Raw genomic sequence first — 56,561 nt, 5'->3', positions numbered from 1 at the left:
TAAAGCAATAAACTCTGGATTAATCCCAGAGGAAAAATTAATTAATGGGATTTGCAGTTAACAGTTTGCTAATACTGACTCAATTTTTAGTTGAAATCTAATAATATTAGAAAGCAACTTTAAATTTGAGTATTGTGAGTGAATTATAGACTTATTAGAAGGCTATTCTATTTTGTTTTTGCAGTGCAATCATCAAATACGATTTGTTAACTTATTCTAAGTCGCTATTATAGTGATCAAAGTCCGGACTAATTGGATAAAAACCAGTATCAACTGCTACTTCTTGACCTTCTGAACCAATTGCAAACTTAAGATAGTCTAAAACTGCTCCAGCTGGCTCTCCATTTGTATAGTTAAATAGTGGTCTAGCCAGAGGATAAGCTCCAGTTTCTACATTACTTGGTTCTAGTGGAGTAGCATATTCTGAGTCTTCGTCAACTGCTACATTAATTACCCCCAGTCCATCTCTTGCTTCGCCATCACTAACTGCATAACCAATTCCTCCGTAGCCAATAGCAGACTCATCGTTTAGTACTCCCTCAATAATTTGGGCCGTACCATTCATTCTATTCTTGTGATCAGAGTAGTCATCTTCTAATACATTATCCCTAAAAAAAACATAAGTACCGGAGTTGCTCTGCCGACCATACATTGAAATTTCCATATCTGGCCCACCAACTTCCGACCAATTAGTGATATCTCCTCTAAAAATAGCTCCTATCTCTTCTATAGTTAGATCACGAACAGGATTATTCTCATTAACTACTACTGCTAAACCATCCATAGCTATTACATGAGTATGAACATCTACTCCATTTGCTGCTGCCTGTTCAAGTTCAGAATCACTCATTTCTCTAGATACATTAGCAATATCTACTTCATTATTGATTAAAGCAGCAATTCCAGTTCCTGAACCTCCGCCAGTTACCGAAACATCATAATCACTCTGCTCCATAAAGCTCTCAGCCAAGGACTGTCCTAAATTAACCATAGTATCGGAACCTCTTACCTGAGCATAAGTCTGATCGTCATCACTTCTAAACCAACCAAAGAAAGCATCTGCCTCTCCACTAAAAGTAATACCTGCTCCTACTACTAAGGCTAGTGCCAAAAAAACTGCTAAAACTTTTTTCTTTAACATTTTCTAATTCCTCCTAATAAATTTTCTTTACATCTTCTACTATCATTATAGCAGGTCTACTTTACAAATAAGTTAAGGGAATGTAAATAACTTGTTAACATCTTAATGGGTAACTTCTTCAGCTCCAATTCAAAAATAAGATTCAACTCCTTATTAAGTCTTCACCATGATCGATAAATATTCTTAGCACAATCAGCTATATTTCTTAAGTACTTACTAACACATAATAGATAAGCAACTTGAGAAGTATTATTAGCATCCTCCATCATGTAAGTCAGCAGCCTTCTCAAAAGCTGATTTTCAAAGGCAACTACTCTCTCAAATAAAGCAGTTATTTCTTGATCATTATTAGCATCTAAATAGGAAAAGGAATCCTTGCATTGAGCTAGCATTTGTAAAACAATCTCAGTAATTTTAGGAATATCTATCATCGGCTTAATCAGCAACTGATCATCAATAGCAGTAGTAATCCGGGCAATATTCAAAGCATGATCGCCTATTAACTCTAAGTCGGTAATTATTTTAGAGATTATACTAACTACTTTCAATTCCGCAGCTGTTAATTTTCCCTCAGTCAATAACTTAAGACAACTTTTTTCAAGCTTTAGCTCTAATTCATCAATTTTACTGTCATTATCAATTACCTGCTTAGCTAACTCCAAATCCTGCTCTAACAAAGAACTAACAGCACCATCAATAGATTTTTCGACCAAACTACTCATTGCCAATAAATTCTGCTTTAAATCCACCAACTTTTGATCAGAACTCTTTTTAATCATTAGCTTTTCACCCCTTTAAAGTTAACTCTTTAAGCACTTTTTTAGCCATACTTCTTTTGAGTCGATAAAAATCTAAGCGATTCACCACTATCAATTGTATGAACTTCCACTACTTGACTAATAAATATCTTTCCAGAACCAAAGCCACTTCCAGATTTACTTTTAGCCTGATCGCTAATAATATTAACCACCTTATCTTTTTCTTCATCCTTAACTACCATTAAAAGTAATGTCTTTAAGACTTCATTATAATATCTATCACCTATTTTCACTCCTAAATTCCTACCTCTTCCTGATACATCGGTTGTAATTACCGCTGGAAACCCTGCTTCTCTTAACTTAGCTAATACATCCTTAGCCTTATCCGGTCTGATAATGGCCCTAATTAGCTTCAAAGCTATTTAACCTCCCTTAAAACTACATATTTTCAACCTTCAAAAGAACTAACTCAACATATTTAGGAGCTTCAATCTGAACCTCTCTAGATAAATCAGAAATACTAAACAGAGATACTATCACCGCCACAATCACCAGTAAAAGTATAACTATCAACTTAGGCAGATCATTTCTATTGAACATCAGCTTATTCCTCCTCAATTAAGAAAGGTTAAAGAACCTGTCGCAAATCTTTTAGTCTGCTGCTTTATCAGCCTGCCAATCCGTAATTGGGCTAACTTATAAAAGGTTAGTTGTGAATTATCTCCATTATCATCGCTGACTCGTTTATAGCTTCCATCGGCTTGTAGCTCTCTAGCCTTTACTGTATCTTGAAGGTTAGTCTTTAATATCTCCATTAATCTTTCCTTTAACTGCTCTTCTTCTACTGGAAATAAGGCCTCTACTCGTCTCTCCAAATTTCTAGGTCTCCAATCAGCACTGGTTAAAAATATTTTAGCCGCTCCTGCATTAGCAAAATAATAGATCCTACTATGCTCCAAATATCTACCCACAATACTAGTCACCCTAATATTCTCACTGACTTTATCAATTCCTGGTCGCAAAGAACACATTCCCCGTACAATTAAGTCTATCTTTACTCCGGCTGCCGAAGCCTTATACAAAGCCTTAATAATCTTCTGATCGACTAAAGAGTTCATTTTGGCTATTATATGTCCTTCCCCACCAGCCTTTACGCTCTCTATTTCATTATCTATCAGCTCTATAAAGGTTTTTCTTAAATTAAGTGGGGCTACAGCTATCTTTTTCCATTGGGGTGGTGCTGAATAACCGGTTAGTAAGTTAAATAAAGAAGATATATCCGCTCCAAAGCTTTCTTTGCAGGTAAACATGCCTACATCAGTATATAGCTGAGCGGTTTCTTCATTATAATTACCGGTACTCAGATGCATATAACGTCTAATCCCATCTTCTTCCTGCCTGATGATCAGTAATAGTTTAGCGTGTACCTTGAGACCTATTAAACCGTAAATCACATGACAGCCTGCTTGCTCTAGTTTGCGGGCCCACTCTATATTATTCTTTTCATCAAATCTAGCCTTTAACTCTATTAAAGCAGTCACTTGTTTTCCATTATCAGCTGCTTCGGCTAAAGCATCCACCACTGGAGAGTTATCACTAACTCGATATAAAGTCTGCTTAATAGCCAATACTTGGGGATCATTAGCCGCTTCCTTAATTAACTCTAAAACTGGGTCAAAAGACTCATAAGGATGATGGACTAACCTATCCCGCTTTTTAATAGCAGTAAAGATATTTTCCTCTTGGTAAAAATCACTTGCTGGCTGAGGTGGTAGGGGAGTAAAAGTTAATTCCTGATAGCCCTCTAAATTCACAAAGTCAAAAAAAGGCGTTAAATCAATCGGGCCCTCAATCTCATACACATCCTGACTGGATAAGTTTAAAGAAGACATCAAAAGCTCCTTAGTCTTCATATCTCCTCCAGCTTGGATTTCTAAACGAACTGGAAAGCCTCTTTTCCTTCTTTTAAGATACTCTTCCATTTCAGCTAGTAAGTTTCTAGCATCCTCATCTAAGTTCACATCAGCATTTCTAGTAATTCTAAACTTAGTCACCGACTCAATCTCATAACCCACAAAAAGCTGCTCTAAGTACTCTTCAATTAACTCTTCTAGAAAAATAAACAGTATTTCATTTTGAGCACCAGGAACTTTAACTAATCTAGGCAGAATGGCCGGCACTCGCACCACAGCAAATAATTCTTGACCTCTTTTATTAGGGAATAAGTCTGCCCCTTCATCACTCTTCAATCTAACTCCCAAATTTAAGCTTTTATTTAATAAGCGCGGAAAGGGTCTACTTTCATCTACTGCCGTGGGAGTTAAAACAGGACGAATAGTATCTCTAAAATAATCAGTTAAATATCTCTGTTGAACCTGATTTAACTGCTGATAGTTAATAAAACTAACCCCTTCTTTTGCTAACTCTACCAATAGCTTTTCAAAACATTGATACTGATTTTCCACCATGTTGTGAATCTTAGCTGTTAACTTAATAAATATCTGCTGCGGAGTTAAACCAGCATTATCAACTTGGCTATAGCCAGAGCGCATCTGCTCCTTTAAGCGAGCTACGCGTACCATTACAAACTCATCTAAATTAGAAGCAACTATCGATAAGTATTTAAACCTTTCTAATAAAGGAGTAGTAGAATCCTGAGCTTCTGCTAAAACTCGTTTATTAAATTCTACCCAACCTAACTGCTTGCTTATATAGTAATCAGAACTATCAAAATCAATTTCATCCACTGCTTAAATCCCCTTTCCATTCATATCTATATATACAGCTTACTGTAAGCATATTATAGCATGAATTATCTAAATCTATGTTAACAGCAAATTAAAATTTAGCACTTATGTTAACAGCAAGTTAAAATTCAGTCATTGAGTCTATAAAACTTGCAAAAGCTGAGCCTATATAATAAACTGAAAGCAGTTAAATTAAGAAGGGAGCAAACAAAGATGAACTATAATAACTTAGCTATTATCGATATCGGTTCTAACTCAGTAAAGCTTGTTTTAGCTGAGGCAAAAACTAATGGCGACTCCTCATTTAAAATTATTGATGAACTAAAAGAAACTGTGCGCTTAGGAGAAGGAATGGATAGCTCTCCTTATTTAAAAGAGGATAGAATTGAAGCTGGAATTAAAACTTTAAAAATGTTTAAAAACTTATGTGATGCTACTAATACCGAAACTATTATTCCAGTAGCTACCGCCGCTGTACGAACAGCAAAGAATCAAGCAGACTTTCTACAGCGAGTTAAAGACGAGGTCAATCTCAGACCCCAAGTTCTATCCGGAATAGAAGAAGGATATTATGATTATTGGGGAGTTGTAAACAGTATCGACTACCAAGAAGGAGTTATAATGGATATCGGTGGAGGTAGTATTGAGTTAATCTGGATGAAAGATAGAAGGATTAAAAAACAAGCTAGCCTTCCTTTTGGTAGCCTTAACCTAACTCAACGCTTCAAGCTGCAAGATAGTATCAACTCAGCCCAAGAAGGAGACTTAATAAACTTTTTAAAAAATGAGTACCACAGTATATCCTGGTTAAAAGAGATAGATACTAAGCGTTTAATCGGAGTAGGCGGTACAATTAGAAATATTGCTAAGATAAATAAGCGCAAAAAAGACTATCCACTTGACTCTCTCCACTATTATAAATTAACTCAAGCTGAAGTTAATGAAGTATATAAGTTAGTCAAAGTTAAGGATTTAGCAGCTAGAAAGAAGATCAGTGGCTTATCCAAAAGTAGAGCCGATATTTTCATCGGTGCCTGTGCAGCTGTAAATACCTTAATTGACTTTTGCAGTTTTGAGGAACTATTAATTAGTGGTAAGGGACTCCGCGAAGGATTAATTTATAACTACCTCTATAATGGTGAAAGTCCGACTGATAATGTAGTGGACTTTTCAATTCGCAATATTATGCAGCATTTCAATTTGAATAAAAAGCACGCCGAAAAAGTATACCAGCTAACAGAGTCTCTTTTTAAACAGCTAAAGCCTTTATACGAGCTTGATTTTGAGTCTTTTAATGGCTCAATCGATAAAATAATTAAGGCTGCTTCCCTACTCCATGATGCTGGCAGTACTATTAATTACTATGACCATCACGAACATTCCTTTTATATGATTCTCAACTCTGGTCTGAACGGACTTACTCATCGGGAGCTACTAATTACTGCTTATATTGCTGCTTCACATAGACATACTAAGTACAGCCTTCACAAATACAATCTCAATCGAGCTAGCTTTAAGCAAATAATTAATAAAAAAGGGTCAGACAAAGAGATTATTCGCAAAACCGGTATCTTATTAGAAATTGCTGAAAGCCTAGATCGCAATCGTAAGGGACTTATTGAAAATGTAAAGTGCACTATTACTGAAAAGAGTGTTAAAATCAAAGTGATAGCCACAGAAGATGTAGAGTTAGAGATTAATGATGCTCTTTCAGTAGCCTCTGGATTTAAAAAGCTTTATAATAAAGAGTTAATCATTACTGATTAAAACTAGTTAAAAGAAAGGAGCTACCTGCTGGAAAATTCCAACTTCTTTACAGAAATCTTTGGAATCGAAGTTCCTTTTAGTAAAAAACTCAACAACCCTAGATAGAGTATTGATTACTCTATCTAGGGCCCGTTTCAGAAGCACTAAACTTATTTAAATAGAACTTAAACTCAGTCCCTACTCCTACTTCACTCTCTACTTCAATCTCCGCTTGATGATTTTTAATAATATGCTTAACTATAGATAAGCCTAAACCCGTCCCTCCCAACTTACGCGATCTAGTCTTATCCACCCTATAAAATCTTTCAAATATCCTCTCCAAATCCTCGGCCGGTATTCCAATCCCCGTATCACTTATATAAGTCCAAACTTGATCCGCCTGCTCTTCAACTTCAATCTTCACTTGACCACCAGCAGGAGTATACTTAACCGCATTATCAATTAGATTAGTATATAGTCTATTTAGCTCCTCCCTACTCCCCTTAACCTTAGCAATATCTGTAGGCAGATCGACCTCTAAGCTTATCTCCTTACTAGTCGCTTTGGGACTAATAATCATCAACACATCTGTCAACACCTCTTCTAAATCAACAGCAGCTAAGCTACTATCTCGAGACTCTAACTCCGCCAGATCCAAAAGCTCACTGATTAACTGTTCTAGGCGATCTGCTTCATCGTTAATAATCTGCAAAAACTGCTGATTTGTTTCAAAGTCGGCCTGTTGATTAGTCAGTAATGTTTCTGTGTAACCCTTAATAGAGGTTAAAGGAGTCTTAAGTTCATGAGACACATTACCTACGAACTCCGTGCGCATCTGCTCTAAACGACGCAGTTCTGTTACATCCCTAAATACAGCTACCACTCCGTGCTCCTTACTTCCATCCTTAATTCTAGTAGCATGAACTCTAATAATTCGATTACTGGGATAAAGAAGCTCAATTTCAGCAGAGATATCCTCTTGCTGTTGCATACAGTTCATAATCAAAGTACCTAACTTATGATTACGCATCACTTCCAAGGTATACTTTCCTAATATCCTTTCTTCTTTAACCTCAAAAAGCTCCTCAGCAGTAGGATTAAAGAGAATTATTCTTCCATCCTTATCTACTGCTATCACCCCATCCCCTATGCTGCTTAAGATAGCTTCCATCTTATTTTTTTCTCCAGAAATCTCATCCAGCTTAGCCTTAAGCCGACTAGCCATGTCATTGAAAGCGCTACTCAATCTACCTAGTTCATCTTTGGAATTTAATCTAATCTTTTGATCTAAATATCCGCGGGCCATGCGTCCCGCTACATAGGTCATTCGTTCAATAGGATTAGTAATCCGCTTAGTTACACTTAGTCCAATCAGCAAAGAAATAACAATAGCTATTAAACCAGCCTGAAGCAGTCTGCTAAATATATTTGCTAATATCTCTTCTACCTCTGTTAGTGGCAAGGCCAGTCTGACCACTCCAATTATCTGTTGCTCACTTTCCACAGGTAAGGCTACATACTTCATATTCATCTCCGTAGTATCACTATATCTGCTCGTCTTACCTATCTCACCTGCTAAAGCAGCAGCTACTTCCTTGCGCTGACTATGATTCTCCATCAACTGCGGCTCCTCACTAGAATCACCTAAGACCTCTCCCACTGCCCCAATTACTGTAATCCGGGCTTGCAGATCAGCACTATATTGAGTAATCGAAGTATCAATATCTACAAACTCAGTGTCCGTAAAAGGATAAGCCGCTGCTAACTTCTCCATAGTCAAAGACCTAACTAATCGCGCCTCATTTATTAAATTATTCTCTAGCTGACTTATAAAGTAACTTTCTAAAGAGCCCTTCAATATAAAACCAAAAAAGAAGAGTACCACTATCACTAAGGATAAATAAATTACTGTTAATTTCCAACGAATACTTTTGAACATCTCTTATTCCAACTCCTTAAATCGATAACCAACTCCTCGAATGGTCTCAATATAGTCCATTCCCGTTTCAGAATCCAAATTCTCCTTCAGTTTCTGTCTAATTCTGCGAATGTGTACATCTACAGTTCTAGTATCTCCATAGTAATCATAGCCCCAAATTTCCTTTAATAAGACATTTCTACTCATTACCCTTCCGGAATTAAAGGCCAGCAGCTTTAATAACTCAAACTCCTTTGGGGTAAAGTTAACCTTTTTTCCCGAAACTAATATCCGATGTTTAGCTGAATCAATCTTAATACTTCCAAACTCAGTCTTTAACTCTTCTTCAGCGCTAATATCACCCTGCATTCTTCTTAAAATAGCCTTCACCCTAGCCACTAACTCACGCGGACTAAAGGGCTTAGTAACATAATCATCTGCTCCTAATTCCAGACCTAATACTCTATCTACCTCTTCTCCCTTAGCAGTTAACATAATGATCGGTAGCTTTCTTAAGTTATCATCATTTCTAACTCGTCTACAGATATCTAAGCCATCAATCTGAGGTAACATTAAGTCTAAAACTATTAAATCTATACTTTCCTTCTGCATCATCTCCCAAGCTGACTGACCATCATAAGCTACTAACACTTCATAGCCCTCAGCCTCCAAGTTAAATTTAACTAACTCTACTATATTTTCTTCATCATCTACAACCAAGATTCTTTCTTTTAACGACATAGTAGCACTCCCCTAATAATTAATCTACTAACTGAATTAAACTAGCCATGCGACCGGTTCGACCTGACTCGGCTCGATAAGAATAAAGATGATCGGTATTGCAAGCAGTACATATTTGAGACACTATAATATTCTTCTTTAAGACACCTATCTCCTCTAATTGACAAGAATTACTCTTCCATAAATCTAACTTCCATTTATTTTCACTAACTTCTGCTACTAACTGCTCCCAGTAAGCAAAGGCTTCCTGTAAAGGATTGATTACGTACTCATCTACTTCATAACAGCAGGGCCCTATTGAGGGCCCAATCCCCACCAATACTTCCTCTATTGGAGAGTTAAACTCCTCCTGCATCTTTAAAACAGTCTGCTGAGCAATCCTTTTCAGAGTACCCTTCCAACCCCCGTGCGCCAAAGCTACTACTTGCTGCACCGGATCTAAAATAATAATCGGCACACAGTCAGCATAATAAGAGCTGAGAGCTACTCCCGGCTGAGCAGTAATCAAGGCATCAGTAGCAGCAATGGCACTTTGTTGATCTAAAGCACCTTTGCCCCGCTCCTGTTTAGTGACTATCTTGATAGCGTCACCGTGTACCTGCTCTCCAGCCACTAAGTTACGAGCATCAACTCCTAACTCTTTGCAGAATCTTTTTCTATTTTCTATTACTTTTTCTGCCTTATCGCCTGTATGAAAACCCAAATTCAAAGTAGCAAAGTCTCCCTCACTAACTCCCCCTAATCTAGTTGAAAAAGCCTGCTTTACCAAGCCAGTCTCTACAAACTCTTCTATTTGATAGTATTTTAACTCAGAATTTCCTACTAATTTAAACATCAAACCACCTCATATTATAGTATTGCTTTTCAATTCCTATTATATGATTTGTAACAACTTTTGTCTAATAGTAAAACAATATCGTTCTATTGTTTCATTGGCGCAGTAGGTCAAATGGATGTTTAACACTAGAAAAGTTTATTTTAGTACTTCTAAGACTCATCTCCACTCAAATAAAAGCAAGCAAATTTTAATTAGGAAAATTTGCTAAACCAGCTTTTATTTGAGCTCCGATTCATCAAGAAGCACTAAAAAATAAACTTTAATATCGCTTATAAACACCCATTTGACCGTGCTGATAACGAAAAATTGGTTTTGTGTTGCTGCGCTAACATAATTTCGCTCATTATTATAACAATATTCTAATAGCCAAACTATGCTTTTTAACTTATCTCTTAAAGTTTAGTCAGAACTTAGTCAGATTTTAGTCTGTGTCCAGTAGATTTTAATCTTTTGAACTTTATCTATCCTCTATCCTCTATCATTTGAATAAAACAATATACCAATATTGCTTTATCTTTTGAACTTCAACTATTAACTCTTAATTATTAACTGTTAACTGAACTTTCCTATACTCTACTAACGAATAATTAATATCCTTCAGGAAAAGCTAAATAAAAATAATTAAAAGCGAGGGATTCAATGTCTAAATTAAATGAAGTAATAATTGAACAACTACTCAAATGGAAGGTAAACAGAATCTACAGCTATCCTGGCGATACTATCTTGGACTTTTTAGCTGCTGTTAAGGAATCACCACTAGAGCTATACACTACTAAGCACGAAAGCACGGCCGGTTTAATGGCCTCGGCAGAGTCCAAATTAAGCGACCAGTTAGCAGTCTGTGCTGCTCACGGCGGGCCCGGTACCGCCAATATCATCAACGGTATTGCTGATGCTTATAGTGATAAGACTCCTTTACTCCTATTAAGCGGTCAAGCAGCTACCAAAAATATCGACACCAGTTATAAGCAGATGGTAGGCCAGTTAGAACTAACCAATCCTTTAACAGTTTATTCTGCCTTAGTAACTAATCCTAAATCAATAGTAGATTTATTAGTCAAAGCTATGACTACAGCCTTAACCAAGGGAGGAGTTAGTCACTTAGCAATTCCGATGGATCTCTGGCAAGCTGAAACTAATGCTCAACCCCGCGACTATCCTACTCATCTAGAGCAAAAGATAGTACCTGAAGATAAAGTGATTACTGCGGCTGCTGAGGAGATAAATCGGGCCCAAAAACCGATTATCCTTTACGGAAGGGGGGCTAAAGACTGTGCCACCGAAATAACTAAACTAACTGAGCAGACTAATGCTGGCTTAATTCATTCCCTACCAGCTAAAGGAATAATTGACGGAAAGCAGACTAACTTATTAGGCGGCTTAGGCTCAGCAGGCAATACCAAATCCTCTGAACTGCTTAAAGCAGCAGACTTAATCATCATTTTAGGCTCTACTTGGTGGCCGATGGACTATACTCCTCGTCAACCTAGAGTTGTGCAGTTGGATAGTGTAAAAGAAAATATAGGGGCTACTCACCCGGTAGATGTGGGAGTAATGGGAGACTTAAAGCTTTCACTAGATAAGCTGTTAAGCCAAATTGAGAAAAAGAATAACTCAGCTTGGGCCCGCAGAATCAATGAAGCCCATCAAGAGTGGTTAGAACAATTAAATGAAAAGATAGAAAAAATCGCAGAGCCTTTAAGCCCTCAATCTATTATCAACAGTATCAGCGAGCAGATTAGTGATGATGAAATAATCTGCTTAGACTCAGGAGACAATGTAGTCTGGTTTGGAAAGAACTTTAGCGATCAATGTGCAGATATTCTCACCTCTGGTACCTGGCGGACTATGGGCTTTGCTTTGCCAGCCGCCTTAAGTGCTAAAATTAATCGACCTCAGCAGCCTGTAACCGCTATAATAGGCGATGGTGGACTAAATATGGTCTTAGCAGAGCTTGCCACCGCAGTAAAATATAACTTGCCGATTAGAGTTATAGTTCTCAATAATGAATCACTAGCTATGGAAAAAAATAAGATGAAGGTAGCTGATCTTCCTTTAGCTGAGGTAGAACTAAGTAATCCCGACTTTGCTCAGATTGCTCAAGCCTGCGGAGCTAAAGGAGTAGAAATTGAAAGCTTAGACCATTTACAAAATATCTTAACGGAAAGCAAAGAAACTAGCGAACCAATACTATTAAATGTTCCTACTACGGCCCCAATACCTAGTGGAACTAAGCTACATTAAACTATTAAAGGTCTTTCCCAAACAAATTGGGAAAGACCTTTAAATTTAGATATTAACCTGCTCCGTTAAGCTCTGTAGTTCTTGAGCCATGCTACTCAAGTCTTGAATCGTATCAGTTATCTCCTGCATAGCCGTAGCTTGTTCTTCCGAAGCATGAGAAATTTCAGTAGTTCCTGCTGCTAACTCCTCTCCGGCAGCAGTAACTTCTCTAATCTGATCTACCACTTGATCTATTTTCGTTACAATCTCCCGGAAAGTTTCCTCTGTCTTATCTAAATTTTTAGCTCCCTCTTCTACATGTTGATCATTCTCTTTAATAACTTCCACCATCTCTTCCGTTTCATCAGTTAGCCCAGAGATAATTTTGCGAATCTCTCCTACAGAATCTTGAGTTTCCTCGGCTAATTCCTTAACCTCATCAGCTACTACTACAAAACCTTGTCCATGTTCACCAGCTCTAGCTGCTTCTATTGCTGCGTTCAAAGCTAGTAGATTAGTCTGCTCAGCTAAATCAGAAATAACACCTACAATATTCCTGATTTCCTGCGAAGCTTGATTAAGCTCATCGGCAGTCTGTCTAGACTTATGAGAAGACTCTAATATATCCTCCATTTCAGCTTGAGTAGCCTCCATCTGACCTAAACCAGCTTGCGCTAATTCATTAACCTCTTCGGCTGCCGTAGCCATATCCTGAGAAATCTCGCTTAGCTGGTTAGTAGTAGTATCAAACTCTTCTGTTTGAGCCGATACCTCTTCAGCCGAAGCCGAAGCCTCCTCAGCCACAGCTAATAACTCCTGACTAACTGAAGATGTCTTTACTGAGGCCTCTCCAATTTTTTTAGCCCGATCCCGCAAGTCATCTATCATCTGATTTATAGCTTTGCTCAATGCCCCTAATTCATCACTACGCTCAATATCTGATTTAATCTTTAAATTACCATTGGCTACCTGGGTCGCAGTACCTGCCAACTTTTCAATAGGTTCAGAAAAGTATCCAGCTAAAAAGTAAGTACCTGCAATCATAGCTGCTAAAATTAAGAACCCTACTAAAAAGATTCGATTTCTAATTCCAGCTGCTATCTCGTCCACATCATCAATATAAATCCCAGTACCTAAAATCCACTCCCACTCTTCAAAGCCTTCTACATAAGAAACCTTAGGCTCAATTCGATCCTCATCATCATAGTACTGCCATTGATAGTCCACAAAACCGCTACCTTCTGCTTCAACCACTTCTACCATCTCTGAAAATAGATATACTCCATCCGGATCATCAAAATCGGAAATATCCTCTCCATCCAACTCCGGCGTAAAGGGATGCATTATCATATTAGGATGGTAGTCCTGAATCCAGAAGTAATCAAGATTATCAGGGCCAAAAGTCATATTAGCAATAGTATCTTGAGCTCTCCGTTGAGCCTCTTCCTGGCTCAACTCTCCCGCTTGCTCCAGTTCATAATAACGTTCTAAAACCCCTAAAGCAGCATTAGTTATTTCCTCTACCTGTACTCTCTTCTCTTCATAAACAGTACTACGAAGCGTCGGCGCTAAATAAATACTAAAAACTGCAAAAGAAATAAATAAAATAACAATTACAGCTAAAATCAACTTTGTTTTGATATTTTTCAGATTATCAAAATTTTCAAAAATCTTCAATTTATTCTCCCCCTAATTTAAAATAATTGCTTCGATAAATCAAAAAAAACTATTCAATTTACAAATAAAAATCCTCCTTTCATTTCAAACATTTTTCACTCCTAAATTAGTTAAATGTTATCTTTTTAACTGAAATAACCGTAGCTAAAATTTCTATTACCTAGCTTGAATATTTAAAGTTAAAATTCCTGCTTAATCAATAAGTTTAAATAAAAGTTCGCTTATATATTCTCAAGTTTTAACTAGTCATAATTAATATAACCCTGGCTTTAGATATTAATTATAGGCAGGGTCAAAGTTATAAAAAGCATATCTCCGGTAAACTGACAGTCATAGTTTTAAGCAAAAAACCTTAGACTCAGCATTTTGCGACCCTGATTTTCATCAGCTGTGCCCTGAACGGATAATATTAAGTTTTAAATTATAACTGATAGCTTTATTTTATCAAAATTAAGAAAATTATGCAAACTAGATAAAAATCAATTAAGCTTAGCCAATACTTCCTTTAAGTTAAACATAGAATCAGCTCGACTCCACTGATTAAAAGCCGGATGAGGAATACCATCTATCACTTGCTTTTCTTTAATGATATCTTTCTTAGCATCTATTAAACTCAAGTAACGAGCTGCCAATCTACCACAAGGTACTATGTATTCCAGTTCAGAACAGTTTTGACAAGCCGAGACTAATCTTTGTCTAAAATTGGATAATAATATCTTTTTAACTATATTCCATTCCGGCTTTCTATGTTGATTAGCATCATAATTAACCCGCAGTTTCTCTAAAACTTCAACTACCTGCTGCTCTTCAACACTTAATTCAGTCTCAATAGCAGAACTCTGCATAGGGGCCGGAGCTACATTCAATAAAGCAAACTTATCTAAATTAGGATACTGCTTTATATACTCCGACTTATGCTTGACTAAACGACCTAAGGGAAGCTCAGTAGCGGGCCCGTAGATAAACTTAGCCATCTCCACCCCTGAACTCCCAGCTACTGGATAACCATGTTTAACCTCTTGAACATGAGGTGATTCCAAAATAAATAACACTACCGCTTGCTCATTAATCAGATCTTGCACCCGATATTTCTCTAAATAAGCTTTAGTTTTAGTTGCTAAATCTTTTCTAGACATCTACTTTAACCCCCCTAATCCTACAAATTCCATACCTTTTCTAAATGATCAACGATTTCTTTAGCTGTTGGTGGACAGCCTTGAATACAGCTTTCGGCCTGATGCAAACAGCTACCACTACCTATTCCCTCTACCTCTTGTTCTTGAAAGCCCTGACCAATATAAACCTTAGCTTCATTAGGAAGCCCATAACTATCTTTAATTCTCTGCAAAGCATGAATCAAGCTACCTAAACAAGCAGAACAGGCCTCTTGTTCTTGAATATACTCTGCTAAACGCGCTATTTTTTGAGCCCCAGCAGTCATCAACTCCGAAAAACCATCTTGTTCTTCAGAAGAACGATTAAGATTTACTATCTCAGCCCCCTTTAAATCAGTAGAACCTAAACCCAATTTTTCAGCATAAGCAATATAGGAAATCTCCTCTACTCCAAAACCTAATAAGTTAGCTACAAAACTATCTACTAGGACCGCATCTTTTCCGGCTACTACTCTATTCATAGCTACCGGATTACCTCCCTCTTCAAAGGTCAAATCACCAATAATCCCGTCTACAATTATTAAATCACTAGCCAACAAACTATTCAAATGAGCTATAGGTCGGTGAAGACCTAAAGTATGAAAGCGACGTTTTTCGGAATCAGGAATACAGCCTTTGAGATTCTTTAAAGCACAGGTCATTTTAGTCTGGCAATGAGCTTTAAGCACTGGCATATTAATCAGATAGTCCACTGTTCGAGGTTTTTGAAAAAGCTCAAGCTCAAACTCACCTGTAGAATAGCTAGCAGTAGAATCAGTCTCTAAGTTATAAAGCTCCACTCCATACTCTGCAGCTAACTCTCGATAACCACAGACTTCAAAGACTTTTTCAGTCTCTGCTCCTACCCAAGCGCTCTCCATAATAGTTATCTTCTCAATTCCTTGCTCCTGTAAATACTCAATCACTCCGGCTACTAAATTAGGATCGGTAGTAGCTCCACTACTACTTTCTTTAGCCAGTACCAAATTAGGCTTAATTCCAACTTTCATCCCCGCTGCTAAGTCTAAATCCATAACCTTCAAAATCCGCTTAACCAACTTAGTCCCTTGAGAGCCATAGATATTATATAAGCGCTGCATTAAAAAACCTCCTAACTATCGTCATTCCAACCTTCCTCACCTAATAATGGTACAAAGCGTACCCTACATAAGTTCTCTCTCAGCAACTTTCCATCGTTCTTTTTGCTAACTCGTAAAAGACTCTGCACACTTCGTTCTCCAACTGGAATTACTAAACGACCCCCAGTATCCAACTGCTCAACCAGAGATTCAGGTAAACTAGGAGCTGCTGCACTAACTACTATTCCTTGATAAGGGGCATTTTCCAACCAACCTTGACTACCATCTCCAACTTTAACCTCTACATTTTGATAGTTTAAATTAGCATACCTTCGCTCAGCCTCTTGAGCCAAAGATTCAAAACGCTCTACAGTATAGACCTCTGCTACTATTTGAGCCAACACCGCCGCAGCATAACCAAAACCAGTACCAACTTCTAAAACCTTATCTGTAGGCTGAGGATCTAAGGCTGCAACCATCAAGGCTACAATATAGGGCTGACTAATAGTTTGTCCTTCCCCAATTGGCAAGGGTTTATCAGCATAGGCTTGCTTTCGCAAACGCTCAGGAACAAATTCATGCCGAGGTACGGTTAACATACTCTCTAAAACAGCCTCATTCTTAATTCCTCGCCCTCGCAACTGCTGTTCCACCATTCGTTCTCTACTCTGCTGATGGTCTCCTTTATTTTCTCCCTTGAATTTATTCCAAAAATTCATCATGATTCCTCCAGTTAAAGTTATTAACGTGAAGTTGAAGATTTTGCACCAATATTGTTGCGTTGGCGCGGGAAACCAAATGGATGTTTCCAAAGTAATGATTAGCTTCGCGTCAACGCTAGAAAAGTTTATTTTAGTACTTCTAAGACTCATCTCCACTCAAATAAAAGCAAGCTAATTTTAATTAGAAAAATTAGCTAAAACAGCTTTTATTTGAGCTCCGATTCGTCAAGAAGCACTAAAAAATAAACTTTAATATCGCTTATAAACACCCATTTGGTCGTGCTGATAACGAAATAACTATCTTAACCTACAAGTTGATATGTTTCAAAGAGCGACTCTTAAAATAGCCCGAAGGCAGGGACGCCGGGAGGGCTATTTTTGAGAGAGAAGGAGGCACGGATGCCGACTGAACGGCAAGTGATTGAAACATATCAACTAGCTCAGGCTTTCGATAATAGCTATATCGTGAACGCAACATTAGAACAATAATATTCAACTCAAAGCTTGCTTAAATTTCTCTATATCAGTAATCGGCGCTTGACAACTGAAATCTTCACATATATAAGCAGTAGGCTGACCTTTAACCTGTTGATAATCCTCCAAAAACGGAATTAATTCCGTTAACTCAACCTCTTCGGAATTAAATAAGGTTACAGTAAAAGGATTAAATTCCTCTCTCAGCAACTGTAACATCTGCTGAGTAGCCTGCTGCTGAGAATCACCAACAATTACTACCTCTTTTCCTCTAGCCTGTCTAAAAAGCAAGGCCAACATAAAATAAGTATGAGCTGTTGGTTGCTTAGCTATCTGTTGCCAGAAAAATCTCAATTGCTGCTCAGCTTTATCCTCTAAACTGCTATCGCCAGTCAAACGGGCCAAGCGTAAAAAGTTCAACATAGCTACCGAATTACCAGCCGGAATAGCTCCATCATAAATTTCTTTAGGCCTAGTTAACAGCTCCTCAGCATCACTTCCGTAAAAATAAAGTCCTCCAGACTCTTGATCCCAAAAATATTCCAATAATTCTTGATTTAAAGTCAAAGCTTTATTCAAATATTCAACTGCAAAGCTGCTTTCATAAAGCTCTATTAATCCCCAAATTAAAAAAGCATAATCATCTACATAGGCTAAATAATCAGCTTCTCCTTCTCTATATCTAGCCAACAGCCGCTGCTGATCTTGATAAAGCTCTTTCCAAATAAAATCTACTGCTTTTTGGGCAGCCTGTAGATACTCTTCTTCCCCTAAAACTTTACTACCTATAGCCAAAGCAGCTATCATTAGTCCATTCCAAGAAGTTAAAATTTTATCATCCTTGTGAGGATGTATTCTCTTTTCTCTTTCTTCAAAAAGTTTCTTTTTGGCTTCTGCAAATTGTTCGTCCAACTCTAACTTACTTCTATCATTCTTAATTAAATTAGGAATACTCTGTCCTTCAAAATTGCCAGCTTCAGTAATATCGTAGGCTGTACAGAATTCAGCTCCTAACTGCTCACCTAAGATTTCCTTTACCTCTGCTGGAGTCCACAGATAAAACTTACCCTCTACTCCTTCGGAATCTGCATCTTCTGCTGAATAAAAGCCACCCTTTTCATCAGTCATATCTCGCAAAATATAGGTAAAAATCTCTCTAGCTATTTCAGCGTATTCTTGCCGATCAGTAAGCTGATAAGCCTCTAAATAGACTATGGCCAAAAGAGCATTATCATATAACATCTTCTCAAAATGAGGTGCTAACCATTTTGCATCGGTAGAATAGCGAGAAAAACCATAACCCAGCTGATCGTAAATTCCTCCACGATCCATCCCCTCTAGCGTCTGCTCCACCATATTTAAAGCCTGCTGTTCACCGCACCACTGTTGATAACGCAATAAAAACATCAACTTATGCGGAGTTGGAAACTTAGGTGCAACTCCAAAGCCTCCATAGCGCTGGTCAAAATCAGCTTTTAATTGATAATAAGTTTGATCAAGTAAATCCTCTACTTCTTCATTAGCAATACTTTCTGTTAACTCCTGGCTTTCAATTTGCGCTAATAAAGAGTTAATCTGATTACTAGTATCCAGTAACTCCTCTCTGTCTTCATCCCAAAGTTGCTGTACCTTAGTTAAGATATCCAGCAATCCCGGCCGACCTCCACGAGACTCTTTAGGAAAGTAAGTGCCGGCAAAAAAAGGCTCCATCTCAGCCGTCATAATCACCGTCAACGGCCAACCACCCCGTCCGGTTAAAGCTTGACAAACCTTCATATAAATACTATCTACATCTGGTCTTTCTTCACGATCTACTTTCACAGAAATAAAGTGTTGATTAAGAAAATCAGCTACTTCTTGATCCTCAAAAGACTCTCGTTCCATGACATGACACCAATGACAGGTGGAGTAACCAATAGAAAGAAAGACTGGCTTATCCTCTTGTCGGGCCCTAGCAAAGGCTTCTTCTCCCCAAGGATACCAGTCAACAGGATTATAAGCATGCTGTAAAAGGTAAGGGCTTTTTTCTGTTATTAATTGATTAGCTTTTTTAGTCAAAGTTAACCTCCTTTAAAGTTAGCAACGTTTTTAATAGCATGCTCAAAAGTAAAAAGTTTTATTTTTATATTATTTTACAAAGCTTTAAAAAAGTACCACAGGCCTCCTACCCACTCATGTACAGAACTCAAAGAATTATCTAAGGACTCCAGATTAGGAATAAAGCGCCGTAGCTTTGATTCAGAACTCAATCTATAATCAACCGGAACTGAAAGTAGCTCTTCTTCCCAATGTTCAGCAAAAGAATAAGTAGCTCTGCGCATATGTACAGCACTAGTAACTAAGACCAACTGTTCATAATCTGTTTCTGCCAACAATGAACTAGTATTAACTGCATTCTCCCAAGTATTTTGGGATTCTACTTCAGTAATAATCTGTTCAGGCTCAGCCCCCCAAGTTAACAATAGCTCTTCCATTACCTCAGCTTCACTGATAGCTGCTTCTTCATTAAAAGGCCCTCCACTAAGTACTAAGTCAGCCCCCGTTTGTTGATGCAGCTCCCAGCCTGCTTGTAACCTCTTTAAAGTTCTATCGCCAACCTCAAAACCACTTTTAGTTCCGCTTCTCATGCCCCCTCCTAAAATAACTATACTGCTCTCCGGGCCCAGGTTTAACTCCTTAGTTTCTAAGGGAGCAAAACTACTCTCTAATGGATTAGTAAATAACCATTCACCAGGATAAGTACTCAATAAATAAGCTAAAATTAAGAGTATAACTACTAAATAACGAGCTATTCGTTTATCATGTCTACGATAGGAACGTTGTTTTTGCTTAACAAAAACGATAAATATAGCTACTATCAACACTAAAAAAGAACCTGGCGGCAATAATAATTGCGCAATTAGATCAAAAAGCATTCTCATATCTTTTATCATCCCTTCGCTTAATTTTTAAGACTACTCCTAGTCAAATTCAGTCCAGTATTAATTACTTATTTCCAGTTCTTGATTTAAGTCAATAAAAGACCAAACTATATCTTTATTTCCGAAATAACAATAAAATTCCTGCCTAAACTTAATTATATTACTAACTTTTTTTAACAAAATAAAAAGATAGCCTATTAGCCACTCTTCTATAAAGTCATCCACAGGCTAAAAAAATATAGCTGCCTATACAATAAAGAAGAGGCTCCTAAATTCAGGAACCTCTTCTTTAATAAGTTATTAATTAACCAGCAATCGTTTCCCAAACCCCAGTAACTAAAACTATAAAAATAGCAATAGGCACTAGATACTTAATCAAAAAGCTATATATTGCCCCAACGCTAATAGCTCCTTTGACCTTGTTAGCTTCTTCAACAGTCTCTCTAGCTCCCCAAGCATAACCAGCAAATACTGCTGTTAATAAACCACCTAATGGTAAAAAGATATTTCCGCTAATCCAGTCATAGGTGTCCAAGATATCCATTCCTAAAAAGTTAACCTCAGCTAAAGTGCTATAGCCAAGCAAAGGCGGAATACCAACTATAAAGATAATAATTCCTGCTAACCAAGCTGCCTTTTTTCTATTCCATTGATGTTCGTCCACTACATAGGCTACTACTACCTCCAACAAAGAAATAGCCGAAGTTATAGCAGAAATAGTAAGCAGTAAGAAAAATAAAAAGCCAAATATAGTTCCCAAAGGCATCTCCGCAAAAACTGCTGGTAAGATAGTAAAGACTAAACCTGGGCCCGCATCTGGACTAAATCCTAAAGCAAAAACGGCGGGAAAGATAGCAAAACCGGCTAAAATAGCAATTAAAGTATCAAAACCAGCCACATAGGCAGCATTATCATTAATATTATCGTCATCTGAAAGATAACTACCATAAGTTATAATAGCTCCCATACCTAAGCTTAGAGTAAAGAAGGACTGACCTATAGCTTCTAAAAAGGTCTGACCCGTAATCTGACTAAAGTCAGGCGTTAAGTAAAAAGCAAGTCCCTCGCCTGCTCCTGGTAAAGTTATGGCTCTAAATACTAAAATCAGTAATAGCACAAAAAGAATAGGCATTAGAACCTCTACTGCTTTCTGAATCCCCTTCACTACTCCAGAACCGATGATTGTAATAGTAAGGAACATAAAAGTAGCGTGCCAAAGTAGAGGTTCTCCTACTCCACTGATGTGACCAACAAAAACTTCGCCAAAATCAGTTCCAGCAATAAACCCATTAGCAGCCTTCACTACATAAGCCATAGACCAGCCACCTACCACCGAATAAAAACTAAGAATTACAAAACCAGTAAATACACCTAAAGCTCCTACCAACCACCAAGGAGCATCGGGAGCTAAAGACTTAAAAGCACCTACCGGATTCTTTTGAGTCTTTCGACCAATAGTCATCTCCGTAACCATTACTGGATAGCCAATTAATACAATAGCAATTAAATATAAAACCAAAAAGGCTGCTCCACCATTAGTTCCGGCTACATAAGGAAAGCGCCAAATATTCCCCAAGCCAACTGCTGAACCAGCAGCAGCCAGAATAAATCCTAATCTCGAAGTCCAGTTTTCTCTTTGAAGATTATCCATTTTAAAATACCCTCCTTAATAAAATTTGAGTTCTTAAAGCCATGCCCAATAATTTTCTATACTTTATTCAAATATACTCTTTATCACCCCACTTATTCTTGGATTCACAAATATTAACAATAAAAAACTCTTAAAACACTAAATACTAAGATTCTGGATCTCAAATATAAATCCCTTCTTTATATTTGAAAAAATTTATATATTAAAACTTACCTGCAAATAATTCGTTAACAAGCTTCAGCTAAATAAATAGGGTGCCAACTAAAACAGTTCACTAGCTGTCTTCGCTGATAGAGACAAGCTCCTACAATTATTTGTTTAGGTAAATCAAGTTCTGTTTTATCTAAAATCAAATAAAGCTGTTTCCCCATTAACCTCCATTCATAACCCTTAGCATTATCAGAATAAGCAAAACTTTTAATTAACCTTTGTCGAGCAGGAGTTAAAAGATAAAAGATTAAATTATTAATCTTTCTTTTGCTAAGCTGAAACTTAAAATAAAGTTTCAGTGGAGTGTTATAAACAGTTAGGTTATTGATATTACCTCCTTTTAAAGCAGAGCTAGAATAACTAGCAACTTTAACCCCTTCCTGATAAATAAGCTCTTGCCAACAGTCTTTAGCAAAAAGCTGTTCTTCAATAAATAATGGTTTAGCTTCAGCAAATAGCTCATTCTGTCTCACAAAACTCAATAAATAATTACGAATCAATCGTTGAGTTTTAAAGTTATCTAAAGCCTCTTTTTTCTTTAACACAGCTTCGGCAGATAAAGACTTACTTAACCAGCTAAAGTTTTTCTTCAAATCTGCCGGAACCTTTAGCTTAAATTCAGGTAAAAATTTATGTGGAAGAGGATAGTTAGGCCAATGAACTAAATACTGATAATGAATAAAATCAAGCTCCTCTTTCAAAAAAAGCAACTGGAGAAGTAAAGCACTAACCCAATGATCTGCATGCAAATCATTGAAATGTGGACTATAAATTACTTGAGGGCGATACTCCTCTATTAATTTTTGCAAGCGAAAAAATAAAGCCTCTAAAATATACTCGGACTGAGTTCTTTGCTGAGACTCTTGACCAAATCTTAATTTAGCTAACAGATAACCTTTTTTATTAAGCTGTTGCAAAATATTCTTTTGTAAATGACCATCTGGAAAATTTAAAAAAGTAACCTGCTTTCTATTTACACCTAACTTCTCTAAAGCACTAAGTGATTCTTGCTGGCGCAGATAACCAAACTCGGCTAAGTCTTGGGGCTTACTCCTAATCTTTTTAGTAAATAATTTATGGGCCCAAACGAAAGCATCACCGTTAGTCAACAAAACCACCTGTACTTGATCACCCTGCTGCAAATGTTGATAAATTGTCCCTCCACAGCCTATAACTTCATCATCGGGATGAGGAGCTATTGCTAAGACTCGCTTACTTTCCTCAGCCATTATTAACGCCACCTTTAAATAGATTTTCACTACTAATCTCTAGCAAAATAAAAGCTAAAGACTATCAACCACAACAAAGTAATAGCAGCACTCAACCAGAAAACAGCCTTAAAACTATACAAGTTATAAATAAATCTCAAAGTCACTGGAGCCAAAGTCATACCTATAAACTTCATAGTGTTGAAAATAGCCACTACCGAACCTGTTAACTCCTCAGGCGGCACTACTGTAGCTCGATTGTAAATAGCCGGCTGAGCAACTCCCATCCCCACTCCAAAAAGAGTTAAACTAATCAAGACCCTATAACCGCTCCCCCAATAAGGAATTAAGAATATAGCCAGAGCAATTAATAAAAACCCTAAACTAGTCTTTTGCCTCCAGTTAAAATAACGATTTACCTTATCAGCCTGCGCAGCAAAAATAGCTGCAAAAAAACCTTGCACCGCCAAGGCTAAGCCTCCCAAAAGTTCACTTAAGCCATGCACTGTCACCATGAAAATAGGAATAAAGGTAGCTATAGCATAGACCAAGAAATAAAGCACTAAAGAATGAATAAACACTTCCCAGATCTCTTTGATCTTAATAGTCTGCTTAAAAGAATTGAAATACTCCCTTAACTTAAGCTTAGTATCTTGATCATCTTGCGGCTTAGTTTCCTCAACAAAGGAGATAAAAAAGAAAGCTACAAGTAAAGAAAAACCATAAACTAAAAAAGGATACTGCCAAGATCTAAAAGCTAAAAGTCCTCCTAAAAGCGGCAATACTACTGCACTAACAGAAATCAAAGCACTTAAAATTCCAATAGCCTTCAATCTAGCTGCCCCGCTATACCAATCACTGATAATAGTCATTGCTACGGGAATTAAACCAGCAATCCCAATTCCCTGAAAAAAACGAAATACTAATAAGACTCCAAAACTAGGAGCAAATGCACAGAGCAAACCGAAAAAACCATCTAAAAGCAAACAACTAACCCCTACCACCTTGCGGCCTAACAAATCCATTAATAAGCCTGTCAAAGGCAAGGTAATAGCTGCCGCAAAGGTATAGACGCCTAAAACTAAACCTACCACATCTTCAGAAACTTCAAAAGGCTCCAGTAAAGACGGTAAGCCTGGAGCAACTATTGCCCCGCCCATTACTCCAAAAGCACCCATAGAAATAATAATCAAAAATCTAATTGTTAGCCACTGATTATTTGCAGACTTAAACTTTCCCATTTTATAGCCACCTTTTTATCTTGCAATAAAGTGCTACTATTAAATTATCATTTAGCTAATAAATTATCAACCTTTTATATTATATATTTAGCTTGTTGAATAATTAGATCTATTTGCTTTTAAGAATCAAAATATTACATTCCCTTGCCGTTCAGTCCGACGTACTCGATATACTGGTGCTAACCTTACCTTGCGTAATTAAATTGAAAAGTTAGTGAGCCACCTTGCCTCCTTCACTCTCAAAAAAGGAATTATAGTCAATTACCAAGAAACATTTAATAAGCTAATTCATAAAATTGGGGTGAGGTAAATTGGGAAAAATCAATTGTATGAAAGACTTATCAGTATTTGCTGATCTATCCGCGGCAGAGTCTATATTAATCCCTGCTTCGATTGCTAAAGGAAGAACTTATCAAAGAAATGAAGTTTTATTTCACGAAGGAGAAAGTGCCGAAGCAATATATCTAATTAAAAAGGGGCAAGTTAAGCTGTCTAGAGTATTTAAAAACGGCAAAGAGATTACTTTACAAATAGTAGGTGATGACCAAATTATAGGAGAAAATCTTCTTTACGGAAGAACGGAGCATATATTTACGGCCGAGGTAGTCCAAGAAGCATTTATCTGCTCCTGTACTAAAGAGGAGTTTAGAAGATTAGTTACTGATTATCCAGAGATCGGTCTTAAAATAATCAAGACCTTAAGCAGTAAGCTAGAACAGCTTACTCAACGAGTAGATAGTCTAACTACTTATGATGTTAAAGGAAGGTTGATTAATCTCTTTTACCAGCTAAGCCAAGAGTACGGAATCGAAACTAAGGAAGGAGTATTGATTGATCTCCGTTTAACCCATCAGGACTTAGCTGAATTTATTGATGCCTCCCGGGTGATGGTTACTAACACTCTCCAAGAAATTAAAGGGATTAAGAAGAAGAAGCGAAAATTTTTAATTGATAATCCTACTTCTTTGAAAAAATTAGTTAATTAAGTTAAAAGCTAATAACTGATCACTAAAGTTGCCACTAGGCAGCTTTCTTTTTTTGTTAACTAGTTTACAGAAAGTCTCTTTAATAAGCGTATATAATTAATAATGAAGTTTCAAAGTCTAATCCCCTTAAATGAAGGATGATTTTAATGAATAATTTAAATCATTTACAGCAAGTACCTTTATTTCGTAATTTATCACCTCAGGAGCTACAGTTAATAAATTCTAATTTAAACTTTGAAATCTACGGTAAAGGGAGATTTATATTTAGAGCAGGCCAACAGATCAAAAAGATTTATTTAATCAAAAGAGGTCAAGTTAGACTATTTAAAAATCTCCCAAACTGCCAAATAACTCTGCAAATTTTAAAATCCCCACAAATTATTAAAAAAGATGCTTTATTCAATGAAAGTACTTACCAAGTAACGGCTCAAACAATTGGAAATACCCTTATTTACTCTTTAGCTCAAAAAGATTTAGAAAGATTAATTATTCAAAATCCCTTACTAAGCAAAAAAATAATTAAAACCCTCAATAATAGCATAAGAAAACTGATTAATCTTAGTTTTTGTTAACTACTTTACAGAAATCAAGCAGTCTTTTAATTATACTCTTAAATAGAGGAGAATTTATTATGCAGACTATTACTTATTCTAAAAATATATTTATTCCTTTAACTAATATCTGTAGTAATAGATGCTCTTATTGTAACTTTCGCCAACCTTTAGCTAATGCTAAAATAACAACTTTAAATGAAGTTAAGCAGCTAATTAAAAAAGCTAAAAAATTAGGCTGTAAAGAAGTTTTGTTCACTCTAGGTACTCAACCAGCTAAGGTGAGTGGCTTTAAGGAAAAACTACAGGCTCAAACTGACTTTGACTCTATTTATCAATTACTTATTGAGTGTTGTCGACTAGCTTTAGCAGCAGGACTACTTCCCCATAGCAATGTAGGAGTAGTACCTATAAATATCTTAGAGGATTTAGCTAAATATAATGCTAGTATGGGCCTGATGTTAGAAAGCATTACTCAACTTCCAGCTCATCGAGGTTCACCAACTAAAAATCCAGCTTTAAGACTGGAATTTATTGCTCAAGCTGGTCAACTAAAGATACCTTTTACTACTGGACTGCTATTAGGCATTGGCGAAGATAAAAAACAGCGTTACCAAAGCTTATTAAGTCTTAAAAAGTTGCATCAACAATATGGACATCTACAGGAGGTAATTATTCAACCAATAAAAAAGAAAGAGTTCACTTCACTTACCTTTACTGAGTTAAAAGAATGTGTTTCTTTAGCACGCAAAGTTATGCCCAATGAAGTAGCTATTCAAGTACCCCCTAATTTAGAAAGGGTAAGTGAACTATTAACTGATGGTGTTTCCGACCTGGGTGGTATTTCTCCCTTGACCCTTGATTATATCAACCCCAATTATGAATGGCCCAGGTTGGATTCTTTAAAAAAAGAGATAGCTCCTTATCAGCTTAAAGAGAGACTAGCCGTATATCCTAAATTTATAAGTAAAGAGTGGTTAGCACCAGCTGTTTGGGAATGTTTACAGCGAGAGGGGTATTTAAATGAAAAGTAACCCAGAAATTGATAAAATTCTTAACAAAAGTAAGGCTGGCCAGAGATTAAGTGTTAGCGAAGGAGTTAGATTATTCCAAAGTACGGGCCCTGAGCTACATAAAATAATAGCAACTGCCGATGAACATCGGCAAAAAGTAGTTGGCGAAAAGATAAGCTATGTTGTTAATCGCAACTTAAATTTAAGCAATATCTGTATTAATAGCTGTCAATTTTGTGGCTTTAAGCGCAATCCAGATAGTCCAGAAGCTTATTTATTATCTATAGACGAAGTTCAAAACATAGTTCAGCAAGCTGTTCAAAAACAACAAATCAGTGAGCTATGCTTAGTTAGCGGTCTTCATCCTGACTTCGATCTGGATTACTACTTGCAAGTTATAAAAGCTATTAAATCAGTAGCTCCCCAGCTTCATGTACATGGAATTACTCCTGAGGAACTAAAGCATGCTTTGCGCCAAACAGAACTAAGCTTCGCTGAAGGCTATGCCCAGCTAAAAAGAGCAGGCCTAGACTCTGTAGCTGGTACAGCAGCCGAAATACTAGTACCTAGAGTTAGAAAAAAGATCTGCCCTGAAAAAATCACTACTAAAGAATGGATAACAGCTATCAAGGCAGCTCATCAGCTAGGCTTAAAGTCTACAGCTACCATAATGTATGGACATGTAGAAAGTACTAAAGAAAGGATTGAACATTTACAAATAATTCGTAACATTCAAGAAGAGACTCAGGGTTTTACTGAGTTTATTCCGCTTGCTTTTATTCATCAGCAAACTCCTCTTTATCAACAAGGAGTAATCAATAAGGGAAGTACCGCTAGAGAAGATATTTTGATGATTGCTATTGCTAGACTATTTTTAGACAATATAGATAATATTCAGACTTCCTGGGTTAAGTACGGCCCTAAGCTAGCTCAGTTTACTCTTCAAGCTGGAGCTAATGATTTAGGTGGTACTCTCTATAGTGAAAAGATCAGTAAAGAAGCTGGAGCAAAAAATGGGGAGTATTTAACTCCTGCTCAATTAAAAGAATTAATTGAAGATTTAAATAGAGTTCCTCAGCAAAGAGCAACTACTTATTAACCAAAATCCAAGGAGGTTGTTAACTATGAAAAATGTTTCTCTTTACGAAGAAGTTTTTGGCTTAGTCGAAGGCGATTTAGAGAATTTAAATGAAGATACTGCTGATGACAAGTTAAATTCCTTTTCTCTCAAATACGAAAGTACAGTACCACAATTGGAAAGAATGTGCTATATAATGGAACAAGTACTATTAAAAGAGGAAGTAGAAGCTACTGTTTACGCTGGCTTTCAAAAGGTCTCTCGCGCCGCAGATATTTGGGATCGCTTCTTACAGATTGCCGATAATGTAGATCAAGTCTATATTTTTGGAGAAAATGATGCCGACTTAAAGACGCATCCCGATATTGACTTTATTTATCTACCGGATAAGCATAAGCTAAAACGAGAGTGGTTTTTAGTTATCGACCAACCTTTAGCTAAATCAATGATGGTGGCCTACGATATGGACGGCTTTGGAGTTCATGAAGTAGAAAAAGATCGTAACTTTAAAGGAGCCAAGTGTAATAATCCCAAGGTTGTTGCTCAAGCTAAAGAGATATTAGATGAAGTAATAGCCTCTTATTAGAGTTTGCCTCTCTATTTAATTATAAATCCCTACTCAAAGCTTCCATGTTAAATGGGAGCTTTGAGCAATTAAGGAGGTAATTTAAATGTCAGGACTATATTCACAACTACTAACTAACTCTTCTTCTTTAGAAAAAGAGGTCTATACCAAGTCCTCTATGGTTGCTCTTAGTCACGCTATGGAAGACTTAGTAATGGAATTTAATCTCACAGCTGAAATTTTTGTTCTTTTTCAAGAGTTTAAGTTTTTTCTAGAAGAGAGAGAGCGTTATTTAAAGCTAGATCAAGTCTGTAAACGAATCTTTGTATTTGTTAAAGGAGTTGATGAGGAAGCTATTAAGGAGTTTGAAAATACTGAATTTATCGAAATACCAGCTGGTGATCCTTTACTGAAAGAGTGGGCCCTAGTCGTTAACCACCCCCAACAGCCTATGGTATTAGCTACCAAAGAGGAAGCGACATTACAAAGCATAAACCAAGACAGCTTCCGCATCTTCGCAGGCTTTCTTGATTTTAGCAACTATACAACGCTCCGAGCCGTAAACTATTTTCAAAAATACTTAAAACAACAAGGGGTTGACTATCAGCCTTACTATCAATTAACAGCTACAGAGGCCCCTCAACAAAAAGCTCTTAAACAAAAGTTATCCTTATTTATCAATAACTCTTTAAACGAAATCGAAAAAAAGGTAACTGCTTTAGGAAATCAGAATGTACTTCTGTCTTATTTAATAGAGGAAAATAAGGAGCTAACTTTAGAAGTTATTCGCAGACTCTGTCAAGCTGCTGAGTATAGAGATGAAGATAGTATTTGGCATTTAATTAAGATCGGCTTTATCTCTTCAACTCTGTTAGGGGAAATAGAAAAGGACTCCCAAAAAATCGAAGAGATTTATTATGCTTCGCTAATGCATGATATCGGCAAAATAGGTATTCCCGACTCTATTTTACTCAAAGCAGGGCCCTTAAGCAAAGAAGAATACCAAGTAATTAAAGAACACCCCCAAATCGGCGCTAAAATCCTGGGCGACTCTAAACAGGAGATGTTACAGACGGCCCGTAAAATAGCCTATAATCACCATGAAAAGTGGGACGGTAGCGGCTATCCCTCTGGAAAAAGCAAAAAAGAAATTCCTTTATCAGCTCGCATCGTAGCCATTGCCGACGTCTTCGATGCTCTATCTTCAGATAGAGTCTATAAAGAGGCCTATCCTATCGAAAAATGCGTAGAAATCATGAAAAAAGAGCGTGATCAGCACTTCGAGGGAGAACTAGTAGAGCTATTCTTAAATAACTTAAATAAATTTCTAGACTTTAAAGAGGATCTGCAAAAGCTGGCCCAAGAAAGATCTAAACAAGAAGTCTCCAGCCTTTATTTTGAAACTATGCTAAAAGCAGCTAAGCCAAACTGTCAGGATAAGGAGTAAACAGAAGCTGCTTTAAGCAGCTTTAAACCTGTTTAATCACCATATCCTCTTCCCGAATATGCTTTTTCCAGAAGATAAGCACCTGTCCGCGAATGGATAGCAAAAGATCTTTATTGATTTTATCCTCATCCTCGGTATCAAAGTACTCATATTTCAGCTCATTAACTGTATCTATCAGTTCTTGATGGAGCTTTTGATGTTCTTGATATCCTGCTGGATTATACTGACGATGAAACTTCTCCTCCAGCTGAAAATGAGTTACAAAATAATCGGTTAAAAAATAAAATAAGTCATCCACTTGTTCTCTATTCTCTTCATTATTAATTAAATTAGAATCGACATTAAGCTCTAAGTCCTCAAAAAACTTGTTAATCTCTTTAAACAGCTCTTTCCGCTGTTGATCCAGTTCCTCAATACCTAATTTTAAACTTTCATCCCATTTTACCTTCATTAGTTTACTCTAGCTATAGGAAATCAATCAAAACCTATAACCAGTTTTCACCTCCTTCAAAATGATAATAAAGTAGTTAATATTCTAAATTCAAACAAAAAATAAGCTTGATATATTTTTACAGATAACTTAAACTTAATATAAAGCGTTAACAATAAAATTAATTAGCAAGGAGGACTTAAATTGAACAAAACCTGTAAAATCCATCATCTTTATCATAGTGGTTGCAGTATTGAAGTCGATAATAGCTTATTAGTCTTCGATTACTACTTAGACTCAGCTAATGAAAGAAGTATTGAACAAGGGGTTATTTCAGCTGCTAAATTAAAAAGCAAAGATCAAGTTTACGTCTTTGTCAGCCATAGTCACCAAGATCACTTTAATCCTGTTATCTTCGACTGGGAGAAGTATAACTCGAATACCAAATATATCCTAAGTAGCGATGTCCCAGCTAAAGAAAAGAACAACTACTACAGTTTAAACAAGTACGAAGAATTAACACTAGATAATCTCCATCTCAAAAGCTACGGCACAACAGACCAGGGAGTCTCCTTTTTAGTAGAAATAGCTGACTTCACCATCTACCATTCTGGTGATCTCAACTGGTGGCATTGGAAAAAGTTTTCGCCAGCCGAGCGCAAACAGGAAGAAAAGGAGTTCAAAGAAGAATTAGCAAAACTAGCAGGAAAGGACATTGATATCGCCTTTGTTCCTGTTGACCCTAGATTAGAAGAACATTTCTATTTAGCTGGCGAATATTTTGCTCAAGAAATCCAGCCGCAGTTAATAGTTCCTATTCACTTTCGCGATAACTACCATATCACCACTGAGTTTGCCGATAAAATAAATCATTTATCCTCAGCAGTAGCTCGAATCACCAAAAAAGGAGAAAAAATATTATTTAATAAGCAAGTAAAAACCTAGAGGGTTAGTTTATGCTCTAGGTTTTTCCCGCTGTTTTATCATCGTCACTGCATTACCCTCTTCATTATAATAAAAATCATCATAACAGGAGTTAGCCAGCAACATTCCCCGCCCCCGATCTTGAATAAACTGCTGCTCAATATCAAAACCAATCTCCAACTTCTGCTCCAGCTCTGATTGCCAATCAAAACCTGAACCTTGATCTGCTATCACTATCTTAATCTGCGTCGAGTTAACAAAAACTTCGATTATTATTTCTTTATTGGCATCCATACTATTACCATGCTCTAAAGCATTATTTAGCATTTCTAAAAGTCCTACTGCTAAAGTATTAACATCTTCCTCATAATAAGGTTCAATGAAGTTAAGTATTTTTTCCTTAGCTTCATAAATAGCATCACAGCTACTTTCAATTTCTAAGTATAGTTTATCTATCATTGTCAGCCCCCCGTTGAATAAGCACTATTGTTATATCGTCTTGTGCTTGTAAACTACCAGTAAGTTCTTCAAAATCATCATTTATAGCTTCTATTATCTTATTTGGTGCTAAATCATAGCTATCTAAAAATATCTCCTTTAACCTCTCTTCGCCATACATCTCACCATTAATCTCTTCCTCTATCAAGCCATCTGTACTTAACAATAAGGTAGCACCTTCATTAAACAATATCGATTGCTCCTCCAAACTTTGATAGGTAAATAATTCTTTATCGATAACACCAGAAATAGGCAAGCCTTCACAAGCTATAGGCTGCAACCCATGCTGTTCATCAGCTAATAAAGGTGGTAGTTGCAAGCCTGCATTGCCAAAAACAAACTCCCAAGTTTCCAAATCTAGCACCCCTAATAAAATACAAATAAAGTAATCATCTGGAAAATTCTCTTCGCAGTATCTAGTAAAGATAAACTCAATAATTCGTGCTGGAGAGATATCCTTAAGCTCCTGCTCATTATTTAATAAAAAGTTATTAATACTCTCTCTAACAAATATATTCAACATAGCCCCATCTAATCCATGGCCGGTAATATCAACAATATAAAGTATTAACTTATTTTCTACTTTAATTACATCATAAAAATCCCCTCCTAGCTGTTCTGCTGGATGATAGTAAGCTGCAAAAGATAATCCCTCAATATTTGGAAAACTAGCCGGTAAAAACTGCTCGTGAAGCTGTCGGGCCTGTTCAATCTTTTTATTAAGCTTAGCAGTAGTCTGCTCTAACTGTGAATTAGTCTTTTCCATTTCCATAGCATAGTTAGCTAATCGTTCTTCTGTTTTTTGCTGCTCTGTAATATCATAAGCAGTACAGATAACATACTCTACCTCTCCCTGCTCATTTAGCTTAGGTACTTTAGTAATATCCAATAAACGCATTTCTCCTTCAGCATTTTCTACCCATCCTTCTAGCTGCACCTTTTTCTTAGAATCAAAAACATGTTCATTGCTAGTAACGCAAGAATTAGCCTCATTAGCTCTACGTACTTTGTCTATATCCTGATTTTCTATTTCTTCTCTTTCCCAACCCACAAAGTCAGCATAAGCCTGATTTACACAGCCTAAAGTTCTTTCATCTTTTAAATACCAGACCTGAGCTTCAATATTATTCAATAACATCCGCTGCTTATTACTTTCTTTCATTAATTTTTTCTCTATAGTCAGCTTTGAACTAGAACTAAGATAAGAAACTAATCCTATTAAAAATACAATAATAAAATATAGTAATTTACCTATTTCTTGAGCTGAAGTTCGATAGAGAGTCAAGCTAATTAAAGCTATAATAAAAAAGTTATAAACAATTAGAACTTTCTTGTTTTTAAAAGAAATATTACCAGCAATTATTACAAAAAGAATACTATAAGCATAACCCAACATATAGTCATTAAGACTAATCAAATAAATAGTATGTAAAGCTACCCCAAACATCAATAAATAAAACAAAGATTCCATATATTTCTTATAAATTTTTTCACTAAGAAAAGAAAGTGTTAATAGTATTAAAAATAGCAAGGAAAAACCAGCACGTTGCCGTAAGCATTCCTGAAAAGGCTGCACAGCTATTACTTGATAAATAAAGCCTAATAAGGGATATAAAACTACAGCTACAGCACAAAATATTCTAAAAAAAAGCAGGTTATTATTCGTAATCATCTTATTATTTTTACTTAGTAATTTCTTTATATCCTTCACATTATCTCTCCATATCTATAAATTATATCTACTACTATTATATATTCAATATTAAACTTTTTTCCCCTGCAAAATCTTAAGCTTAAAAATGAAAATTAAGTTCACTGCTAATTAGCAGTGAACTTATGAGTCATCAAGTTCTAAATATTTCTAACTACATAACTAGTATGAAGTAGTTCATGAGCCTTCTCGCTACCAGGTTCTCCTAAATATTCAGCATATATCTGCTTAATTTCAGGATTTTGATGAGATTTACGCAAACTTTTATGCTTATCAATCTCATAAAGAGAGTTCAAGCGTTGTTCTACAATTTCTTGGTTAGTAGGAATCGGTTGACCGCCACCACCTGCACAGCCACCTGGGCAGGCCATTATTTCTACAAAGTGATACTCCGCTCCCGCTTCAATCCTTTCCATTAACTCTTTAGCATTTCCTAAACCACTAACTACAGCTGCTTTAAGAGTTAAATCGCCAATCTCTACCTCTGCTTCTTTAATTCCGTTTGTTCCTCTCACAGCAGTAAAGTCTAAGTTCTCCAACTCTTCTTCGGTAATTACTTCGTAAGCTGTTCGTAAAGCGGCCTCCATCACTCCCCCACTAGCACCAAAAATATCGGCTGCTCCCGAGGAAGTACCCATTAGTTTATCGTAGGGCTCTTCTGCTAAGTTCATCATATCTAAACTGAACTCCTTAATCATTCTAATTAACTCTCTGGTAGTGAGTACAAAGTCTACATCTTTATCCATTTCTGGTCGCACAGATTCAAACTTTTTAGCTGTACAAGGCATTACTGAAACCACAACTATATCCTCGGGAGGAATTCCCTGCTGTTCAGCATAGTAACTTTTAGTCACAGCACCTAACATCTGCTGAGGAGACTTACAGGTAGATAGATTATCTAAATACTCCGGATAAAAGTGCTCTATAAACTTAATCCACCCCGGACTACAAGAGGTAAACATAGGTAGCTGGCCATCATTTTGAATTCTATCTATTAATTCATGACCTTCTTCCATTATAGTGAGATCAGCGGTGAAGTTAGTATCAAAAACTCGATCAAAGCCTAGCCTGCGGAGAGCTGCTACCATCTGACCAGTAGCAACAGTTCCTGGCTGCTCACCAAAGCCTTCTGAGAGAGCTACTCTCACTGCTGGAGCTGTCTGTACTACTACAAATTTACTACTATCATTTAAGAAGTGCCAGACACTGTTGTAGTGATAAGATTCATGTAAAGCTCCGGTAGGGCAGGCTTGAATACACTGTCCGCAGTTAGTACAGTCTACATTACCCATTCCTCTATCTTTAAAGGTGGTGATTACCGTTTCGGGCCCGCGGTTAGCTTTGGTAAAGATCCCTACCCCCTGCACCTCTTCACATTTGCGAATGCAACGAGTACAAGCAATGCATTTATTAGGCTTACGAACTATAGAATGGCTGGAACTGTCATCAACATAATTCCTCTCAATAGCATCCAGTCTCATCTCCTGCATATCTATTTGCTCTCCTACATCTCTTAACTCACAATTAGTACTTCTGGCACAAGTTAAACAGTTCAACTTGCAATCAATATCATGGGAGGAGATAATTAGCTCAAATATATTCCGACGCACCTCTCTCACTTTCTTAGAGTGAGTTTTAATCTGCATATCGTCCTCAATCTCAGTAGTACAAGCTGGCCTTAACATTTCTTCACCGATAATCTCGACTACGCACAGTCTACAGCCACCATAGACCGATAAATCCTCTAAATAACAAAGAGTAGGTATATTAACTTGCACCTCATTAGCTGCCTCTAAAATAGTTGTTCCTGCTTCCAACTCTAATTCTTGGCCATCTATATTAATCTTTACCATGCTTATCCCCTCCTAGCAGTACTTCATCCGGATAGTTCTTTAAAATAGAGTAAATAAAGTTTAAAGAGGTCTGCCCTAAGCCACAACGAGCAGATAAGTAAATGGTTCTGCCAATAGACTTAACTATCTCTACCTCTTCTTTACTAAATCCACCCTTATCAGCTACCTTATTTAATATATGATTCACCTGACGATTCCCCTCTTTGCAAGGAAAGCAGGTTCCACAAGTTTCGTCCATAAAAAATCTAGAAACAGTAACCATTAAGTCAAATAAATTATGACTATCATCAACCACAATAATAGCTCCTGAACCTACACTGCTACCTGCTTGAGCAAGGGTTTCATAGCAATAGGGAATATCCAACTTTTCGGCTGGTAAAATAGAAGTTGAAGCTCCACCAGGGATTATGAACTTTAATTGAGCATCGTCTCTAGTGCCGCCCCCATACTCTTCCACAATCTCCTTAATAGTAACTTGACCAAACTCCACTTCATAAACACCTGGTTTCCAGATATCACCACTTAAACAGACTAGTTTAGTTCCTCGGCTTTCTTTAGTACCCAAGGATTTATACTCTTTAGCTCCTATTCGAATTATCTCTCTACAAGAAGCTAGAGTTTCTACATTATTAACTGCCGTAGGCTGATCAAATAATCCCTTTTGAATAGGATAAGGAGGTTTAGTCCGCGATCTACCACGCTTACCTTCAATGGAATTCAATAGGGCCGTTTCTTCACCACAGATATAGGCTCCAGCTCCCTTAATTAAGCGTAGCTCTAAATTAAAACCACTACCTAATATATCTTCTCCCAATAACCCCTGCTTATAAGCCTCTTCAATAGCTTTAGAGAAAACATTCCTAGGCCGAGCATACTCTCCTCGCATATAGATATAAGCCTGCTCAGCTCCGATAGCATAAGCTCCAATAATTATTCCTTCTAAAACTTTAAAGGGAACATTTTCCAATAAATAACGATCCTTGAAGGTTCCTGTCTCAGCCTCATCAGCATTACAGATCATATACTTTTGCTCTGCTTCTTCAGCTAAGGCCATTTCCCATTTAAGTCCAGTAGGAAAGCCAGCTCCACCTCTACCTTTTAGATAAGCTTCCTTAATCTGCTCAATTATCTCTTCTCTATCTAGATTTAAAGCTTCTTCAAGAACAAAAAAATCATATTCATTAATATTAGGCTCAGCTGGAGGGGTATCTCCACCTCTACCCTTTAAATCAATATCAATACCTTCTTTTAATAGAATTTTCTCTTCCATTTTTGCTCCCTCCTTTACAAGCAGTTACTAAGAATATTCAAAGCCTTTTTTTCGCTGACATAGGTATAAACCTTATCGTTGATCATCATCACCGGGCCCTCACCACAATAACCTAAACACTCTACCACTTCCAAAGTAAATCTCTTATCCTCAGTAGTTTCACCGTGTCCAATGCCTAGATAGTCTTTAACGGCTCTCACCAAATCATCGGATTCATTAAGATAACAAGAGAGACTATCACAAACCCTAACAATAAACTTTCCTGTAGGTTCAGTATAAAGCATGGAATAGAAACTAATCACCCCAAAAATTTTAGCCTTCGGTACATCATACTCTTCAGCTAAGCTAACAATCTCCTTTTCAGGAATATAGCCATAAGTGTCCTGCAAATTATGCAGCCTTTCCAAAAAACTAACATCTCCCACTTTAATCCCCCCTTAACTTATTGATAGTTTTAAGCAGCATTATATAATAGTTCATTTATTCACTTTATTTAAAAAAAGTAAAAATAGCTATAATAGATATTAGTGACATTATTCTAGAAATACTAACTAAATCCCTCCTCATAATCAACAATTCCCCTAATTTTAACCAAATTAAACAAAAAGTAAGGTTTCTGCATTTAAGTACAGAAACCTTACTTTTTAGGACTAACCTAAATACTTAATCTGTAATAAAAATTCATCAAGTATTGTTAGGAATTCTTCTGAATTTATCTTTTGCTCTTGAATACTTGCGCTAAATTTATCGTTAGTAGTCTCAATTATATCTATTATTGTCTCCAGCTCTTTGCTAGCTTCAATTGTTTCTGCAAACTGTTCAGATATTTCCCCTAAATAATTAAGAACTTCTTCTGCCTGGGCCGAAGCTTGCTCAGAATTGGAAGCCTGTTCTTGAATAGAGTTACTAAACTCATTATTAGTATCTTCAATTACATCTATTACTCCATCCAACTCTTTACTAGCCTCCACTGTTTCCTCAAACTGTTCAGATATATCATCCATACAGCTAAGTACTTCCTCCACCTGAGCCGAAACTTCCTTTGAATTGGCGGATTGCTCCTGAATAGAATTACTAAACTCATTATTAGTATCTTCAATTCCACCTATTATTCCATCCAGCTCTTTACTAGCCTCCACTGTTTCCTCAAACTGTTCAGATATCTCTTCAATGTAAGCAAATACTTCTTCTAGCTGGGCGGAAACTTCCTCTGAATTAGAAGCCTGTTCTTGAATAGAATCACCAAACTCCTTATTAATATCCTCAACTCCATCTATTACTTCATCTAACTCTTTACTAGCTTCCATTGTTTCCTCAAACTGTTCAGAAACCTCCCCTATACTACTCAATACCTCTTCTACCTGGGCAGCAACCTCTTCAGAGTTGGCTGAGATTTCTTCTACTGAAGCACTTGATTCCTGAGTCTGTACTGCTTGTTCATCAGCTAATTCAACCATATTTTTCATTGCCGAATAAACTGTATCACAACCACTGGCAATCTCCTTAAAAACCTCATTAACACATCTACATTCATTGAAGTTATTATTCAATAGATTACGAACTTTATCAACTTCAGTCTTGATTTCTTCCAAAATATTCTGAATTTTTATTGTAGACTCATTACTTTTAGCCGCTAATTCTCTTATTTCATCAGCTACAACTGCAAAACCCTCCCCGTGTTCTCCAGCTCTAGCCGCTTCAATTGCTGCATTCAATGATAATAAGTTAGTCTGCTCAGTTATTTCTCTAATAGACTCTGAGATAATATCAACACTTTCAACTTTATTCTGCAACTCATTAGTTGCTTCGATTGAAGTATCTAAAATATCGTTACCTTCTTTAATTAGACTGTGAGTATTCTCCACTGCATTTAAACAGTTACCAGCTCCATTTTGAACATTTTCAGCATTAGCTGCTAAATCTTCAACTACTGTAGCCACCTGCTCAATTTCTTGGGCTATCTCCTCAACAGCAGTAGCTGATTCCTTCATAGTAGTCTTTACTTCTTTAACAGCTTCACTCCCATCACTGTTAGCCTGATTAAGCTGTCTGATATTTGCAAAGCAGTCGCTAATCTGCTCCTGAAGCTGGCTGTTATTATCTGCCATGTCTTGAGCTGATTTAGCTATCTCCTCAACAGCAGTAGCAGAGTCTCTCATTGTATCTCTTACTTCCTTAACAGATTCACTGCCTTCACTGTTAGCCTGATTAAGCTGTCTAATATTTGCAAAGCAGTCGCTAATCTGTTCCTGAAGTTCACTGTTACTATCTGCCATGTTTTGAGCTGATTTAGCTATCTCCTCAACAGCAGTAGCAGAAACCCTCATTATATCTCTAACTTCTCTAACGGCTTCACTCCCTTCACTATTAGCCTGATTGAGCTGTCTAATATTTGCAAAGCAGTCGCTAATCTGCTTTTTTAGTTCTTCACTATTAGCTGCCATGTCTTGAGCTGTTTTGGCTATTTCTTCAATAGCAGTAGCGGAGTCTCTCATTGTGTCTCTTACTTCGTTAACAGCTTCATTCCCCTCATCATTGGCCTGATTAAGTTGGCTAACACTGGAAAAATAGTTATTGATCTGCTCTTTTAACTGTTCATTACTACCTACCATTTCTTGAACTGCAGTTGTTGAGGTGTTGATCGTCTCTTGAAAAGAGTTATTGTTTTGCTTAATCTTATCTAAAAAGCTGTTTATTCGCTTATTAATTAACTTAATCAAGCTCAAACCTAAGATTAATGAAAGTACAGCAAATATAAAGGGATATATCAGTTCTAGATTATTAGACTGAAAACGCCAACCTACAAATAATAAGTAGAAACTAAAGATAATATTAACTAATAACATCAAGGAAAAATAGACTATAATCTGCTTTTTAAAGCTTATATTATTGCTTGCATTAAACATACTTTTAAACCCCCTCTAAATGAATTGGATTAACTTCCTAGCCTAAATAAATTTCTGCAAATAAGTAGTATCCTCAGGCTGGGCCCTGCTAGCTTCCCCCTTCCCTTATTTCTAGTTCAAATAATCAAATTTATGTTTTATTAAATATGTACATTTTATCACAAAAGGCCAAATAATACAATGTTAGTTTTAACATCCCTTAACAAAAAAGACCTGTTGCTATAATACAAAATAAATTTGCTAATATCTATTAATCACTTCAGCTAATCTAGCCAAGCCTTCTTTTAATCTGCTCCGAGGACAGGCTATATTTAATCTTTGAAATCCACTCCCCCCTGCTCCAAAGATATGACCAGGATTGAGAAATAATTTAGCTTCATTTCTTAACAAACTATCCAACTCCCTATCCTCTAACCCCAAATTTCTAAAGTCTAGCCAAACTAAATAAGTTCCTTCTGGCTCAATAATCTCTACCTGAGGAATATTTTTTTGGATATAGCTTAGTAAAAATTTGAGATTTTCTTGTAGATATAACAACAAGTCCTCTAACCACTGCTCACCATGGTTATAAGCTGCTTTTAAAGCCGTAATAGCAAATACATTAGGTCTTTCAATTCCAGTCTGATCTAAACCATGTTGAAAGGCTGTCCGCAACTTTGGATTAGGAATAATGATATTTGAAGTTTGCACTCCAGCTAAGTTAAAGGTCTTACTAGCAGCATTACAGACTATAGAATTTTCTTTAAACTCTGTAGCTAAAGTAGTAAAAACTTGATGCTCATGACCTGCAAAGACCAAATCGGAATGAATTTCATCAGCAATTACTACTATCCCATTTTCAACACATATTTTTCCTAATCGTCTCAACTCTTCTGCTGCCCAGACTCTGCCCACTGGATTATGAGGGTTACAGAGTATCATCAGCTTAACTCTAGAATCTAATTGCTTCTCTAACTCTTGATAATCCATCCTATACCGCTTACCATCATAAACAAGAGTATTATTAAGTACATGCCGACCGTTATTTTCTACTACTTCAAAGAACGGGTAGTAAACTGGCGATTGAATAATTACTTTATCCCCGGGCTTAGTTAGGGCCCTAACTAAAATATGCAAAGCCGGAACTACTCCTGGACTGGTAAAAATCCACTCCTGCTTTACCTGCCAATTATAACGTCTCTCCAGCCAATCAATAACCGCTTGATAATAAGAATCCTGGAGTTCAGCGTAACCATATATACCGTGACTAGCTCTTTCTATCAAAGCCTCCACTACTGCTGGCGGAGCCTTAAAGTCCATATCGGCAACCCACATAGGTAACATATCTTCATCTTTAATTTTATCCCACTTCAGAGAATCTGTATTACGACGCTCTATTAATTCATCAAAGTTATACATTTGAATAATCCCCCCTTTTCCTATCGAAGTACATAGTTTTAATTCAATAGCAAAGATCAATTTTCCTTGTTAGCCAAAGATATTTAAATAAAAACTTAAGCCTTTAAGTATAATTTAATTAAACCTCTTATTATTTATAGCTAAAAAATCTTAATATTAGCAAATGTCATTTGACAATAAATAGTAGCTAATGCTACAATATATTCTGGACAAGGATTAAAATTGATTAAATAAGGAGGAAAAAATAAATGACAACTGAACAAGTAGAAGAAAAAGAGTTTCAAACTGAGACCCAAAAGATGCTTGATTTGATGATTAACTCTATTTATACCAACCAGGAAATCTTTTTAAGAGAACTAATTGCTAATGCTTCCGATGCCATCGATAAGGTGAAATTTCAATCACTAACCGAAACAGATATTTTAGAAGGAGACTCCGATTTTGAAATTTGGCTGGATATTGATGAAGCTAACAATGTATTTATTATCGAAGATAACGGAATCGGCATGACCTACGATGAAGTTGTGGAAAACATTGGTACCATCGCTCAATCGGGATCACAGATGTTTATAGAAAAATTACAAAAACAAGAAGCAGAAAAAGAGGATGCTGTAAATTTAATCGGTCAGTTCGGAGTTGGATTTTACTCTTCCTTCATGGTAGCTGAGAAGGTAACCCTAATTACTAGAGCTCCTAAGCAAGATAGCGGAGTTAAATGGGAGTCCACAGGAGACGGTACTTATACTATAGAAGAGATCGATAAAGCAAAGCGAGGCACTACTATCAAACTTCACCTCAGAGAGGACTTTACTAGCGACGGAGATGAAATCGACTTAACTAAACAGCACAACATAGAAAGGTTAGTCAAAAAGTATTCTAACTATGTAGAGTATCCAATTAAAATGAAGTTTAAAGAAGAGGATGAAGAAGGTGAAGTGCAAACTGAAGTTAAAACCTTAAATACTATGAAGCCCTTGTGGACTAGAAATAAAAATGAGATTGAAGATGAGGAGTACAATGAGTTTTATAAAGAAGTCTTTAAGGACTGGAATGAACCACTAGAAGTAATACATAGTCAGGTAGAGGGATTAGTTAAATACTCCACCTTACTCTTTATCCCTCAACAAGCTCCAGCAAATATCTTTGCGGAGGACTTTAATCAAGGGCTTAGACTATACTCCAAAAATAACTTTGTAATGGATAACTGTCAGCAATTATTACCTGATTATCTGCGTTTTGTACGTGGTTTAGTGGATTCCCCAGACTTTACTTTGAATCTATCTCGGGAGACCTTGCAAAACGATAAGCAGTTAAAGATAATTAGTAAAAATCTAAAGAAAGCCGTCTTAAAACAACTAAAGAGCATGCTGGCTGATGAGTCGGAGCAGTATAAGCAGTTTTGGAATGAGTTTGGCCAATTAATTAAAAGTGGGATTAACACTAACTACGGCTCAGAACAGGAGGAGTTAGTGGATTTATTAGTCTTCCCTTCTTCTCATTCTGAAGGTAAGCTAATTACCTTAGCAGAATATGTTGAACGAATGGAAGAAGAGCAAGAAGTAATCTATTATGTAACCGGCGAAGATGAGCAAACAGTAGAAAAGCTACCGCAAATGGAACTACTGCAAGAAAAAGGACTAGAGGTGCTGTATTTCTTTGATGAAATAGACGAATTTGCCATCGATAGCTTAAGAGAGTATGAAGGTATAGAGTTCAAATCAGTTTTGCGCGGCGATTTAGACTTAGAAGATGAGGAGCAAGATACTGAGCTTGATGAAGATGAAGCCGCAGAGCTATTAACAGCAATTGAAGAAAATCTGGAAAATAAAGTGGATGAAGTTCGCTTAAGTAAGCGCTTGAAGTCCAGTGCTGTTTGCTTAGTCAGTGGAGATATGGGAATGAGCATGTCTATGGAAAAGGTACTACAGAGAATGGATAAAAATATGGGCCAGGCTCAACGCATTCTAGAAATTAATCCTCAGCATGAACTCTTTAATAAGCTAGAAACAATCTATAACCACCAAGGAAATTCGGAGGAATTAGCTGAGTATAGCGAACTATTATACTCCTTAGCTTCGTTGATAGAAGGATTTACTCCGGAAGACCCAGTTAAATTTAGTGATAAAATTACAGAATTGATGGTTAAAGCCGACTAGAAAATGAATGGAGGTAATAATCAATGGATGGAAAACGCCGCAAGGATATAAAGCCTGGACTTAGTGTTTCAGTTGTGCAAAAGCAGGATCAGAATTCGGGAAAATTAACTGAAGGTGTCGTTAAGGACATTTTAACTAATTCTGCTACTCATCCCCACGGAATTAAAGTACGTCTTAAAAGTGGAATAGTGGGTAGAGTAAAAAGTATAAACTCTTAAAAGTTTATAATATTTAAAAGGACTGGTCTATATAGGCCAGTCTTTTACTTTATATTCAAAATCATATTATACAGTAGATACTACTCTAGTTTACAACTAAAGTAGCTAAATACTCCAACTAAAAAATAGTCTAGGCAGGATTTTCTAGAAATAACTAGAATATTGTTATACAAGTATTAATTTTCAACTACTATAACTCTATTTTATAAGGGGGAATTAGTATGAATGAAATTAAAGGAAAAGAAGATATTGAAAAGTTGATGGCTTATGAAAAAGAACCCTGTATTTCACTTTACATGAAAACTAAAAAAGCAGCAAGTTCTGAAATCAAAAATATGTCCATCAAGTATAAGAACCTCCTTTCCGAAGTTGAAAGAAAATTAGAAAAAGACTGGGATTTTAAAAACAAAGAAAAAGAAGAATTTTTAGAAAGTGCTAAAATATTAATTGGCGAAAGAACTTTCTGGCAACATCAAAATGAAGGTCTAGCCATCTTTATTTCCCCGGATATCTCCTCTTATTATCAGCTTTCAATTGCAGTTAAAGATCAAGTCTTTGTAAGTAAACACTTTAATATAAAGCAAATAATCCCTGAATTACAGTCTGAACGTAGCTATAATGTATTAGCTTTAAGTAGAAATAATAACCGATTTTTTCAGTGCAACAAAGAAAGTATAAAGAAAATCGAAGTTGATGAAGTGCCCAAAAATATAGATGAAGCGCTAAAGTACGATGATAGAGAAAAGACACTTCAATATCGCAGTCACAGTGACAGTGGGAGAACAAAAGCTATCTTTCATGGCCAGGGAAGTACTAGAGAAGATAATAAAGAATATTTATTAAGATACTTACGCCAAGTTGAGCAAGGTCTAAATGATCAGCTAAATAAAGATAATAAAGCTTTAGTTTTAATGTGTGTAAAAGAGCTTTTCCCTTTATATAAGCAGGTAAATTCCTATTCAAAGATGATGGATGGTTTTATTCGCGGTAATCCCGATAAACTGCAAGCAAAAGAAATACATCAGCAGTCCTGGCAGTTGATGAAATCGCACTTTAATGAAAAAAAGCAAAAAGTAATATCTCGCTATAATGAACTTAAGGCTACCGAAAAAACTTCTGAAGACTTATCAGCTATTATTAAGGCTGCTGTTTTTAGTAAGGTAGACAAATTATTGTTAAAGAAGGACGCGCTACAATGGGGCAAATATAATCTCGAAAAAAATGAAGTACTACTGGCTAATGAAGCAGATTCAGAAAACTATGATCTGTATAACTTCGCAGCTCTCAAGACCCTTAATGCCGGGGGGAATGTTCACATCCTAGAGGCAGAGATGATGCCTGAAGAAAAAGAAATTCTGGCTATTTATAGATTTTAAATCATTAGGCTATAAATTTAAAAGCTGGGCCCGCTATTAGACAAATCGGGCCCGGCTTTTAAAAATACAAAAATGAATCTATTTCACTATGACCTCTGAAGCTCAAAAGCAACCAAAGCCATTTTAGTATCCTCATCAGCAGCTAATTCCTCTTCCAAGTTTTTCACTTTCTTTAGCTTTTCTTCACTCAACTCAGCTGGCACATAGTCTTCCACAGATTCAAAGGCTACTAAAGCCACATTACGACCGAGCTTAGCAGCTAGCTTATCCTCTACCTGCTTAATTTCTTCCAGTTCTTCTTTGGACAATTTAGCTAATTCAACTTCCTGATTATCCATTAATATCTCCTCCTTTAAGAAGTAATTTCTCTTAATGATATACTTCTACAGATAACTAATCTTTCCTGCAAAAATTAGCTTCTCAAATTAAGTAGAGCAGACTTTATTAAAAAGAATTAGCAGCAGTTAATAAGCGCTTAGTATAACTATGTTGAGGTCGATTAATTACTCTAACTGCATTGCCCCGCTCTACTATCTTTCCTTCATACATCACTAAAATTCGATCACTAACTTTACGAGCTAGGGCTATATCATGAGTAATAAATAACATAGCCAAACCTTCTTGATTCTGTAACTCCAGTAATAATTTCAGAACTTGGGCTTGCACCCCAGGATCTAAAGCTGAAGTAGGCTCATCGGCAATCAGCAGCTTAGGCTCTAAGACCAATGCTCTAGCAATAGCCAATCTCTGTAATTCACCACCGCTCAAAGAAGTGCTTTCACTACTAAGAAAGCTTTCATCCTCAGGCAGATAGACCTCTCTTAAGACTTTTTTAGCCTTCTTCAACCGTATCTCCTTATCTTTTATACCTTGAATCTGTAAAGGTTCAATCAAAATTTCTAAAATACTTAACTTACTATTAAATGAACTAGCCGGATCTTGCCAGATCATCTGCACCTGACTATGAAATTCTAAAGCTTTTTGCTTCCAGTTAGCCAAACTCTCTCCTTTAAAAATAATTTCTCCTTCAGAATGAGGAGTTAAGCCGGCAATCGATTTGGCTAAAGTACTCTTGCCGGAACCGCTCTCCCCTACCAGAGAAACTATCTCTCCTTCTTTAATACTCAAGTCTACTTCATTTACAGCTTTAAAGGAATCTTTAGTAAATAATCCATCTTGAGTATACTCCTTAGTTAATCCTCGAGTTCTAATTACTTCTACAATTCCATCTCGATGACAGGCTAAAAAGCGTTGAGCCGGCTCCATCTTTTGCAACTGTGGCTCCTTTAGAGCACAAAGATCCAAGGACTGAGTACAACGAGCATAGAAAGGACATCCTTTGCCTGCATGCTCTTTATTTCCTCTCCTCACTCCTTGTAACTCCTGAGTACGATGCATAGTAGGATAGGATCTAATTAAGGCTCTAGTATAGGGATGGGTCGGTTTTTGCAAAATTTCCTCCGTTTCAGCTAACTCTACTATTTTTCCTTGATAGAGTACCGCAATTTTATCTACTAATTCTTTCAATAAAAAGAAGTCATGAGAGATAATCAGTGTAGTCTTTTCTTTGCTAACCTCTTTAATCAAAGTAGCAATTTTTTCTTTAGTTAAAAAATCTAAAGCAGCAGTAGGTTCATCAAAGATAATAAATTCAGGATCATTAGCTAAGGCCATGGCTATCAATGCCCGGGCCCTTTCTCCACCACTAAGACTATCTGGATATAGCTTCATCTTAGCCCGAGTTAATCCAGTCTGCTTTAGTAATCTCTCCGCTCTAAAGATAGCCTCACTCTTAGTTAAGTTCTCATGTTGAATAATAGGCTCTGCTACCTGACTTAAAATAGTATAACCAGGATTTAGTATATTGTCTACATTCTGCATTACCATAGCTATCTGCTGCCAACGTAGTTCTGCCCAGTCTTGCTGTTTAGCAGCTAACAAGTTCTGACCCTTGAAAATAATCTGCCCTCCAACTTCACCCTGGGTTAAGCCCATGACACTTAAGCCTAAAGTAGTTTTGCCAGCTCCGCTTTCGCCAATAATACCCACCTTTTCTCCCTCTTCAATCTCTAAACTGATACTATTTAAAACCTTAGTATTCCCGTATTCCACCTGTAAATCTTTTAGCTCCAGCATACTTAATTCCCCCTCAATACTAAGCTTAAATTGATCTTTGTGAATCTCTACCGTACTCCAACAGCACAACCCCTAAAATAGTCAAGGTTAATAAGACTCCTGGAGGCAGTAACCACCAGCTCCAGCTTCCTAAATAGATATACTCTAAAGCCTGTCGAATCATCCTTCCCCAGCTTACTAAACTTGGATCTCCTACTCCTAAAAAGGACATTCCAGCTTCCAAAAATACGGCCCGTCGAAAAACCATCAACAGCTGCACTGAAAGCAGAGGTAGCAAATGAGATAAGAGGTGCTTCAAGGTAATATGTAGCTTACCAGCTCCAAAACCCTGTGCTGCCAAAATAAAGTTGCTTTTTAATAAAGATTTACTTTGATTTCTAATTACCCGCGCTCCTTGCTGCCAAGATAATAAAGATAATATAATGATCATCCCCCACAAAGAGACCCGAAAAAAAGCTGCAATTAATATTATTATTAAAACTGTTGGAATTGCTAACAAAGCATCGATTAATCTCATCCAAAAAAGATCATAAACCCCTGCAAATAGAGCTGAAGTAACTCCAATCAGCAGACTAAAAAAGGTAGCTAATAGAGCAGTAAAAAAACCAATACTTACTGAAGTTCTAGCCCCATATAATAAGCGACTAAAAATATCTTCACCTAGATCATTAGTACCTAATAAGTAACTGCTATTAGGAGCTAGAAGAGACTGCCCTACATACTCAGTCGGAGTATAGGGAGCAATTAAAGGAGCAAAAATAGCTATAATTAAAATTATGCCCACTAGAGCTAACCCGACTCTCCTCATCAAAATCCTCCTTTATCTACTTTAACAATTAGTAGATCAGTTAAAAAGTTTATTAATAATACCATCAGTGTTAGTAAAAATAACGAACCCTGTAACAAGGGATAGTCTCTATTTAACAGCGCTCTGTAGATTAGCTCTCCCATTCCAGGATAGGAAAATATATTTTCTATAAATAGGGCCCCTCCCAAAAAAGTGCTAAATCTAATTCCCAACTGAGTCAAAAAAGGAACTATTGCATTCCGGGCTCCATGGACATACTTAACCCTTTGTTTTTTTAAGCCCTTAGCTCGAGCCAGGTCTATAAAGGGCTGCTCTACAACCCCAAACATGGAACTGCGCATCAATAGATAGCTACCGGGTAGTCTAGTTAAAACTAAAGTAAGTAAGGGCAAAACTAAATGATATAAAATGTCTCTTAGCCAGGCTAGACCTGTATAGCCAGCATGAGGAGTTATAGCCCCTCCCAGCGGAAATATGCCCAACTGCCAGGCAAAGATAATTAGTAGTATAGAACCTAATACAATTCCAGGCATTCCATTAACTATTAATAACACTATTAATAGCGCTTTGTCGCGACGCTGTCTATAATCCCAACCGGACTCTACTCCCAATATAAAACCCAACAGAGTAGATAAGATTAGACTACTCAACACTAATAGTAAGGTCCAAGGCAAATAGTTGTTAATTATCTGAGTAACTGGTCTTTCATAATAAAATGAGTAACCTAAGTCCCAATTTAGCCCAATATCCTTTAAATAGTTTAAAAATTGATTAAAGAGAGACTGGGACAAGCCATGTCTCTCTTCTAAAGCTGCTCTCATTTCTGGAGTAAGTTCAGTTAAAGCATCCCCATACATCACCGTTATAGGATCTCCAGGCATCAATCTAGGCAGCATGAAGTTCAACAGTAGAATAATTATTAGCGCAATTATATAACCTGACAGTTTCTTAGCTTTCATTTAATTAATATCCCTCTCAATCAATGATAACTTATTTAGAGGTAAAGGGATTCCTATGGCAACTCCTCCTTCAGTATAAAACCAATCAATAGTATCGTCTATAGCCCAGTAGTCTTCTGGATAATAAAGTGTTACTGCCGGCATTTCTTCAGCATAAATACTTTGAATCTCCTTTACCATCTCTAACCTCTTATCTTCATCCATTATTCTTAACTGCTGATTTAGCTTATCAAGCAAATCCTGATTTTCTTCAAAGCGAACACTCTTAGGATCATCATCTAAAATCATTTGATTAAGAACCATCGGGTCTCCTCCTAATGCTCCATGCCCGCTCATTGCTAAATCAAAGTCCCAGTCATCGACTCGAGCATCTAAAGAAGCTGTGTCCAATACTCTAAGTTCAATTTCAATACCTACTTTGGCTAGATTCTGCTTAATAATCTCCGGAATCCTATCCTCAAAGCTTAGAAGAGTAAATTCTAGCCTTTGATCACCCTTAGTATAGATTCCATCCTCCATAGTATAGCCTAGCTCTTCAATTAATTCTTTAGCTTTTTCAGGACTATAAGCATATTCAGGTAAATCTTCGGCTGCCCATCTGCTTTCGGGCGCAATTAACCCTTGACTTCCTGCGATTCCATAACCTCTTAATCCTCTCTCAACTAACTCTTCGCGATCAATTGCATAGGCTAAAGCCTGCCTAAACTTTCGTTGATCAAAAGGCTCTTGGTGCTGATTCATCATTAGCTTAGCCGCCCAAAAATGATTTCCAGTTATTAACTCAAAACCCTGTTGTTCAAGCTCTGGTATAGCTTCAGCCATTACTCCAGCTGCATTTATATTACCACGTTGAAGTGCCATTTCAGGGTTGCTGCTTTCTACGAACATTAGTTCTTCAGCAATAGGCTCTCCACCATAATAGTTTTGATTAGCTGCATAATGGTAGCTGCCCTGAGTTTGATCATACTCTAATAGCTCGTAAGGCCCCGTACCAACCACAGCCTCTTCACCAGTAAACTCCGCCGGCTCTTCTACCTCAGCCCAGATATGTTCAGGTAAAATAGGCATTACTCCAGCTACTCGTTCTAAAAAAGGAGCATGGGCCTGACTGAGATAGACTTTAACTTGATAATCATCTATTAGCTCCACCTTTTCTACAGAGTCTAGGTTGGCCCAGGGATAAGGATGCTTTTGTAGATAATCAAAAGTAAAGGCTACATCTTGTGCAGTAAAGTCCTCCCCATCATGCCACCTTACATCATCACGCAACTCAAAGATAAAGCAGTTCTCTTCTTCATCATATTCCCAGTCTTCGGCTAAGGCTGAAACAAAACCGTTCTCATCCTTCCAAATTAAAGTATCAAAGATAAAGCTCATTCGTAAATAACCGGGCCCTCTAAGATAATGTCCATGGGGGGTAGGATAACCCCAGTCTCCATTTTCATCACCGATCCTAACTATCTCCACTTCAGTTTCTTGACCACAACCTGATAAAAAAGCTCCCATACCAACTACCAAAACTACTACTAATATAATTGATAAGCTTTTCTTCATTGTTAACCCCTCTTTTGATAAATTATTTAATTATGTTTAAGCCGCGCCCATCAAGCTGTAAGTAGCTTTCTTCTGAGCAGCTAATACAGTAGTCTCCATCTTCTTTATTTACGGCCTTAGGGCCCATAATCTTCTCCCCACACTCAGTACAGAACTTATCTTCAAAAATAGGAGCATACTCCGGAATCTCCACTTCCACATCCTCTTCGATATAGAAGAGCTCTTCAATAGGCTCCTCAATAATTTCAAAAGAAATCTGATTCCATTTTTCATTCAGCTTAGCCTTATCCTCAGCACTACCTTCTCTATTAACTACTACCTTTTCAAAAAGCTCTCTCGCCTCTGGATATAAGTTATCCAAAAAGCTCCCCTCATCTTCTTTAAGAATAAATCTAATCGCTTTACCCTCGCGAGTAGTTATAGTCACCGCTGTTTTACCATAATCCCTATATATCAAAGCATTATTACCAAAAGAACAGCCTGTAGCGTACTGTACACCATCACTAAAGCAGCTATTAGTTTCTATAATTGCTAATACCTCTTCCATACCATCCGAATCAATACCCAGCTTATCTAAAGCATAAACTCCAACCTTAACTCCTAAGCCCACTAAAGGACAGAAGTGTCCATGCAGCTCACCAGACTTAATAAGCAGCCCTTCAATATCTTCCTGGGCAATCAACTGCTTAATCTCAGCTCGCGGATCTTCTTTTAACTCTGCTCTAGTAAATACATTCTCTTGCGGAGTATCCATTACAGCAGCATAGGGCTTAATATCAACAATTGGAGTTCCATCTATAGCATCCAAGCCCTTTACCTTTAACTTGTTACCCTGTCTCGCTAACAGTTCTACAGTAGTAATGGCTAGCGGAGATGGTCTCTTAGGACTCCTGCTAGCAAAGACTCCTTTCACTCCTCCAAAGCGTCTTTCAGCCTTCAGTTCATATCCTTCGGCAAGATGAAAGTTAAAGATCACCTGCAAATAATCACTTTCTTCAATTCTATAAAGACCTTCCTCATATTCTGGCTTAATCTCTATTGTACTTTCATGCTTTCGCATTTCTGCTGGATCAGCCGATTCTTTAAACTTACTCTTAACTACTCCTATACTCTCAATTTTAAGCATTTTAAGTTCTCCCCCTTAGATTATAAATATAAGTAACACTTTATATCTATCTGTAACACTCTATTATAATTTATTCTCTATTAAATTAATCATTCCTGCCTAAAATCAGATTTTTTATACTTAAAAAACATCTTAATCTTTATTAGAACAGGATCTTTTTAGCTAATATCAAATATAATAACTAACAAAATAACACCATAGGTAGTTTTTTCTGTTCTCTTTTAAATACAGGTTTGAAGTTTACCAAAATTGAAGCAGAGCAAGGCTTAATTAGAGTAGAGTTAAATAATCCGGCAGATGAAATTAGATTTATAACTGAACAAGGAGTAACAAAAACAGCAACCGGAAGCTCAGCTAGTTATCAAGAACAAAATAATATTTTTGTTCGCATTGAAGTAGAAAAGACACCAACTACAACTGAAGAGCATCACGGTAATTATAATGAGCTATTATTTTCTCAACCGATAATGTGTAAATAAAAAACATCAAAACTATTCAATTATCAAAATTACCTTCAAATACATACAATGAATTATCATAATAAATATTAAGAGGAGGAAAAGAAATTGAGTAATAAGCAAGCAAATAGAGTTCCCGAAAGCTGTCCACCAGGATTTCAAGAACGCTATACTGTCCAAGAAGACGATACCATGTTTTTAATAGCCCAACAGTTTAATATAGCACTTCAAGCTCTTATCAATGCTAATCCACATATAACTGACCCAGATATAATCTTTCCCGGAGATGTACTCTGTGTTCCTGAACAGCCGCTACTCTATACTACAGGGCCCTTAGCTATTGATCCCGCAGAACAGTCATTTGTGGGGGTAATTATACAGAATCAAAGCGCCACAGAAATAAATGCTAGAATCTGGTTAATCAACAAAGACTTCTGTCCTAAAGCTGTGGCTGACTTTATTGAAATTACTATTCCATCAGGCTGCTTATTCCAGTTTGCATTTGATATTTGGGCCTTCTTCTATGAAGTGGTTATAGAAGTACCCAGAATACCTGAAATAAACCTCACTATTTATGGTTTAAGCAATGACTTTAGACCTATCGCTGCCAATACCTTAAGACACACTGAGCTTAAATTAATCAATACTTCACCCCAGACCAGTACAACTGCTAGAACCTTATTAGCAGAAGAACTGTCTACTAATCAAAGCGGCTGGATAACTAATTTTTAAAGTAAAGCAGGAGGGCCAGATATCTGGCCCTCCTATTATTTTCTTATATTCTTTTAAAGAGTAGCAAAATAATAGTTTGAATGGAATTATTAAAGATGAATATTGATAATATTACTGGAAAAACTAGTAACTAATTATCTAATCTCTAATAATTTCACATAGGAGGCTAAATCTATGACTAAAGAAAAGTCTATCGAAAAATTAAATGAGCTTCTGAAGGGAGAAAATATGGCAGCACATATCTACCACAAAACAAAGAATCTCCAGCAGGATGCTCAGGTAGCCGATATGTTTGCAAGATTTGCCAAAGACCATAGAAGACATGCTCAGCAATTAAAAAATAGAATAAAAGAGTTAGGTGGTACTCCAAAAGCAGATATGGATACAGCAAAGGTGATGGCAAAGATAAAGTCAATAATAAACTCCCTGCGCGGGCCCAAACATATAATCAAACAGGTCTATAACGGCGAAGATAAAGGAGTTCATGCCTATGAAGACCGTATCGATGAGCTCGACTCGAAAAGCCAGCAGCTTGTAAAGCAAATTATGAATGAAGACCAAAAACATTTAAAGAACTTTGAAAAGAGAGTGGAACAAGAAAGATAGGAAGAAGATGTTTTTACAGAGGATAGAGGATAGAGGATAAATAAAGTTCAAGTTCTGTTAGACGCTGCGCCCTGAAGGGATGATAATCCCTGAGGAAGTACTCTTGGGGTGACTAAGTTCGAACAAAATCTGACTAAAACATAAAACCTTAAAAGAATTAAAGAACTAAAGGACTTTAAGGTCTAGTCAGAACTTAGTCAGATTTTAGTCTGCGTCAAACCGCCCTTGATCTTGACTTTGAACTTAGTTATTAACTTCAATTCGGCAAGTAAATTTAAAGCTTTAATTTATCTAGTTTAAAATCTAATTTTAATCAAAATTAAACTACTAATATTCTAATATTGCTAATACCTAAGCTAAATTTAATCTAAATAGTTTACTTACCGAATCCAAGTGACCTTCCCCCTGTTTGCTAGATACTAAGTTAAGGTGTATAATATAACTATTCCACAAGGGGGAAATAACCGTGACCAAATCAAGAAGAACCTATGATGAACAGTTTAAAATTGAAACAATTAAACTAAACTTTAATTCTGCCAATCAAACAATAGCTCCTCTGATATCTTACAAGCCTTAAACTCTCCAAAGTTTTCGTCGTCAAAAATATACTCTCTTTCTCCATTGATAACCTCTAAATAATTATCAAAGTTATTATAAAAAGTAATAACGTGACCTAGTTCATGAAATAGAAGAAAATAATAAGTATCCTTAATAGAGTTTATTTTGCCTTCTTGAATTAGCATATTAATAAAACTAGTTTTTTTATTATATTCTCTTTTGATATCAAAATAGTTGAGCATTACTTCGCAATCATAAGGATCTTCGGGATCTTCACTTAGTTTTGTTCTGGCTATAAATTCATCTTCATCTAATTCACCATTAACCTCTAGAGACTTCCGCTCTAGCTTTCCTTCAAGCTCTTTAATCTTCAAGTTTAGCTTATAAAAGTGCTTTGGAGGTATCCTTTCTCTAAATTGCTTGTTGATGAAGTCGTACATTTCCCAATTGTTTTTCAATATCTGTTCTTCTACCCTATCTGAAAATGAAGATTCAACCAAAATATTCATTAATGCATCTCTCCTTTGAGTTTTACCTAAGCCAACTCTAACTTTAAAACACTTAAACCTGACCTTCCCCCTGTCTGCTAGACACTAAGTTAAAGTGTATAAAATAACTATTTAATCAGATAGAGCTTATTAATATCTTTAGCAAAATTACTAATCATCTTTTCCACCTCCCAAGGTTTTGATTCTTCAATGATTCTCTCTAACTCTTCTTTCTTTCCTGCTGGCAGAAGTGGAGCTGATATATTGATAAGCCATCTCTTTATTGAAGTGAATTCTTCTTCGCTCATATTTTTCATAACATCAACTAAATCCTTGAGCCTTTGTAGTACGTCTACTTCACCTTTCTGATCTAAATAGAAGATTGAAGATATTACATTGGCAAGTTAATCTTATCATAAACAGCTTCAAGTTATGGACTTCAATAGCTTTGTTGATCTCTTCATCCAGTCGCTTTTAGTCTGCTCTAATTTCTCCCTCTTTAATTGCAATAATAAACTCTAGCTGTTAACCAGAGTTTTAATTTACTGCCCTATCTCTTTTTTTATTTCTTCAATTTTTTCTTTATCTAAGCCAGTAATATCAATTATATCTGGAACATCTATACCTTTTCTTAACATTTTTTGAGCTATTTCTTTTTTTGCTTTTGCTTTTTCCTCAGATCTTACCTTTTGAACATCATATTCCTCGATCATCTGGAACATAGTTCTCACCTTCCCTTCTTTGAAGACTTTTAATACTTCTTCAATTTCATCTTCAGGAACATTAACCTTTAACAATAAGTGCTTAATAGCCAAAGCAACATTCTCTAATATATTACTGTGCTTTAAGCTTTCCTTTAGTGCTTCCCAATACTCTTCTTTGAGTTGCTTTATTACTTTTAGATCTTCTACAGTCTTAATTTTATCCATAGCTAAGATTAAAGATATTGCATTGCCTTTTTCTATTAATTCTTCTATAGTGATATTATTTAAAACTATAGGCTTATAGCTGAAGTTAGGAATGTGCTGTTTAAAAATCTCGTAATGTTTAACCTTATCTTTAAATTCAATTTCTGCTGTCCAATTGCCTTCGCCATCATAAAAGACTATTGGCAATATTGGAGGTAATTTAAAAGGCTTATTTTCGCTTTCATCAGCGTTTTCGTCAATATATACTCTCCATAATCTAGTCATGTATTCTAGCAGTCTAAAGGGCATCAAAAAATCGGTCTTTGATTGATGTTCGAGCATTATAAAGACAAATGCCTCTTCGTCATCTAACTTTATTCTATAAACTATATCATTTTCTCTGTTAGCCCCTATTAGATCAATGTATTCTGTAGGCAATACCTCAATATCGTCTTTATCTATTTCAGAAACCCAATCTCTATCAATAAAATCATCTAAAAACATCTTAAATAGATCCTTATCGCTAAACAGTTTTCTAAATATATTATCTTTAGTCTTTTCTTTTGACATACCTGTAACACTTCCCTGATTAAGTTATTGTTGGCTATATTATAATTATACCATAGTTTTTACTTAAAATAAATCATCCAGAGCATTATAAGTAGCTACTACATCCTTCTTTTCAATTCCTAGATACTTTCTAGTAGTTTCCGTAGACCTATGCTTAAACTTTTCCTGAAGAGCCTCAATGCTAATTCCATTTTTCCAGGAATGGTAGCCAAAGGTCTTTCTTAAAGTGTGAGTCCCTACCCTCAAGTCGTTTAGTCCTACTGACTGGCAGATCCTCTTTACTATTCTATAAGCCTGACTTCTACTGATGGACTTTTCTCCTATTGGAAAGGTGCGGGTATTATAAATTAAGTAGTCTTCCTTTTCATCACCGATAGGTGACTTTTCAAATAGTAGCTCTAAACACTCCCGAGCAGATTTATTAATAGTGATACTGTTAAACTTACCTGTCTTCTCCTCTTGTATCTCAAACTCATCTTTGATATCACCATTGGAATCTATAACATCTTTCACTTGCAGTTTTAATAGATCACCAACTCTCAAACCAAAATTAATTCCTAATATAAATAAACCATAGTCTCTCCACTTTTCAGCTCCAGCTAATTGATTAACGATCTGCTTTATCTTTCTTTTGTTCCTAATCGGTTCAACTTTTGCCACAGCTCTTCCCCCTTTTTCAAGCTCAAAATAACGCAACGTATATTGTCATTTTAACATAAATATTGCGTAATTTCAAATAGGCTTAGTTACCCGATTGTGTCAAGTTTTTATAGGTAAAAGTTTTTGACTCCTCTTTCGATAAATTAAATTAGTGACTTAACAGCTCTAA

The 56,561-nt window shown here is 36.5% G+C and carries 50 protein-coding genes and 1 riboswitch; of the genes, 15 read left to right on the top strand and 35 right to left on the bottom strand.

The features are described 5' to 3' along the window. Positions 1 to 211 precede the first annotated feature (211 nt). The 5 genes from MWH30_RS06315 to MWH30_RS06295 form a co-directional block, all read right to left on the bottom strand. A complete protein-coding gene (locus MWH30_RS06315; RefSeq protein ID WP_248663216.1) occupies positions 212 to 1,141 on the bottom strand; it encodes a PstS family phosphate ABC transporter substrate-binding protein in 930 nt (309 codons plus the stop codon). Positions 1,142 to 1,302: 161 nt separating this feature from the next. Beyond that, positions 1,303 to 1,920, bottom strand: coding sequence for a phosphate signaling complex protein PhoU (gene phoU / locus MWH30_RS06310; protein WP_248663215.1), 618 nt, complete (start codon positions 1,918 to 1,920; stop codon positions 1,303 to 1,305). A 41-nt stretch (positions 1,921 to 1,961) separates the two neighbouring features. Continuing rightward, positions 1,962 to 2,315, bottom strand: coding sequence for a P-II family nitrogen regulator (locus MWH30_RS06305; protein WP_248663214.1), 354 nt, complete (start codon positions 2,313 to 2,315; stop codon positions 1,962 to 1,964). A 22-nt stretch (positions 2,316 to 2,337) separates the two neighbouring features. After that, positions 2,338 to 2,499, bottom strand: coding sequence for a hypothetical protein (locus tag MWH30_RS06300; RefSeq protein WP_248663213.1), 162 nt, complete (start codon positions 2,497 to 2,499; stop codon positions 2,338 to 2,340). A gap of 14 nt (positions 2,500 to 2,513) precedes the next feature. Next, positions 2,514 to 4,646, bottom strand: a complete 2,133-nt coding sequence (locus MWH30_RS06295) for an RNA degradosome polyphosphate kinase (protein WP_248663212.1) — start codon at positions 4,644 to 4,646, stop codon at positions 2,514 to 2,516. 213 nt (positions 4,647 to 4,859) lie between these two features. Here MWH30_RS06295 and ppx point away from each other — a divergent pair, with 213 nt between their 5' ends. Next, positions 4,860 to 6,413 (top strand): exopolyphosphatase, encoded by a 1,554-nt coding sequence (gene ppx / locus MWH30_RS06290; protein WP_248663211.1) that lies wholly within the window; start codon positions 4,860 to 4,862, stop codon positions 6,411 to 6,413. Between the two features lie 118 nt (positions 6,414 to 6,531). Here the strand turns inward: ppx and pnpS are convergent, their stop codons facing one another. The 3 genes from pnpS to pgeF are packed head-to-tail and all read right to left on the bottom strand — an operon-like array spanning position 6,532 to position 9,886. After that, on the bottom strand, positions 6,532 to 8,331 hold the full coding sequence (pnpS, locus tag MWH30_RS06285) for a two-component system histidine kinase PnpS (protein WP_248663210.1): 1,800 nt from the start codon (positions 8,329 to 8,331) through the stop codon (positions 6,532 to 6,534). A 3-nt stretch (positions 8,332 to 8,334) separates the two neighbouring features. Next, on the bottom strand, positions 8,335 to 9,051 hold the full coding sequence (locus MWH30_RS06280) for a response regulator (protein ID WP_248663209.1): 717 nt from the start codon (positions 9,049 to 9,051) through the stop codon (positions 8,335 to 8,337). A gap of 19 nt (positions 9,052 to 9,070) precedes the next feature. Beyond that, complete coding sequence (gene pgeF / locus MWH30_RS06275; protein WP_248663208.1) at positions 9,071 to 9,886, bottom strand: peptidoglycan editing factor PgeF; 816 nt, start codon at positions 9,884 to 9,886, stop codon at positions 9,071 to 9,073. A gap of 642 nt (positions 9,887 to 10,528) precedes the next feature. Here pgeF and MWH30_RS06270 point away from each other — a divergent pair. Further along, positions 10,529 to 12,133 carry a thiamine pyrophosphate-binding protein gene (locus tag MWH30_RS06270; protein ID WP_248663207.1) on the top strand — a complete coding sequence of 535 codons (1,605 nt, stop codon included), beginning with the start codon at positions 10,529 to 10,531 and terminating at the stop codon, positions 12,131 to 12,133. A 45-nt stretch (positions 12,134 to 12,178) separates the two neighbouring features. Here the strand turns inward: MWH30_RS06270 and MWH30_RS06265 are convergent, their stop codons facing one another. The 9 genes from MWH30_RS06265 to MWH30_RS06225 form a co-directional block, all read right to left on the bottom strand. After that, positions 12,179 to 13,789, bottom strand: a complete 1,611-nt coding sequence (locus MWH30_RS06265; protein WP_248663206.1) for a methyl-accepting chemotaxis protein — start codon at positions 13,787 to 13,789, stop codon at positions 12,179 to 12,181. Between the two features lie 314 nt (positions 13,790 to 14,103). Beyond that, a riboswitch (cyclic di-GMP riboswitch) is annotated at positions 14,104 to 14,194 on the bottom strand. Between the two features lie 74 nt (positions 14,195 to 14,268). Next, complete coding sequence (locus MWH30_RS06260; RefSeq protein ID WP_248663205.1) at positions 14,269 to 14,925, bottom strand: SH3 domain-containing protein; 657 nt, start codon at positions 14,923 to 14,925, stop codon at positions 14,269 to 14,271. Between the two features lie 20 nt (positions 14,926 to 14,945). Further along, the gene (locus tag MWH30_RS06255) at positions 14,946 to 16,043 is read right to left on the bottom strand and encodes a DUF362 domain-containing protein (protein ID WP_248663204.1); all 1,098 of its coding nucleotides are present in this window, start codon (positions 16,041 to 16,043) and stop codon (positions 14,946 to 14,948) included. Between the two features lie 11 nt (positions 16,044 to 16,054). Further along, positions 16,055 to 16,741: a protein-L-isoaspartate(D-aspartate) O-methyltransferase gene (locus MWH30_RS06250; RefSeq protein WP_248663203.1), complete on the bottom strand. Its 687-nt coding sequence runs from the start codon at positions 16,739 to 16,741 to the stop codon at positions 16,055 to 16,057. A 495-nt stretch (positions 16,742 to 17,236) separates the two neighbouring features. Next, entirely contained in the window at positions 17,237 to 19,276 is a 2,040-nt protein-coding gene (locus MWH30_RS06245) for a thioredoxin domain-containing protein (RefSeq protein WP_248663202.1), read from the bottom strand. Positions 19,277 to 19,350: 74 nt separating this feature from the next. Then, positions 19,351 to 20,139, bottom strand: a complete 789-nt coding sequence (locus MWH30_RS06240) for a YdcF family protein (protein ID WP_248663201.1) — start codon at positions 20,137 to 20,139, stop codon at positions 19,351 to 19,353. A 304-nt stretch (positions 20,140 to 20,443) separates the two neighbouring features. Beyond that, on the bottom strand, positions 20,444 to 21,790 hold the full coding sequence (locus tag MWH30_RS06235) for a sodium-dependent transporter (protein WP_248663200.1): 1,347 nt from the start codon (positions 21,788 to 21,790) through the stop codon (positions 20,444 to 20,446). Between the two features lie 227 nt (positions 21,791 to 22,017). Continuing rightward, positions 22,018 to 23,229, bottom strand: a complete 1,212-nt coding sequence (locus MWH30_RS06230) for a PIG-L deacetylase family protein (protein ID WP_248663199.1) — start codon at positions 23,227 to 23,229, stop codon at positions 22,018 to 22,020. Between the two features lie 32 nt (positions 23,230 to 23,261). Further along, the gene (locus MWH30_RS06225) at positions 23,262 to 24,449 is read right to left on the bottom strand and encodes an MFS transporter (RefSeq protein ID WP_248663198.1); all 1,188 of its coding nucleotides are present in this window, start codon (positions 24,447 to 24,449) and stop codon (positions 23,262 to 23,264) included. A gap of 311 nt (positions 24,450 to 24,760) precedes the next feature. Between MWH30_RS06225 and MWH30_RS06220 the strand changes: the two genes are divergently transcribed. The 6 genes from MWH30_RS06220 (at position 24,761) to MWH30_RS06195 (ending at position 30,089) form a co-directional block, all read left to right on the top strand. Then, positions 24,761 to 25,435 (top strand): Crp/Fnr family transcriptional regulator, encoded by a 675-nt coding sequence (locus MWH30_RS06220; RefSeq protein ID WP_248663197.1) that lies wholly within the window; start codon positions 24,761 to 24,763, stop codon positions 25,433 to 25,435. Between the two features lie 146 nt (positions 25,436 to 25,581). Beyond that, a complete protein-coding gene (locus tag MWH30_RS06215; RefSeq protein WP_248663196.1) occupies positions 25,582 to 26,007 on the top strand; it encodes a Crp/Fnr family transcriptional regulator in 426 nt (141 codons plus the stop codon). Positions 26,008 to 26,066: 59 nt separating this feature from the next. Further along, positions 26,067 to 27,020: a 7,8-didemethyl-8-hydroxy-5-deazariboflavin synthase subunit CofG gene (gene cofG, locus MWH30_RS06210; protein WP_248663195.1), complete on the top strand. Its 954-nt coding sequence runs from the start codon at positions 26,067 to 26,069 to the stop codon at positions 27,018 to 27,020. Further along, entirely contained in the window at positions 27,010 to 28,098 is a 1,089-nt protein-coding gene (gene cofH, locus MWH30_RS06205; RefSeq protein ID WP_248663194.1) for a 7,8-didemethyl-8-hydroxy-5-deazariboflavin synthase subunit CofH, read from the top strand. Before cofG ends, cofH begins: the two co-directional genes overlap by 11 nt. Positions 28,099 to 28,123: 25 nt before the next feature. Further along, positions 28,124 to 28,663 carry a DICT sensory domain-containing protein gene (locus tag MWH30_RS06200; protein WP_248663193.1) on the top strand — a complete coding sequence of 180 codons (540 nt, stop codon included), beginning with the start codon at positions 28,124 to 28,126 and terminating at the stop codon, positions 28,661 to 28,663. Positions 28,664 to 28,748: 85 nt separating this feature from the next. Next, complete coding sequence (locus MWH30_RS06195; RefSeq protein WP_248663192.1) at positions 28,749 to 30,089, top strand: HD domain-containing phosphohydrolase; 1,341 nt, start codon at positions 28,749 to 28,751, stop codon at positions 30,087 to 30,089. Positions 30,090 to 30,111: 22 nt separating this feature from the next. Here the strand turns inward: MWH30_RS06195 and MWH30_RS06190 are convergent, their stop codons facing one another. Then, positions 30,112 to 30,540 carry a bacteriohemerythrin gene (locus MWH30_RS06190; protein WP_248663191.1) on the bottom strand — a complete coding sequence of 143 codons (429 nt, stop codon included), beginning with the start codon at positions 30,538 to 30,540 and terminating at the stop codon, positions 30,112 to 30,114. A gap of 183 nt (positions 30,541 to 30,723) precedes the next feature. Between MWH30_RS06190 and MWH30_RS06185 the strand changes: the two genes are divergently transcribed. Continuing rightward, positions 30,724 to 31,464, top strand: coding sequence for an MBL fold metallo-hydrolase (locus MWH30_RS06185; protein WP_248663190.1), 741 nt, complete (start codon positions 30,724 to 30,726; stop codon positions 31,462 to 31,464). Positions 31,465 to 31,473: 9 nt separating this feature from the next. Here MWH30_RS06185 and MWH30_RS06180 read toward each other — a convergent pair whose 3' ends face one another. The 7 genes from MWH30_RS06180 to MWH30_RS06150 form a co-directional block, all read right to left on the bottom strand. Beyond that, positions 31,474 to 31,902 (bottom strand): ATP-binding protein, encoded by a 429-nt coding sequence (locus MWH30_RS06180; RefSeq protein WP_248663189.1) that lies wholly within the window; start codon positions 31,900 to 31,902, stop codon positions 31,474 to 31,476. Beyond that, positions 31,892 to 33,652, bottom strand: coding sequence for a SpoIIE family protein phosphatase (locus tag MWH30_RS06175; RefSeq protein WP_248663188.1), 1,761 nt, complete (start codon positions 33,650 to 33,652; stop codon positions 31,892 to 31,894). The genes MWH30_RS06180 and MWH30_RS06175 overlap by 11 nt, the downstream gene beginning before the upstream one ends. A 140-nt stretch (positions 33,653 to 33,792) precedes the next feature. Beyond that, entirely contained in the window at positions 33,793 to 35,505 is a 1,713-nt protein-coding gene (locus tag MWH30_RS06170) for an NADH-dependent [FeFe] hydrogenase, group A6 (RefSeq protein WP_248663187.1), read from the bottom strand. After that, positions 35,492 to 36,775: a complex I 51 kDa subunit family protein gene (locus MWH30_RS06165; RefSeq protein ID WP_248663186.1), complete on the bottom strand. Its 1,284-nt coding sequence runs from the start codon at positions 36,773 to 36,775 to the stop codon at positions 35,492 to 35,494. The genes MWH30_RS06170 and MWH30_RS06165 overlap by 14 nt, the downstream gene beginning before the upstream one ends. Before the next feature lie 14 nt (positions 36,776 to 36,789). Next, positions 36,790 to 37,200: an NADH-quinone oxidoreductase subunit NuoE family protein gene (locus MWH30_RS06160; protein WP_248663185.1), complete on the bottom strand. Its 411-nt coding sequence runs from the start codon at positions 37,198 to 37,200 to the stop codon at positions 36,790 to 36,792. 225 nt (positions 37,201 to 37,425) lie between these two features. Continuing rightward, positions 37,426 to 39,681, bottom strand: a complete 2,256-nt coding sequence (locus MWH30_RS06155) for a methyl-accepting chemotaxis protein (protein ID WP_248663184.1) — start codon at positions 39,679 to 39,681, stop codon at positions 37,426 to 37,428. 240 nt (positions 39,682 to 39,921) lie between these two features. Then, on the bottom strand, positions 39,922 to 41,079 hold the full coding sequence (locus MWH30_RS06150; RefSeq protein WP_248663183.1) for a MalY/PatB family protein: 1,158 nt from the start codon (positions 41,077 to 41,079) through the stop codon (positions 39,922 to 39,924). 248 nt (positions 41,080 to 41,327) lie between these two features. Here MWH30_RS06150 and htpG point away from each other — a divergent pair, with 248 nt between their 5' ends. From htpG to MWH30_RS06135, 3 genes are all read left to right on the top strand, one after another. Then, entirely contained in the window at positions 41,328 to 43,235 is a 1,908-nt protein-coding gene (htpG, locus tag MWH30_RS06145) for a molecular chaperone HtpG (protein WP_248663182.1), read from the top strand. Between the two features lie 23 nt (positions 43,236 to 43,258). Then, a complete protein-coding gene (locus MWH30_RS06140; RefSeq protein WP_248663181.1) occupies positions 43,259 to 43,453 on the top strand; it encodes a YwbE family protein in 195 nt (64 codons plus the stop codon). A 221-nt stretch (positions 43,454 to 43,674) separates the two neighbouring features. Next, positions 43,675 to 44,829 (top strand): baeRF7 domain-containing protein, encoded by a 1,155-nt coding sequence (locus tag MWH30_RS06135; protein ID WP_248663180.1) that lies wholly within the window; start codon positions 43,675 to 43,677, stop codon positions 44,827 to 44,829. Positions 44,830 to 44,915: 86 nt separating this feature from the next. Here the strand turns inward: MWH30_RS06135 and MWH30_RS06130 are convergent, their stop codons facing one another. From MWH30_RS06130 to tsaA, 6 genes are all read right to left on the bottom strand, one after another. Continuing rightward, on the bottom strand, positions 44,916 to 45,167 hold the full coding sequence (locus MWH30_RS06130; RefSeq protein ID WP_248663179.1) for a hypothetical protein: 252 nt from the start codon (positions 45,165 to 45,167) through the stop codon (positions 44,916 to 44,918). A 106-nt stretch (positions 45,168 to 45,273) separates the two neighbouring features. Beyond that, entirely contained in the window at positions 45,274 to 46,965 is a 1,692-nt protein-coding gene (locus MWH30_RS06125; protein ID WP_248663178.1) for an ABC transporter ATP-binding protein, read from the bottom strand. 25 nt (positions 46,966 to 46,990) lie between these two features. After that, complete coding sequence (locus MWH30_RS06120; protein ID WP_248663177.1) at positions 46,991 to 47,773, bottom strand: ABC transporter permease; 783 nt, start codon at positions 47,771 to 47,773, stop codon at positions 46,991 to 46,993. Beyond that, the gene (locus MWH30_RS06115; RefSeq protein ID WP_248663176.1) at positions 47,773 to 48,732 is read right to left on the bottom strand and encodes an ABC transporter permease; all 960 of its coding nucleotides are present in this window, start codon (positions 48,730 to 48,732) and stop codon (positions 47,773 to 47,775) included. The genes MWH30_RS06120 and MWH30_RS06115 overlap by 1 nt, the downstream gene beginning before the upstream one ends. Further along, positions 48,733 to 50,286: an ABC transporter substrate-binding protein gene (locus MWH30_RS06110; protein ID WP_248663175.1), complete on the bottom strand. Its 1,554-nt coding sequence runs from the start codon at positions 50,284 to 50,286 to the stop codon at positions 48,733 to 48,735. 22 nt (positions 50,287 to 50,308) lie between these two features. Next, complete coding sequence (tsaA, locus tag MWH30_RS06105; protein WP_248663174.1) at positions 50,309 to 51,412, bottom strand: tRNA (N6-threonylcarbamoyladenosine(37)-N6)-methyltransferase TrmO; 1,104 nt, start codon at positions 51,410 to 51,412, stop codon at positions 50,309 to 50,311. 233 nt (positions 51,413 to 51,645) lie between these two features. Between tsaA and MWH30_RS06100 the strand changes: the two genes are divergently transcribed. From MWH30_RS06100 to MWH30_RS06090, 3 genes are all read left to right on the top strand, one after another. Then, positions 51,646 to 51,891, top strand: a complete 246-nt coding sequence (locus MWH30_RS06100) for a hypothetical protein (protein WP_248663173.1) — start codon at positions 51,646 to 51,648, stop codon at positions 51,889 to 51,891. A gap of 87 nt (positions 51,892 to 51,978) precedes the next feature. Next, positions 51,979 to 52,602, top strand: coding sequence for a LysM peptidoglycan-binding domain-containing protein (locus MWH30_RS06095; RefSeq protein ID WP_248663172.1), 624 nt, complete (start codon positions 51,979 to 51,981; stop codon positions 52,600 to 52,602). A gap of 174 nt (positions 52,603 to 52,776) precedes the next feature. Next, positions 52,777 to 53,208: a demethoxyubiquinone hydroxylase family protein gene (locus MWH30_RS06090; RefSeq protein ID WP_248663171.1), complete on the top strand. Its 432-nt coding sequence runs from the start codon at positions 52,777 to 52,779 to the stop codon at positions 53,206 to 53,208. A gap of 527 nt (positions 53,209 to 53,735) precedes the next feature. Here the strand turns inward: MWH30_RS06090 and MWH30_RS06085 are convergent. The 4 genes from MWH30_RS06085 to MWH30_RS06070 all read right to left on the bottom strand — a co-directional run bounded on the left by MWH30_RS06085 (position 53,736) and on the right by MWH30_RS06070 (position 56,392). Then, positions 53,736 to 54,275 carry a hypothetical protein gene (locus MWH30_RS06085; RefSeq protein ID WP_248663170.1) on the bottom strand — a complete coding sequence of 180 codons (540 nt, stop codon included), beginning with the start codon at positions 54,273 to 54,275 and terminating at the stop codon, positions 53,736 to 53,738. A 107-nt stretch (positions 54,276 to 54,382) separates the two neighbouring features. Continuing rightward, entirely contained in the window at positions 54,383 to 54,571 is a 189-nt protein-coding gene (locus tag MWH30_RS06080) for a hypothetical protein (protein WP_248663169.1), read from the bottom strand. Positions 54,572 to 54,796: 225 nt separating this feature from the next. Continuing rightward, the gene (locus MWH30_RS06075) at positions 54,797 to 55,732 is read right to left on the bottom strand and encodes an Rpn family recombination-promoting nuclease/putative transposase (RefSeq protein ID WP_248663168.1); all 936 of its coding nucleotides are present in this window, start codon (positions 55,730 to 55,732) and stop codon (positions 54,797 to 54,799) included. A gap of 63 nt (positions 55,733 to 55,795) precedes the next feature. Next, the gene (locus MWH30_RS06070; RefSeq protein WP_248663167.1) at positions 55,796 to 56,392 is read right to left on the bottom strand and encodes a tyrosine-type recombinase/integrase; all 597 of its coding nucleotides are present in this window, start codon (positions 56,390 to 56,392) and stop codon (positions 55,796 to 55,798) included. Positions 56,393 to 56,561: the final 169 nt, after the last annotated feature.

The organism is Fuchsiella alkaliacetigena (genome assembly GCF_023227765.1).
GTDB lineage: Bacteria > Bacillota > Halanaerobiia > Halobacteroidales > Acetohalobiaceae > Fuchsiella > Fuchsiella alkaliacetigena.
This window is presented reverse-complemented; position numbering and strand designations above follow the sequence as displayed.

Excerpts from the sequence above, each read along its gene's own strand:
- MWH30_RS06315 (WP_248663216.1), bottom strand. The coding sequence starts at position 1,141 with ATGTTAAAGAAAAAAGTTTTAGCAGTTTTTTTGGCACTAGCCTTAGTA.
- phoU (WP_248663215.1), bottom strand. The coding sequence starts at position 1,920 with ATGATTAAAAAGAGTTCTGATCAAAAGTTGGTGGATTTAAAGCAGAAT.
- MWH30_RS06300 (WP_248663213.1), bottom strand. The coding sequence starts at position 2,499 with ATGTTCAATAGAAATGATCTGCCTAAGTTGATAGTTATACTTTTACTG.
- ppx (WP_248663211.1), top strand. The coding sequence starts at position 4,860 with ATGAACTATAATAACTTAGCTATTATCGATATCGGTTCTAACTCAGTA.
- pnpS (WP_248663210.1), bottom strand. The coding sequence starts at position 8,331 with ATGTTCAAAAGTATTCGTTGGAAATTAACAGTAATTTATTTATCCTTA.
- MWH30_RS06280 (WP_248663209.1), bottom strand. The coding sequence starts at position 9,051 with ATGTCGTTAAAAGAAAGAATCTTGGTTGTAGATGATGAAGAAAATATA.
- pgeF (WP_248663208.1), bottom strand. The coding sequence starts at position 9,886 with ATGTTTAAATTAGTAGGAAATTCTGAGTTAAAATACTATCAAATAGAA.
- MWH30_RS06270 (WP_248663207.1), top strand. The coding sequence starts at position 10,529 with ATGTCTAAATTAAATGAAGTAATAATTGAACAACTACTCAAATGGAAG.
- MWH30_RS06260 (WP_248663205.1), bottom strand. The coding sequence starts at position 14,925 with ATGTCTAGAAAAGATTTAGCAACTAAAACTAAAGCTTATTTAGAGAAA.
- MWH30_RS06255 (WP_248663204.1), bottom strand. The coding sequence starts at position 16,043 with ATGCAGCGCTTATATAATATCTATGGCTCTCAAGGGACTAAGTTGGTT.
- MWH30_RS06250 (WP_248663203.1), bottom strand. The coding sequence starts at position 16,741 with ATGAATTTTTGGAATAAATTCAAGGGAGAAAATAAAGGAGACCATCAG.
- MWH30_RS06240 (WP_248663201.1), bottom strand. The coding sequence starts at position 20,139 with ATGAGAATGCTTTTTGATCTAATTGCGCAATTATTATTGCCGCCAGGT.
- MWH30_RS06235 (WP_248663200.1), bottom strand. The coding sequence starts at position 21,790 with ATGGATAATCTTCAAAGAGAAAACTGGACTTCGAGATTAGGATTTATT.
- MWH30_RS06230 (WP_248663199.1), bottom strand. The coding sequence starts at position 23,229 with ATGGCTGAGGAAAGTAAGCGAGTCTTAGCAATAGCTCCTCATCCCGAT.
- MWH30_RS06225 (WP_248663198.1), bottom strand. The coding sequence starts at position 24,449 with ATGGGAAAGTTTAAGTCTGCAAATAATCAGTGGCTAACAATTAGATTT.
- MWH30_RS06215 (WP_248663196.1), top strand. The coding sequence starts at position 25,582 with ATGAATAATTTAAATCATTTACAGCAAGTACCTTTATTTCGTAATTTA.
- cofG (WP_248663195.1), top strand. The coding sequence starts at position 26,067 with ATGCAGACTATTACTTATTCTAAAAATATATTTATTCCTTTAACTAAT.
- cofH (WP_248663194.1), top strand. The coding sequence starts at position 27,010 with ATGAAAAGTAACCCAGAAATTGATAAAATTCTTAACAAAAGTAAGGCT.
- MWH30_RS06200 (WP_248663193.1), top strand. The coding sequence starts at position 28,124 with ATGAAAAATGTTTCTCTTTACGAAGAAGTTTTTGGCTTAGTCGAAGGC.
- MWH30_RS06195 (WP_248663192.1), top strand. The coding sequence starts at position 28,749 with ATGTCAGGACTATATTCACAACTACTAACTAACTCTTCTTCTTTAGAA.
- MWH30_RS06190 (WP_248663191.1), bottom strand. The coding sequence starts at position 30,540 with ATGAAGGTAAAATGGGATGAAAGTTTAAAATTAGGTATTGAGGAACTG.
- MWH30_RS06180 (WP_248663189.1), bottom strand. The coding sequence starts at position 31,902 with ATGATAGATAAACTATACTTAGAAATTGAAAGTAGCTGTGATGCTATT.
- MWH30_RS06170 (WP_248663187.1), bottom strand. The coding sequence starts at position 35,505 with ATGGTAAAGATTAATATAGATGGCCAAGAATTAGAGTTGGAAGCAGGA.
- MWH30_RS06165 (WP_248663186.1), bottom strand. The coding sequence starts at position 36,775 with ATGGAAGAGAAAATTCTATTAAAAGAAGGTATTGATATTGATTTAAAG.
- MWH30_RS06155 (WP_248663184.1), bottom strand. The coding sequence starts at position 39,681 with ATGTTTAATGCAAGCAATAATATAAGCTTTAAAAAGCAGATTATAGTC.
- MWH30_RS06150 (WP_248663183.1), bottom strand. The coding sequence starts at position 41,079 with ATGTATAACTTTGATGAATTAATAGAGCGTCGTAATACAGATTCTCTG.
- htpG (WP_248663182.1), top strand. The coding sequence starts at position 41,328 with ATGACAACTGAACAAGTAGAAGAAAAAGAGTTTCAAACTGAGACCCAA.
- MWH30_RS06140 (WP_248663181.1), top strand. The coding sequence starts at position 43,259 with ATGGATGGAAAACGCCGCAAGGATATAAAGCCTGGACTTAGTGTTTCA.
- MWH30_RS06135 (WP_248663180.1), top strand. The coding sequence starts at position 43,675 with ATGAATGAAATTAAAGGAAAAGAAGATATTGAAAAGTTGATGGCTTAT.
- MWH30_RS06130 (WP_248663179.1), bottom strand. The coding sequence starts at position 45,167 with ATGGATAATCAGGAAGTTGAATTAGCTAAATTGTCCAAAGAAGAACTG.
- MWH30_RS06125 (WP_248663178.1), bottom strand. The coding sequence starts at position 46,965 with ATGCTGGAGCTAAAAGATTTACAGGTGGAATACGGGAATACTAAGGTT.
- MWH30_RS06120 (WP_248663177.1), bottom strand. The coding sequence starts at position 47,773 with ATGAGGAGAGTCGGGTTAGCTCTAGTGGGCATAATTTTAATTATAGCT.
- MWH30_RS06115 (WP_248663176.1), bottom strand. The coding sequence starts at position 48,732 with ATGAAAGCTAAGAAACTGTCAGGTTATATAATTGCGCTAATAATTATT.
- MWH30_RS06110 (WP_248663175.1), bottom strand. The coding sequence starts at position 50,286 with ATGAAGAAAAGCTTATCAATTATATTAGTAGTAGTTTTGGTAGTTGGT.
- tsaA (WP_248663174.1), bottom strand. The coding sequence starts at position 51,412 with ATGCTTAAAATTGAGAGTATAGGAGTAGTTAAGAGTAAGTTTAAAGAA.
- MWH30_RS06090 (WP_248663171.1), top strand. The coding sequence starts at position 52,777 with ATGACTAAAGAAAAGTCTATCGAAAAATTAAATGAGCTTCTGAAGGGA.
- MWH30_RS06085 (WP_248663170.1), bottom strand. The coding sequence starts at position 54,275 with ATGAATATTTTGGTTGAATCTTCATTTTCAGATAGGGTAGAAGAACAG.
- MWH30_RS06080 (WP_248663169.1), bottom strand. The coding sequence starts at position 54,571 with ATGAAAAATATGAGCGAAGAAGAATTCACTTCAATAAAGAGATGGCTT.
- MWH30_RS06075 (WP_248663168.1), bottom strand. The coding sequence starts at position 55,732 with ATGTCAAAAGAAAAGACTAAAGATAATATATTTAGAAAACTGTTTAGC.